The sequence below is a fragment of the Paenisporosarcina sp. P4_D4 genome (assembly GCF_056401835.1).
On the sequence record NZ_JBFUIO010000001.1, the window covers coordinates 1 to 57,671 of the forward strand.

General features: G+C 40.2%; 58 protein-coding genes and 2 riboswitches (1 of these 60 running past the window's edge). Of the genes, 41 read left to right on the forward strand and 17 right to left on the reverse strand.

What is annotated here, in order from left to right; genetic code table 11:
• Positions 1-148: 148 nt before the first annotated feature.
• Positions 149-1,639, forward strand: a complete 1,491-nt coding sequence (gene dacB, locus AC1DSL_RS00005; RefSeq protein WP_477530751.1) for a D-alanyl-D-alanine carboxypeptidase/D-alanyl-D-alanine endopeptidase — start codon at positions 149-151, stop codon at positions 1,637-1,639.
• A gap of 72 nt (positions 1,640-1,711) precedes the next feature.
• A complete protein-coding gene (locus AC1DSL_RS00010; RefSeq protein WP_477530752.1) occupies positions 1,712-2,542 on the forward strand; it encodes a GNAT family N-acetyltransferase in 831 nt (276 codons plus the stop codon).
• A gap of 63 nt (positions 2,543-2,605) precedes the next feature.
• Here the strand turns inward: AC1DSL_RS00010 and AC1DSL_RS00015 are convergent, their stop codons facing one another.
• Positions 2,606-3,178, reverse strand: coding sequence for a GNAT family N-acetyltransferase (locus AC1DSL_RS00015; RefSeq protein WP_477530753.1), 573 nt, complete (start codon positions 3,176-3,178; stop codon positions 2,606-2,608).
• A 166-nt stretch (positions 3,179-3,344) separates the two neighbouring features.
• Positions 3,345-3,485, reverse strand: coding sequence for a hypothetical protein (locus AC1DSL_RS00020; protein WP_477530754.1), 141 nt, complete (start codon positions 3,483-3,485; stop codon positions 3,345-3,347).
• A 98-nt stretch (positions 3,486-3,583) separates the two neighbouring features.
• Here AC1DSL_RS00020 and AC1DSL_RS00025 point away from each other — a divergent pair, with 98 nt between their 5' ends.
• Positions 3,584-4,672, forward strand: coding sequence for an AI-2E family transporter (locus AC1DSL_RS00025; RefSeq protein ID WP_477530755.1), 1,089 nt, complete (start codon positions 3,584-3,586; stop codon positions 4,670-4,672).
• A 51-nt stretch (positions 4,673-4,723) separates the two neighbouring features.
• Here the strand turns inward: AC1DSL_RS00025 and AC1DSL_RS00030 are convergent, their stop codons facing one another.
• From AC1DSL_RS00030 to AC1DSL_RS00040, 3 genes are all read right to left on the reverse strand, one after another.
• Entirely contained in the window at positions 4,724-4,951 is a 228-nt protein-coding gene (locus tag AC1DSL_RS00030; RefSeq protein ID WP_477530756.1) for a hypothetical protein, read from the reverse strand.
• Between the two features lie 23 nt (positions 4,952-4,974).
• Complete coding sequence (locus tag AC1DSL_RS00035) at positions 4,975-5,280, reverse strand: DUF3243 domain-containing protein (RefSeq protein WP_016428444.1); 306 nt, start codon at positions 5,278-5,280, stop codon at positions 4,975-4,977.
• A gap of 93 nt (positions 5,281-5,373) precedes the next feature.
• Positions 5,374-6,072, reverse strand: coding sequence for a hypothetical protein (locus AC1DSL_RS00040; RefSeq protein ID WP_477530757.1), 699 nt, complete (start codon positions 6,070-6,072; stop codon positions 5,374-5,376).
• A 621-nt stretch (positions 6,073-6,693) separates the two neighbouring features.
• On the opposite strand from AC1DSL_RS00040, the gene AC1DSL_RS00045 reads away from it, so the two are divergent.
• The gene (locus AC1DSL_RS00045) at positions 6,694-7,929 is read left to right on the forward strand and encodes an ATP-binding protein (RefSeq protein WP_477530758.1); all 1,236 of its coding nucleotides are present in this window, start codon (positions 6,694-6,696) and stop codon (positions 7,927-7,929) included.
• Between the two features lie 302 nt (positions 7,930-8,231).
• A complete protein-coding gene (locus AC1DSL_RS00050) occupies positions 8,232-9,788 on the forward strand; it encodes a sensor domain-containing diguanylate cyclase (RefSeq protein ID WP_477530759.1) in 1,557 nt (518 codons plus the stop codon).
• Between the two features lie 130 nt (positions 9,789-9,918).
• Here the strand turns inward: AC1DSL_RS00050 and AC1DSL_RS00055 are convergent, their stop codons facing one another.
• The 5 genes from AC1DSL_RS00055 to AC1DSL_RS00075 all read right to left on the reverse strand — a co-directional run bounded on the left by AC1DSL_RS00055 (position 9,919) and on the right by AC1DSL_RS00075 (position 14,609).
• The gene (locus AC1DSL_RS00055) at positions 9,919-10,623 is read right to left on the reverse strand and encodes a hypothetical protein (protein WP_477530760.1); all 705 of its coding nucleotides are present in this window, start codon (positions 10,621-10,623) and stop codon (positions 9,919-9,921) included.
• Positions 10,624-10,747: 124 nt separating this feature from the next.
• Positions 10,748-11,416: an IucA/IucC family C-terminal-domain containing protein gene (locus tag AC1DSL_RS00060; RefSeq protein WP_477530761.1), complete on the reverse strand. Its 669-nt coding sequence runs from the start codon at positions 11,414-11,416 to the stop codon at positions 10,748-10,750.
• Between the two features lie 2 nt (positions 11,417-11,418).
• A complete protein-coding gene (locus AC1DSL_RS00065) occupies positions 11,419-12,243 on the reverse strand; it encodes an ABC transporter ATP-binding protein (RefSeq protein WP_477530891.1) in 825 nt (274 codons plus the stop codon).
• A 300-nt stretch (positions 12,244-12,543) separates the two neighbouring features.
• A complete protein-coding gene (gene pepT / locus AC1DSL_RS00070) occupies positions 12,544-13,770 on the reverse strand; it encodes a peptidase T (RefSeq protein WP_342542264.1) in 1,227 nt (408 codons plus the stop codon).
• A 188-nt stretch (positions 13,771-13,958) separates the two neighbouring features.
• Positions 13,959-14,609, reverse strand: coding sequence for a glycerol-3-phosphate acyltransferase (locus AC1DSL_RS00075; protein WP_342542263.1), 651 nt, complete (start codon positions 14,607-14,609; stop codon positions 13,959-13,961).
• Positions 14,610-14,748: 139 nt separating this feature from the next.
• A riboswitch (SAM riboswitch) is annotated at positions 14,749-14,866 on the forward strand.
• Positions 14,867-14,983: 117 nt separating this feature from the next.
• Here AC1DSL_RS00075 and AC1DSL_RS00080 point away from each other — a divergent pair.
• The 18 genes from AC1DSL_RS00080 (at position 14,984) to AC1DSL_RS00165 (ending at position 31,596) form a co-directional block, all read left to right on the forward strand.
• Complete coding sequence (locus AC1DSL_RS00080) at positions 14,984-16,273, forward strand: O-acetylhomoserine aminocarboxypropyltransferase/cysteine synthase family protein (RefSeq protein WP_477530762.1); 1,290 nt, start codon at positions 14,984-14,986, stop codon at positions 16,271-16,273.
• A gap of 16 nt (positions 16,274-16,289) precedes the next feature.
• Entirely contained in the window at positions 16,290-17,345 is a 1,056-nt protein-coding gene (gene metX, locus AC1DSL_RS00085; protein ID WP_477530763.1) for a homoserine O-acetyltransferase MetX, read from the forward strand.
• Positions 17,318-18,304: a homoserine dehydrogenase gene (locus AC1DSL_RS00090; protein ID WP_477530764.1), complete on the forward strand. Its 987-nt coding sequence runs from the start codon at positions 17,318-17,320 to the stop codon at positions 18,302-18,304. The genes metX and AC1DSL_RS00090 overlap by 28 nt, the downstream gene beginning before the upstream one ends.
• 459 nt (positions 18,305-18,763) lie before the next feature.
• The gene (locus AC1DSL_RS00095) at positions 18,764-19,558 is read left to right on the forward strand and encodes a CpaB family protein (protein WP_477530765.1); all 795 of its coding nucleotides are present in this window, start codon (positions 18,764-18,766) and stop codon (positions 19,556-19,558) included.
• A 23-nt stretch (positions 19,559-19,581) separates the two neighbouring features.
• Complete coding sequence (locus tag AC1DSL_RS00100; RefSeq protein ID WP_477530766.1) at positions 19,582-20,739, forward strand: CpaE/TadZ family protein; 1,158 nt, start codon at positions 19,582-19,584, stop codon at positions 20,737-20,739.
• Between the two features lie 13 nt (positions 20,740-20,752).
• Positions 20,753-22,099 (forward strand): CpaF family protein, encoded by a 1,347-nt coding sequence (locus AC1DSL_RS00105; protein WP_477530767.1) that lies wholly within the window; start codon positions 20,753-20,755, stop codon positions 22,097-22,099.
• Positions 22,096-23,022, forward strand: a complete 927-nt coding sequence (locus AC1DSL_RS00110; RefSeq protein ID WP_477530768.1) for a type II secretion system F family protein — start codon at positions 22,096-22,098, stop codon at positions 23,020-23,022. Before AC1DSL_RS00105 ends, AC1DSL_RS00110 begins: the two co-directional genes overlap by 4 nt.
• Positions 23,023-23,026: 4 nt before the next feature.
• Positions 23,027-23,959, forward strand: coding sequence for a type II secretion system F family protein (locus AC1DSL_RS00115; RefSeq protein WP_477530769.1), 933 nt, complete (start codon positions 23,027-23,029; stop codon positions 23,957-23,959).
• 29 nt (positions 23,960-23,988) lie between these two features.
• Positions 23,989-24,198 carry a hypothetical protein gene (locus tag AC1DSL_RS00120; protein ID WP_477530770.1) on the forward strand — a complete coding sequence of 70 codons (210 nt, stop codon included), beginning with the start codon at positions 23,989-23,991 and terminating at the stop codon, positions 24,196-24,198.
• 18 nt (positions 24,199-24,216) lie between these two features.
• The gene (locus tag AC1DSL_RS00125; RefSeq protein WP_477530771.1) at positions 24,217-25,608 is read left to right on the forward strand and encodes a vWA domain-containing protein; all 1,392 of its coding nucleotides are present in this window, start codon (positions 24,217-24,219) and stop codon (positions 25,606-25,608) included.
• Positions 25,609-25,623: 15 nt separating this feature from the next.
• Positions 25,624-27,282, forward strand: a complete 1,659-nt coding sequence (locus tag AC1DSL_RS00130) for a hypothetical protein (protein WP_477530772.1) — start codon at positions 25,624-25,626, stop codon at positions 27,280-27,282.
• 333 nt (positions 27,283-27,615) lie between these two features.
• Positions 27,616-28,383 (forward strand): hypothetical protein, encoded by a 768-nt coding sequence (locus AC1DSL_RS00135; RefSeq protein WP_477530773.1) that lies wholly within the window; start codon positions 27,616-27,618, stop codon positions 28,381-28,383.
• A 20-nt stretch (positions 28,384-28,403) separates the two neighbouring features.
• Complete coding sequence (locus AC1DSL_RS00140) at positions 28,404-28,838, forward strand: DUF4234 domain-containing protein (protein WP_477530774.1); 435 nt, start codon at positions 28,404-28,406, stop codon at positions 28,836-28,838.
• 19 nt (positions 28,839-28,857) lie between these two features.
• The gene (locus tag AC1DSL_RS00145) at positions 28,858-29,475 is read left to right on the forward strand and encodes a hypothetical protein (protein WP_477530775.1); all 618 of its coding nucleotides are present in this window, start codon (positions 28,858-28,860) and stop codon (positions 29,473-29,475) included.
• Positions 29,476-29,614: 139 nt separating this feature from the next.
• Complete coding sequence (locus AC1DSL_RS00150) at positions 29,615-29,767, forward strand: hypothetical protein (protein WP_477530776.1); 153 nt, start codon at positions 29,615-29,617, stop codon at positions 29,765-29,767.
• An 83-nt stretch (positions 29,768-29,850) separates the two neighbouring features.
• On the forward strand, positions 29,851-30,483 hold the full coding sequence (locus AC1DSL_RS00155) for a hypothetical protein (protein ID WP_477530777.1): 633 nt from the start codon (positions 29,851-29,853) through the stop codon (positions 30,481-30,483).
• Between the two features lie 79 nt (positions 30,484-30,562).
• Positions 30,563-30,955, forward strand: a complete 393-nt coding sequence (locus AC1DSL_RS00160; RefSeq protein ID WP_016428417.1) for a hypothetical protein — start codon at positions 30,563-30,565, stop codon at positions 30,953-30,955.
• Positions 30,952-31,596 carry a hypothetical protein gene (locus tag AC1DSL_RS00165; protein WP_477530778.1) on the forward strand — a complete coding sequence of 215 codons (645 nt, stop codon included), beginning with the start codon at positions 30,952-30,954 and terminating at the stop codon, positions 31,594-31,596. Before AC1DSL_RS00160 ends, AC1DSL_RS00165 begins: the two co-directional genes overlap by 4 nt.
• Positions 31,597-31,807: 211 nt before the next feature.
• On the opposite strand, the gene AC1DSL_RS00170 is transcribed toward AC1DSL_RS00165, so the two are convergent.
• Positions 31,808-32,038, reverse strand: coding sequence for a helix-turn-helix domain-containing protein (locus AC1DSL_RS00170; protein WP_477530779.1), 231 nt, complete (start codon positions 32,036-32,038; stop codon positions 31,808-31,810).
• A 101-nt stretch (positions 32,039-32,139) separates the two neighbouring features.
• Between AC1DSL_RS00170 and AC1DSL_RS00175 the strand changes: the two genes are divergently transcribed.
• From AC1DSL_RS00175 to AC1DSL_RS00185, 3 genes are all read left to right on the forward strand, one after another.
• A complete protein-coding gene (locus tag AC1DSL_RS00175) occupies positions 32,140-33,018 on the forward strand; it encodes an EamA family transporter (protein WP_477530780.1) in 879 nt (292 codons plus the stop codon).
• A gap of 297 nt (positions 33,019-33,315) precedes the next feature.
• The gene (locus AC1DSL_RS00180) at positions 33,316-34,008 is read left to right on the forward strand and encodes a response regulator transcription factor (RefSeq protein WP_477530781.1); all 693 of its coding nucleotides are present in this window, start codon (positions 33,316-33,318) and stop codon (positions 34,006-34,008) included.
• Between the two features lie 154 nt (positions 34,009-34,162).
• Positions 34,163-36,361, forward strand: a complete 2,199-nt coding sequence (locus tag AC1DSL_RS00185) for a sensor histidine kinase (protein ID WP_477530892.1) — start codon at positions 34,163-34,165, stop codon at positions 36,359-36,361.
• Between the two features lie 91 nt (positions 36,362-36,452).
• On the opposite strand, the gene AC1DSL_RS00190 is transcribed toward AC1DSL_RS00185, so the two are convergent.
• Positions 36,453-37,103: a CPBP family intramembrane glutamic endopeptidase gene (locus AC1DSL_RS00190; RefSeq protein ID WP_477530782.1), complete on the reverse strand. Its 651-nt coding sequence runs from the start codon at positions 37,101-37,103 to the stop codon at positions 36,453-36,455.
• A gap of 97 nt (positions 37,104-37,200) precedes the next feature.
• Between AC1DSL_RS00190 and AC1DSL_RS00195 the strand changes: the two genes are divergently transcribed.
• The 4 genes from AC1DSL_RS00195 to AC1DSL_RS00210 all read left to right on the forward strand — a co-directional run bounded on the left by AC1DSL_RS00195 (position 37,201) and on the right by AC1DSL_RS00210 (position 40,887).
• A complete protein-coding gene (locus tag AC1DSL_RS00195; protein ID WP_477530783.1) occupies positions 37,201-38,223 on the forward strand; it encodes a potassium channel family protein in 1,023 nt (340 codons plus the stop codon).
• A gap of 54 nt (positions 38,224-38,277) precedes the next feature.
• A complete protein-coding gene (locus AC1DSL_RS00200; protein ID WP_477530784.1) occupies positions 38,278-40,050 on the forward strand; it encodes a mechanosensitive ion channel in 1,773 nt (590 codons plus the stop codon).
• 117 nt (positions 40,051-40,167) lie between these two features.
• Complete coding sequence (locus AC1DSL_RS00205; protein WP_477530893.1) at positions 40,168-40,332, forward strand: plastocyanin/azurin family copper-binding protein; 165 nt, start codon at positions 40,168-40,170, stop codon at positions 40,330-40,332.
• A gap of 84 nt (positions 40,333-40,416) precedes the next feature.
• Positions 40,417-40,887, forward strand: a complete 471-nt coding sequence (locus AC1DSL_RS00210; RefSeq protein WP_016428407.1) for a DinB family protein — start codon at positions 40,417-40,419, stop codon at positions 40,885-40,887.
• An 859-nt stretch (positions 40,888-41,746) separates the two neighbouring features.
• Here AC1DSL_RS00210 and AC1DSL_RS00215 read toward each other — a convergent pair.
• The 5 genes from AC1DSL_RS00215 to AC1DSL_RS00235 all read right to left on the reverse strand — a co-directional run bounded on the left by AC1DSL_RS00215 (position 41,747) and on the right by AC1DSL_RS00235 (position 45,237).
• Positions 41,747-42,385, reverse strand: a complete 639-nt coding sequence (locus AC1DSL_RS00215; RefSeq protein ID WP_016428406.1) for a response regulator transcription factor — start codon at positions 42,383-42,385, stop codon at positions 41,747-41,749.
• Positions 42,360-43,409, reverse strand: a complete 1,050-nt coding sequence (locus tag AC1DSL_RS00220) for a sensor histidine kinase (protein WP_477530785.1) — start codon at positions 43,407-43,409, stop codon at positions 42,360-42,362. The genes AC1DSL_RS00215 and AC1DSL_RS00220 overlap by 26 nt, the downstream gene beginning before the upstream one ends.
• Positions 43,406-44,107 carry a cell wall-active antibiotics response protein LiaF gene (gene liaF, locus AC1DSL_RS00225; protein WP_477530786.1) on the reverse strand — a complete coding sequence of 234 codons (702 nt, stop codon included), beginning with the start codon at positions 44,105-44,107 and terminating at the stop codon, positions 43,406-43,408. The genes AC1DSL_RS00220 and liaF overlap by 4 nt, the downstream gene beginning before the upstream one ends.
• A 113-nt stretch (positions 44,108-44,220) precedes the next feature.
• Entirely contained in the window at positions 44,221-44,868 is a 648-nt protein-coding gene (locus AC1DSL_RS00230) for a PspA/IM30 family protein (RefSeq protein WP_477530787.1), read from the reverse strand.
• Positions 44,869-44,880: 12 nt separating this feature from the next.
• A complete protein-coding gene (locus tag AC1DSL_RS00235; RefSeq protein ID WP_342542248.1) occupies positions 44,881-45,237 on the reverse strand; it encodes a lmo0954 family membrane protein in 357 nt (118 codons plus the stop codon).
• A gap of 193 nt (positions 45,238-45,430) precedes the next feature.
• Here AC1DSL_RS00235 and AC1DSL_RS00240 point away from each other — a divergent pair, with 193 nt between their 5' ends.
• The 11 genes from AC1DSL_RS00240 to AC1DSL_RS00290 form a co-directional block, all read left to right on the forward strand.
• Positions 45,431-46,600, forward strand: a complete 1,170-nt coding sequence (locus AC1DSL_RS00240; RefSeq protein WP_477530788.1) for a thiolase family protein — start codon at positions 45,431-45,433, stop codon at positions 46,598-46,600.
• Positions 46,597-47,367 carry a 3-hydroxyacyl-CoA dehydrogenase gene (locus AC1DSL_RS00245; protein ID WP_477530789.1) on the forward strand — a complete coding sequence of 257 codons (771 nt, stop codon included), beginning with the start codon at positions 46,597-46,599 and terminating at the stop codon, positions 47,365-47,367. Before AC1DSL_RS00240 ends, AC1DSL_RS00245 begins: the two co-directional genes overlap by 4 nt.
• Before the next feature lie 12 nt (positions 47,368-47,379).
• A complete protein-coding gene (locus tag AC1DSL_RS00250; protein ID WP_477530790.1) occupies positions 47,380-48,528 on the forward strand; it encodes an acyl-CoA dehydrogenase family protein in 1,149 nt (382 codons plus the stop codon).
• 45 nt (positions 48,529-48,573) lie between these two features.
• The gene (locus AC1DSL_RS00255; RefSeq protein WP_477530791.1) at positions 48,574-49,125 is read left to right on the forward strand and encodes a nucleotidyltransferase family protein; all 552 of its coding nucleotides are present in this window, start codon (positions 48,574-48,576) and stop codon (positions 49,123-49,125) included.
• A gap of 272 nt (positions 49,126-49,397) precedes the next feature.
• Positions 49,398-50,687, forward strand: coding sequence for a DUF4139 domain-containing protein (locus AC1DSL_RS00260; RefSeq protein ID WP_477530792.1), 1,290 nt, complete (start codon positions 49,398-49,400; stop codon positions 50,685-50,687).
• A gap of 4 nt (positions 50,688-50,691) precedes the next feature.
• The gene (locus AC1DSL_RS00265; protein ID WP_477530793.1) at positions 50,692-51,783 is read left to right on the forward strand and encodes a metallophosphoesterase; all 1,092 of its coding nucleotides are present in this window, start codon (positions 50,692-50,694) and stop codon (positions 51,781-51,783) included.
• 69 nt (positions 51,784-51,852) lie between these two features.
• Positions 51,853-52,464, forward strand: coding sequence for a DedA family protein (locus AC1DSL_RS00270; protein WP_016428395.1), 612 nt, complete (start codon positions 51,853-51,855; stop codon positions 52,462-52,464).
• Between the two features lie 9 nt (positions 52,465-52,473).
• On the forward strand, positions 52,474-53,301 hold the full coding sequence (locus AC1DSL_RS00275) for an undecaprenyl-diphosphate phosphatase (RefSeq protein ID WP_477530794.1): 828 nt from the start codon (positions 52,474-52,476) through the stop codon (positions 53,299-53,301).
• A 261-nt stretch (positions 53,302-53,562) separates the two neighbouring features.
• Complete coding sequence (locus AC1DSL_RS00280) at positions 53,563-54,018, forward strand: hypothetical protein (RefSeq protein WP_016428393.1); 456 nt, start codon at positions 53,563-53,565, stop codon at positions 54,016-54,018.
• Between the two features lie 80 nt (positions 54,019-54,098).
• Positions 54,099-54,274, forward strand: a riboswitch (cobalamin riboswitch).
• 181 nt (positions 54,275-54,455) lie between these two features.
• Positions 54,456-56,681: a ribonucleoside-diphosphate reductase subunit alpha gene (locus AC1DSL_RS00285; RefSeq protein WP_477530795.1), complete on the forward strand. Its 2,226-nt coding sequence runs from the start codon at positions 54,456-54,458 to the stop codon at positions 56,679-56,681.
• Positions 56,682-56,693: 12 nt separating this feature from the next.
• Positions 56,694-57,671 carry the 5' portion of a ribonucleotide-diphosphate reductase subunit beta gene (locus tag AC1DSL_RS00290; protein ID WP_016428391.1) on the forward strand. Its footprint extends 63 nt past the window's final position, so only the first 978 of its 1,041 coding nucleotides appear in the window; the start codon lies at positions 56,694-56,696; its stop codon lies beyond the right edge, outside the window.

The following is a 57,671-nucleotide window of genomic DNA, read 5'->3' on the forward strand; positions in this document are numbered from 1 at the left end:
CCTTCATTCAGTCCACATATATAGAAATAGACATTCGACAGAGCTCATGTGAGAAAAGAACGTTTTTTACAATCACTCTAAAAATTACATAATATTCAAATTATTTTATGATATGCTCTCTCCAATACTATTTTTAGGAGGAACGAAGTTGAAAGTGAAAAAGTATATTCTAACTCTTTTTATAGTGATGCTCGCTTTTTATCCATTTACGGATGAAACCAAACAACAAACGGCTATTGCAACAGATGAATATGCCCAATTAGGAATCAGCATTAATAAAATTCTTCAGGACGAACGTCTCGACGGTGCCACCACAGGTGTGAGTATTAGGAAAGCCAACTCAGGAGAACTTATTTATGACCATTTTGGTGAAACGAGGTTGCATCCGGCATCGAATATGAAACTTCTCACAGGAGCAGCTGCTCTCGAAACACTCGGAGAAAATTATAGGTTCTCTACGGAAGTGTTGAGTGATGGCACTGTAAAAGCGGGAATGTTGTCTGGAGATTTGTACTTGAAAGGTAAAGGGGATCCTACGTTGTTAAAGCAGGACTTCGACGTATTTGCCAAGGATCTTGCAGCTCGTGGTATTAAGAAGATAAATGGAAACTTAATCGGTGACGATACCTGGTATGACGATGTCCGCTTGTCGCAGGATATTACTTGGACGGATGAATCCTATTATTACGCTGCACAAGTATCAGCACTAACGGCATCTCCGAATGCAGATTATGATGCAGGTACAGTAATTGTGGAAGCACATCCAAATTCAATTGTCGGTGAACCGGCAAAGATTAAAGTATTGCCTGAAACTGATGTGGTAAACATCATCAATCGTTCTAAAACGGTTGCTGCCGGAGAAGTGAAAGACATAACAATTGAACGGCAACATGGATCGAACAATATCATTATTGAGGGAACAGTCCCAGCGGGCGGCACTGTCACCCGTGAATGGATTGCGATTTGGGAGCCTTCCTATTATGCGTTGGACTTGTTCAAGACATCTTTGGAGGAACAAGGTATTAAATTTGTCGGTAAGCACAAAATCACGTTAGGCAAAACGCCTAGTGATGCTCAATTGCTGACTTTTAAAAACTCAATGGCACTGAAAGAACTATTCATTCCTTTTATGAAACTTAGCAATAACGGACACGCTGAAGTATTGGCAAAGGAAATGGGCAAAGTGGTTTACGGGGAAGGAAGCTGGGAGAAGGGACTTCAGGTGATAGAAGAGAATTCAGAGGAAATGGGTTTGAATATGGAAACAATCATGATCCGCGATGCTTCGGGCATGTCTCACGTCAATTTGATTCCTTCCAATGAAGTAACAAATCTTCTTGTGGCTGTACAAAATGAGCCATGGTACAAAACATTCTTATCTTCATTGCCAGTTGCAGGGATAAGTGACCGTTTTACCGGAGGAACTTTACGCAATCGAATGAAAACTGAACCTACTGTCGGAAATGTGAAAGCAAAAACAGGTACATTAACCGCCGTATCTGCCTTATCTGGATATGCAACCACAAAAGATGGTGAGTTGCTGACATTCTCCATTCTGATTAATAATGATTTGGCAGCTGTGACGCCAATTGAAGACCAAATTGCCACAGCGATTGCAAGTTATACAAAACCTAAATAATCAGTAGCTTCCCGCTCTAAAATGTGGGAAGCTATTTTTATGTAGAAATAATCAGAATAGAAGGAGAAATATATGTTAACGACAAAACAATTGCAAGACATTGAGACTCTTCAAAAAGAATGTGAAGCACATGATGGGATACAACTGAAACTGAACTGGGAAATGCTAAGGACCCGTGATTTGGAGGAACGTGACTTTCTTTATTATGAAGAAAATGAACTAGTTGCATTTTTAGGGATTTACGCTTTTGGTTCAACTGCGGAAGTATGCGGTATGGTAAAGCCAAGCAAACGCCGGAAAGGTCATTTTAATCGTTTGTTTCTGAAAGCGATGGAAAAAGCAAAACAACAGAAATTCAAGAAAATTTTGCTCAACGCACCAGCTGGATCTCAGGAAGCGATGGCCTTTTTGAATAAACATGACGCCGTTCCTGCATTTTCCGAACACCAAATGGAGTGGCAGGAAAGACCTCTTAATGAAGTAGAGGGTGTGACTTTACGAGAGGCAAAGCATGAAGATCTGGACATGAGAATTCGTTTGGACGTCGAGGCGTTCGGTGTACTAGAGGAAGATGCTAAAGCGATGGAAAGCAGAATAGAAAGCGATGAAGATACCGATATGTTAATGATCGAAGTGGACACTCAAACAATCGGAAAGATTCGTATTAAGCGTGAAGACGGGCAAGCATGGATTTATGGTTTTTCCATTCTTCCTGATTTTCAGGGGAAAGGTACAGGTCGAAAAGTGCTCCAAAAAGTCGTCAAAGAACAAAGTATGCAAGGCCATTCCGTGTATCTGGAAGTGGAAACAAAAAATGCTCATGCCTTGAATTTATATGAATCCGTGGGTTTTAAAGTAGTGCATGCCCAAGACTACTATCTATACAAAAATGAAAACGACTAAGTCAGCCGTTTCCGCAAAAAAGACGAAAGGACCGGAATGAACGGCTCTTTCGTCTGTACTGTATTAATAAGATTCAAGCATATTTGGTTTTTTGTCTGTCTTAAAGACGAGTACCTCGCTGGAAGGGTCGTATGAATCACCATAAAACTGCTCATCTTTAAAGGTATGGATATTTTCATAAGTCCACTTCATTGCGTTATAAATTTCTTCTTCATCCTGATCGGTAGGTGACCAATAGAGTATTTCAAGAACGGTATTTTCGCCGGTGGCTAAAGATCGACGAGTATAACCAATGCGGGATGCATGTTTGAAGTCTTCCCGGGCGTAAAATTTAAGGCGTTTTTCGGTATCCGTATCTTCATAATTTACAGGTTCGACTTCAAGGAGAATTGCTTTGTTCTTTTCTTTTAATTTGTTCAGAAGTTTGCGACCTAATCCTTCACCGCGGGCTTCTTTCGACACAAAAAGATAATCCACAAATACAAAGTTTTTAAACTCAACGTACATGAGCACGTGTTTTGGACCTTCATCTTTTATATAAACATTACCTTTTTCATTCAGTAATGTCTCCATATGTTCTTTTGATTTCATTTCTTCGACTGGAAAATATTGATTTAACTTTTCATACCAATTCATTTAAACTTTCTCCTCCCAAAATTATCTTTTGCCTGGAGTTTTTGTTTTGTTGCGCGAAAATAAGAGGAACAAAGTAGGCGAGAAAATCCTCGGTATTATGTTTACCCAAAACCTCACAACTCTAAACATGTTTAATAAATAAAAGCCTAAACTAAGTGTTTCATCTTCACATATTTGAAAGTTCTCCAGTAAAATTCTTTGATTGATAAACGACAGTAACAAAATAAAACTCATCGCCATTATCGGATCCCGGTAGGAGAAGGGGACGGTGAACCATATGATGTCGAAGTTCCTCGTAATATTCCATTAGAAACGTCCTCACTTAACCATTTTCAAGTATGTATACCCGTTATTACCAAAAATAACTTATAATAAGAAAAACAAACATAATAGGACGTGAATGTATTGACGAAAAAGCTTTGGTTTCAAGTTGGGGTCGGGATTTTGCTGGCTTTACTTATTATACGAATGTTTATTGAAGTTAAAGGGATATTTTCGCCGCTTGTCATTATAGGGCAAACCATATTTTTACCATTATTGCTTGGAGGGGTTTTATTCTATTTAACGAGACCTCTGCTTAATTTTTTAGAGTCAAAAGGATGGCCGAGATGGACAAGCATTCTCGCCATCTTTATCGCGATCGGATTTTTCCTTTGGTTGCTCTCATTCATGATTGGTCCAGCTGTTACAAAGCAAGTGAATTCATTAGTAGAAGATGCACCAAAAATTACTAAAGATGTTCAAGCCATGGTTGATTATGCACTTGATCAAAAAAATCGTTTACCTGAATCGATAAAAGAATCAATTGATAATCAGTCTTCAAAATTGAATGACTTTGCACAAAGATTCGGTGTTGGGCTAATCACATTTATTCAAAGCATGTTCCAAGGGTTATTTTTATTGGTATTGATACCGTTTTTCCTTGTTTATTTATTGAAAGATCACGAGAAATTCGCACCATTTGTTGCCAATTTCTTTAGTGGGGAACGGAAAACATGGATTCGTAAAACATTGGTCGATATTGATATCACACTGAAATCCTATATTCAGGGGCAACTATTTGTTAGTTTTGCAGTTGGTATGATGTTGTTGATTGGATACTTAATTATTGGACTAGATTATGCACTCATTCTCGCTATTTTTGGGATGTTTATGAATGTCATTCCTTTCCTAGGCCCTTATATTTCTGTAATTCCTGCTCTTATTATAGGTTTCATTCAAGAACCACAAATGGCTATTTATGTAGCGATTATTATGCTGGTTGCACAACAGATTGAAAGTAATTTAATTTCACCGAATGTCATGGGAAGAGCTCTAGATATTCACCCTTTGACCGTTATTACAGTCATTTTGGCTGCAGGAAATATTGCCGGGTTATGGGGGATTATTCTTGCGATTCCAACTTACGCAGTGATTAAGACAATTTTGAAAAATGCTTATGCAAGACGCGCGGAAATCAAAGAAGCTGCAACATCAACAGTTGAAGAAGAATGAGGATAGAAATGTGAAAAGCCGGATTCTCCAAAAGGAGAGTCCGGCTTTCGCTTATTCTGGATAACGTTTTTCACTTGAAGAAGTATCTTTTGAATGTCGTTTATTTTCTTCATCTTTTACTTTTTCATTTAATTCTTCAACAGGAACAGCATCCACGGTTTGCATGTCTTCATGCATATCGAAAAGGCTTTCCTTGTCTGTTTCCAATACATCTGGATTGTCTAATTTACGACCTTTTTGATTTTCACGTTCTTTATCGTCAAAAGGGTTGTTCGTCATACGAATCCACACCTTTCAAATGCTTATTTTCTCACCATATTAACTAACATGTGAGCCAAAGCATGTTGCTGATCTTTATCGCCAGACTTCCATAATTCTTGTAACAAGTTTTCTTCGCTGTTACGAGGCTCTTCATTATTTGCTAAATAGCCTGCTACTTTTTCAGCAGTCTTTGCTAATTGCTCTTCGCCAAGACCTAATTTTTCACCCATTGCTACTTTATCGCCTAAATAAGATTTAAAGGTTGAAAAATTCGCTAAGATTTCTTCTTTTTTTTCTGAACTTACGTTATTTAATTCCTCTTGAACTTTACCTTGAATGTTTTCCATGTCATTGACACGCTCCTTTTCATCTTCTTAATGTTAGGTTTATCCTATTTAGTCATTGCTAAAACATCCCAATGTCCAAATGGGTATTTTTAACTATTTAAGAGGACAGAAACCGCATTTTTGCAATCCCGGAACATCTTTGGAGAAACAACATGTAGTTCGTACAGGAGAATTCAAAAGCTGTGCTGGCTCAAGGTCTTTTAAGTAGGCTTTAAATAATGAATGCTTGGCGATTCCTTCCCAAACGTTTGATGATTTTAAAATCTCCAAATCAATGCGAGCTTGCTTTTCAGTCGCAGGATTTCCAAGAAGGACAGCGTAGTGCCATAGTAAAAAGCCAAAAACGTTTTCCCACAATGTCAAAGGAGAGACAGAAGAGTGCTTTCGAATTTCTAGGATCAATGAATAACTTTGTTCCTTCAATATTTTCTGTATGAGAGCTTCACGAGGAAGGTTCTCTACATCCATAAAGTCTTTCTTATCGATATACATACTGATACCCATATTTCCATATTCAACATTAGCAGCAAACATCAAATCTTCATGTTGTCCCAACCATAATTCATCGTAAGTAGCCAGCATGACAAATTGTGTCGATATAAACATCCCATAGCGACGCATAAGGTAAGAAGCAGCAACCGTTTTGTTGCTAATACCCGTGATTGTTTGTACTACTGCCAGGAAATCAATGTCTTCCATTTGTTTACGTGTAAACAGTGGGTGAGCAGGAGGAATGATGTAAGTGCTATACATATTTAATTGTCGGATTTGATCGTTCGTTAAAGTAGTCATAAATGTAGTATACAAAAAATTAACCAGTAAAGTGTTGACATATTTAGTGATAATGATTATCATTATCGTATACCAAAGACAATCTTTCTGAAAATTAGGGAAGAAGCCATGTCAGCGACTTTTCTCCAAATCGATGCTGATCATAAAAACACATTCTTAACCCCCCTCATCGTTAAGTTGTGTTAGTCAAGACTATGAATCCATGCACTTGTGCATGGATTTTTTTTTTAGCGTAGAATCCAAGCGATAATATTATTAAGTGGAGGCTTTTGTTCTTCAACTAACTGACCAGTGACAATAGTAGTCTTTCTTTAATATTACTGGGGTAGTTATATTAAATATGAAAATACGTGTTAGTTGAAAAAGGATATTTTTTGAAGTTGCTTATCTACATAGCACAGAATAAATAATGAAATAAATACGCGCATTTCACATATTGTATATGCAATTTTCAAAGGAAAAGAGGAGTTTTAATGTTAAAATGTCGAATTAAATAGTAGTAGCTTTTAGTAAGAGTGGAATATCGTGGAAAAAGATATAGATAAAGAAATATATCGTCAAATCGTTGAATAAATAATTTATAATAATTGTTTGCAAATATACTTATTTAAGAGGGATAAAATGAATAATTCGGGTCAAATTATTTTGGTGTTAATTTCGATAACATTTACTACCTTTCAAAAGATTGTGAATTATGAGGGTTTTTTTACGATAGACTTTTTTATATTTACTTTTATTGCTTGGCTTGTTGGAAGGCAATATGATAAAGCTCGTTACTATGAAAAACAGGCACGGTCTAGTGGGGAAAGTTATAAAAGGTTGATTGATTCATTGCCTGAATCAGTTATTATCCATCAGGATGATAGGATTGTTTATGTAAATAAAGCCACTGTTTGCATGTTTGGAGCTTCCAATATGGGAGACATAATCGGAAAATCCATACATGACTTTTTTGAGCCCGAGTACACAGAGCGTATTCATGAACGAGTAAAACAGGCAATGAAACAGAAACTTCCGTTAAACAGTATAGAACACAGAATGAAACGTTTTGATGGATCGATGTTCTTTTTTGAAGTTTCTTCATTGTATATCGTTTTTGGTGAAAAAGAGGCAATCCTTTCAATTGGAAAGGATATCACTATAAGAAAAGCACAGAATGAACAGCAACTCCAAAAGTCAGAAAAACTGGCTATGTTGGGTCAAATGGCAGCAGGTATAGCCCATGAAGTCCGTAATCCCCTAACATCCATCAAAGGATTTATATATCTATTGAAGTCCAATGAGCTCAAAGATGAATATTTTGATATTGTAGAATCAGAGCTTGAACGGATAAATTCAATCGTAGGTGAATTCATGGTTCTCGCCAAACCAAGCGTAGCAACTTTTCTAGAACAAGACGTTACGGTATTGATAAAAGACATAGTAACCTTAATTAATACTCAGTCAATATTGAACAATGTTCAAATTTTTGTTGAGTTTGAAAGTGATTTGCCAATGGTGAGTTGCGATAAAAATCAGTTAAAGCAGGTTTTTCTAAACCTTCTTAAAAATTCAATCGAAGCCATGCCTCAGGGGGGAAGTATTGAGGTTAAGGTTAAGAAAAAAGAAGAAGATAAAATTTCTATTCAAATTATTGATGAAGGTATCGGAATTCCAGCAGAACGATTGCCAACACTGGGAGAGCCATTTTATACAACAAAGGAAAAGGGTACTGGTCTTGGACTAATGACCTGTTATAAGATAATCGAAAGTCATAACGGCAAGCTAACAATTGAAAGTAAATTAAATGTGGGAACAACGATAGAAATAATATTACCTACTATTACCCCAATCGTTATTGAAAGCATAACTAGCTAATACGAATTGTGACATAAGAAACTTTATAAAACAGCACAGTTAATTAACTGTGCTGTTTTGTTTTGCAGTAATAATAAAACATTATGTAACTCTTTTATTATCTTTCAGAGTGTCCAATAATGAGGTGATAATTAATAGACTATTCACATTGAACTTTAATAGATGTAAAAGGAACTAAAAAGTTCCGAATTCCCTATCGAAGTTTTCTGATAATATACATTTTTATGGTTTATAACCAATCAATTCCTAAATAGTGTAATATATGAATGGATTATTGGACTAAATCAATTGGAGAAAAAAATATGAAACCAAAAATGCTGAGTGTAAAATTTCTAATTTTAACACTGTTGGGCTTTGCCATGATTGGTACTTTAGCAGGAAGTGTTATTTCAGGAGTAGTAGTAAGTAAAAATAACCTTGAGAAGAATTACTTAATAGAAAATCAATTTTATGCAGAAAAGTTAGCTGATACAACGAATTCACTTTTTAGTACTATGTTAAAAAGTCTAACATTGGAATCTCAAGATAGTGAATATTTACATACAGTTTCTACCGCAATAAATAAAGAATTAACGCATTTTTTGGATTCTACTACTTTTTTTAATTCTACGTTATTTGTTGATTCAAAAGGAAAGGTCGTTGCCTCAGCACCAGAAGTAAACTTGAAGGGTATACAATTGAACACGCCGGGTGCAAAAGAAGCTTTAATACAAAAAGTACCCTTAATATCACAGCCTTACATAAGTGTGACAGGAAGAATGATATTGCTTATTTCAGTGCCCGTTTTTGACGATAATGGTTCATACTTAGGATTTCTTGCTGGAACCATATATTTACATGAGGAAAATAGCCTGAAAAAAGTACTTGGTCAACATCCAAAACATCAAAATGATTCGTATGTATATGTAGTTGATTCTCATGGTGATATTATCTATCACCCCGATCCTATTAGAATTGGAGAAAATGCAATAGAGAACAAAATCATTCAGAAAGTGTTAAAAGGAGAAAATGGAGCTCAAGAGATTCTCGATACTAAAGGGATACCTATGTTAGCAGCATATGCAAGCTCTGCAAACAATTGGGGAATTATATCGCAAACACCTAAAAAAGCAATTTTAGAACCAACAATAGAAATGGCGAAGCAGGTGTGTTTAATCGCTATTCCATTTATGATTTTTGTTTTTCTAATGTCTCTTGTCATGTTGAAGAAAATTGTGGACCCGATAAGAAATTTATCCTTCTATGCCCAACAGATTACAGTAGATTCTTCGGTACCGAAACCTCACATTCCAGACTGGTATTTTGAATTAAAAGAATTGGAACGTGCTATTTTAATAGCTGTTGAATTTTATGAAAAAAAAATCATCAATGTTGAGAGTGAATCTAACCTGGACCCATTGACAGGTTACTATAATCGTCGTTCGTTAGAAGAGAAAGTTAATTCGTTAGAAATGTATTCGATTATCCTCCTTGATATTGACCTTTTTAAAACCGTGAACGATCAATACGGACATCAAGTGGGAGATGAAGTATTAAAATATCTTTCCACGTTAGTAAAAAATGAGACAAGGGAAAGCGATATGTGTTTCCGCATGGGTGGAGAGGAATTTTTGATTGTTCTTCCAGAAACCGATATTGGGACGGCTAATATGATTGCAGAACGAATTAGAAAAAAAACTGAAAACACCATAAGCCCATCTGGAAAACCGATCACTGTTTCAATGGGGATAGGAAATTCCTCAGAGACCGCAAATCATTTTTCCCAGTTACTTCACGCTACAGATAAAGCATTATACCAAGCAAAACAACAAGGAAGAAATAGAACAGTCATTGCAAATCCAATTAATATAGAGAATTGATAGTTTACTCAAGGGAAGATTGGCTTAAAGTGAGTGCTAATCATATTCAAAGCTGATATAAGGCATATTAAAAGAGCCCAATTCGGATGCGAATTGGGCTCAATTTGTATGCTTAATTTAGTTATTTGTACTATTCTTTACCATTTTTTGCTTTTGCAGCTTTTTCAGATGCATCAGCTTTTTTCTCTTCGACTTTAGCTTGAGCATCAGCTTTTTTCTCTTCAGCTTTAGCTAGAGCAGCAGCCTTTTTCTCTTCGGCTTTAGCTAGAGCAGCAGCTTTTTTCTCTTCAGCTTTAGCTAGAGCGGCAGTCTTTTTCTCTTCAGCTTTAGCTAGAGCAGCAGCCTTTTTCTCTTCAGCTTTAGCTAGAGCAGCTGTAGCTTTTTCATTTAATTCCTTCTCTTCATCAACTTCAGTATCAGGAGCTTCAACTACAGGAACATCACTTTCAGGAACTTCAACTTCTGGAGTTTCTGGAAGTTCCGCTTCTGGAGCTTCTGGAGTTTCAGGAAGTTCTACTTCAGGAACTTCAGGTGTTTCAGCATTTTTCTCAGCCCATTTAGCTAATGCTTTATCAATGTTTTTTTGCAATGCAGCTTTTGCTGTCGGATTACTAATTTTCTCAATGTTTTTAGATAGTGCAAAAATATTGTTGGCAGTATAACCAGTTGGAACTAATGAAGCGATTTCTAAATCTTCAGCTGTAACAGTAGTGTCTTGAGAAACTTCTAAACTAGAATCTACTTTTTCAGTTTCGTTGGCCCAAACTTGTCCAGCAGAAGTTGTAATAAGTCCTGCAGCTAATATAGCAGCGCTTGCTTTTTTCCAATTTTTCATTTTCTTCACCTCTTAATAAATTTGCATCCCTTAGACGCTAATACATTTTTCGAAATATATTAATAACTTAAGGGGGTCGGACAATAAATTTATTCGGAAAGAAGAAGTAATTAAAAAAACACGCTTAGTCAGCGTGTGGGCAATAAGAGCATCTATTGGTATTAGGCATTTCTTTTAATAAACAACATGTAACTCGTTTATAGTCTTTCATTGCATCAAGGGCTGATTGGTTTTGCAAAAATTGCTTAAAAGGTGAACGTCTCATTTGCGGTTTCCACGTGCTTTCTAGCAACAAAAATTCCAGATTCGATGAGGCGGCCGTAACACCATCCTGAATAAGTTGACTGTAAACCCATATGACGTACCCCCATATATTTTCCCATAAAATCAACTTAGGGATCTTCGCATGTTGACTAAAAAATTCAACTAGAGGATGACCATAGGTGTCCAGAACGAATCGTAAAGCTTGTTCTTCATCTTGCACTTTGATATAGCCTTCACTTGGTACTGTGAACTTAATTGTATAGTCGTCCTGAATAATACCAATATGTTTTAAAGGTCCGGCAAAAAATTGCTTGTGTACCGCAATCGTATTGAATTGAGCTGCTAACAAGAAACCGATGCGGCGAAAAAAAACAGATGCAGCAACGGCATCCGTTGGTGCATCCGTTATGTCTCGAACAGTTTGAAGTATTCTGTTTATGCCATGTGCAGTATGAGCCTCACCGAGTGTCATAACGGGCTGACGGTCATCATCGACAAACACAGAAAGTTGTTTAAGACTATCCTTCATACTTACGCACCTGTAGAAACTCGTAATTCTGATACTACACAGCGTCCCCGACCATAAGGGATGCAATGAGGTGTGCCGAACATTGGATCTTTTGAAACTTGGCATTCCATACCAAATACTGATCTAACTAAATCACAAGTAATGATATCTTCCGGTTTACCTTGAGCATGGACATCGCCATTTTTAATGGCAATGATATTGTGGGCGTATCGGGATGCTAAGTTCAAATCATGTAATACCATCACGATGGTACGATCTTTTTTCTCATTTAATTCAAACAGCAAATCCAAAATTTCAATTTGGTGCGTCATGTCCAAATAAGTCGTAGGTTCATCAAGCAAGATGAGATCGGTATCTTGAGCGAGTGTCATTGCAATCCAAGCACGTTGTCGTTGGCCACCGGATAATGTATCAACGGCGCGGTCACGAAGATCGCTAATTCGCGTTGCTTCCATTGCGGCTTCCACTTTTTCTGTATCTTCTTCAGTCCAGCGCTTCAACCATGACTGGTGGGGATAACGGCCTTGCTTCACCAAATCATGAACCGTCAGACCTTCTGGTGAAACGGGTGATTGAGGCAGTATACCCATTTTTTTAGCCACTTCTTTGGAAGACATGCGGTGAACATCTTTTCCTTCCAATAGGACAGAACCGGTTGTCGGTTTCAATAAACGTGCAATAGAACGAAGCAACGTTGACTTTCCGCAGCCATTGCTGCCAACAAAAACGGAAATTTCTCCACGGGGTATATGTAAATTTAAATTCTCAAATAGTAAATGATCAGAATATCCAATTGAAAGGGATTCAGCTTTAACAGCAGTATGCATCATTGTAACCTCCATCTAACTGATAGGTGTTCTCACTTAAGACATCATACCATAAAACAAAGAATTAATGAGAATGATTTTCATTAATTACTGGAAAAGTCTTTACAAAATTGTGAAGTTGTCGGTGCAGGATAAGTAATCATGACCTGCTTATGATGTTTTCTACGATTCCCATAAAATATATGCCGGATGGTGCAAAATTAGGTGACGTTTATTGGGAAATTCAATGTCATAGGAAATTCCATAAAAAAACAAGCACAGTCTGTCAGGAGGACAGTCAATGCTTGTGTTATGGCAATATTAAGCTTGTCTTTCAAACAGTTGAATCATTTCAATCATGACTTTGGTTGCTTTTTCCATGTTATCGACTGAAATGTATTCATATTTTCCATGATAGTTTTCGCCACCTGTAAAGATATTAGGTGTTGGCATGCCCATATATGATAATTGTGAACCGTCAGTACCTCCACGAATTGGGATGACTAATGGATTAATTGATAGATTCGTCATCGCTTCATGTGCAATATCGACAATTTCTTTTACAGGCTCAATTTTTTCACCCATGTTGAAATATTGATCATGCAGTTCATACGAAATTGCATTTGATCCGTATTCTGCTTTGATTTTTGAAGCAGCTTCTTCAAATAATGCTTTCTTCGCTTCGAATTTTTCACGGTCAAAGTCACGTACGATATAAGACAATTTGGCTTCTTCTACATGCCCGTTGAAATTCATCAAGTGGATGAATCCTTCATGTCCTTCAGTCTTCTCAGGCACTTCATCTGCAGGCATATAAGATTGGAACTTCATGGCGATGGTCAGAGCGTTCACCATTTTGTTTTTAGCTGAACCTGGATGAACGCTTGTCCCACGTGTGATAACTTTAGCACCAGCTGCATTGAAACTTTCAAATTGAAGTTCTCCAAGAGGTCCGCCATCCATTGTATAAGCATACTTGGCATCAAATTTTTCAACATCAAATTTATGTGGCCCACGCCCAATTTCTTCGTCTGGAGTAAAGGCAACACGAAGTTTGCCGTGTTTAATGTCTGGATTATTAATTAGAAACTCCATAGCTGTCATAATTTCAGCAATTCCTGCTTTGTTGTCGGCACCTAGTAAAGTCGTGCCATCTGTTGTTATTAAAGTGTGCCCGATATAATTATTAAGCTCTGGGAAATCGTCAGGAGACATAACGGTTTCTTCGTTTAATCGGATGTCGCCACCTTCATAGCAATCGATACGCTGAGGGTTTACATTCTTACCTGTATAATCAGTTGCTGTGTCGACGTGAGCTAAAAAGCCGATTGTTGGCAATTCACGTTCTGAATTTGCAGGCAAAGTGGCAAATAAATAACCATTGTCATCAAGTGAAATGTCTTCCATTCCGATTGAAGCCAATTCTTTTTCTAGTTCGTGCAATAAGTCCCACTGACCTGGTGTAGATGGACAAGTGGTGCTTTCAGCATCTGATTGTGTATCAATTTTGGCATAACGTACAAGGCGTTCGATTAATGTTTCTTGCATGGTTTCATCTCCCTTAGAAAAGTTGGTTCGGAGTCGGGCAGATATTGACCGACATGATGCGGGCCAGTAGTCTTTACCCCTTACCTCAGTTTAGCACTTTCATTCGGTTCACGGAATAATGATTGTTCTGGCCGAATGAAATTTTAACGACTTTTTAGTAAATTCGGAATAAAAAATAGATTCCCCAATTAATTGGAGTGAGTCACTTTTTTCTTTTTGATAACCGAAGAAACTCGTGGTTCCATCCCGGATCTCAAACGGTGTATATTCTCGCGATGCTTCCATAACGCAAGTAAGAAGAGTGCGGTGGTTATGACAATTGGCATAGTACTTTCTGTAATCAAAAAGGCTAAAATGATATATGTAATATATAAGAACAGTACACCGATTAATAAGTAATCTGTCACCAATGAAACGACAATCAGCAAGATAAGTCCAACCAATCCGATTCTCCAATCCAGTACTAACATCACTCCAATAACAGATGCCGTTCCTTTACCACCATCAAAATGCATCTGAAATGGATAATTGTGACCTATTACGACAGATGCCCCCACAAGAAATAATAGGACCCATTGATACTCCAAGGAAAGATCAGTAGATTCGAATATAAGACGCAAAAGGACGATTGCAAGTATTCCTTTACCAATATCAACAAATGCAACGAGTGCCCCGTATTTCCAGCCTAATACAATAGTGGCATTGGATGCCCCCGCATTCTTTACTCCCTGTTCCTTTACATTCACCCCAGAAAGCCGTTGCGCCACATTTGAACCGTGGAGACAGCCAATTAAATAACCTGATAGTAAGGTGATTAGCACCCATAATGCAAGATTCATATTCCCAACCCCTTTTTTTCACTAACTCTTTAAACGTTTGAGTGTTGGCAGAAGTTTCAAAAAATTATATAAATAATTCTTGACTATTTATGGATATTAAACATATACTGATTCTCAAGATGGAAAACTAAATCAAATACTCTTATCTAGAGTGGCGGAGGGACTAGGCCCTGCGATGCCCGGCAACCGGCAAGTGATTAACTTGCAAAGGTGCTAATTCCTACAGATTTCTTTAGTGGAGATCTGAAAGATAAGAGGAGGATCACGCACTTGTGAGCCCCTCTTCTTAAGCGAAGACGGGGCTTTTTTCTGTTCATAAAACTCCTCTTTCGCCTCCACACTTCCATCTAAAACACAATCCAGGAGGGAAAACAATGACAAATCTTCAACCGGAAACTCTACTTTTACACGGAGGTCAGCAGCCGGACCCAATCACGGGTTCCCGTGCAGTGCCAATCTACAAAACAACTTCTTTTGTTTTCAGAGATACGGAACATGCCCAAAACTTATTCGCCTTGCAGGAAACTGGACACATTTATTCACGCATCGGCAACCCGACTGTGGACGTATTTGAACAGCGAATCGCGTTATTGGAAGGTGGCACAGCAGCGGTAGCCCTATCGAGTGGCATGGCTGCGATAGCCTTCTCCATTCTGAATGTAGCAGGAGCCGGTGATGAAATCGTCGCTGCTGGCAATTTGTATGGTGGGACCTACAATCTATTTGCCAATACACTTCCACGGTATGGAATCACGGTGAAGTTTGTAGATTCCACCGATCCTGAGAATTTCCGCGGGGCCATTACCGATAAAACGAAAGCCATTTTCGGGGAAATCATCGGAAACCCAAGCCTTCATGTTTTGGACGTAGAAGCTGTAGCTGACATTGCACACGAGAACGGAATTCCGTTGATTATCGATAATACGTTTGCAACGCCATACGGAAGCAACCCTATCGAATTCGGTGCGGATGTAGTCGTTCATTCAGCTACGAAATGGATTGGGGGACACGGTACGTCAATCGGCGGTGTCGTTGTGGATGCAGGTAAGTTTGATTGGAACAGCGAGAAGTTTCCTGGCTTTACGGAACCGGATACGAGCTACCATGGCCTTCGTTACGGGATTGATGTCCCCCAAGTGGCTTTCGCGATTAAACTGCGGGTCCAGCTACTGCGTGACTTCGGTCCATGCCTAAGCCCGGATAATGCATTCGCTTTTTTGCAAGGTCTTGAAACATTGCATCTCCGCGTACCGAAACATAATGAAAATGCAATTGCAGTCGCACAATACTTAGCAAATCATCCGGCAGTAGAATGGGTAAGTTTCAATGGTTTCGAATCTCATCCATCTCATCAATTGGCAAACAAGTACTTAAAGAATGGATACGGCTCGATTGTGAATTTTGGCATTAAAGGAGGTCGGAAAGCAGGACGAAAACTTATCGACCATGTCCAAATCTGGTCGCATGTGGCTAATGTAGGGGATGCAAAATCGCTCATTATCCATCCTGCTTCAACAACCCATCAACAGTTAAGCAGTGAAGAGTTGAAGCAATCGGGTGTAACGGAAGAGTTGATTCGTCTATCAGTAGGATTGGAATCTGTGAAAGACCTGGTAGCCGATTTGGGGAAAGCAATAGAACATGCCACCGTCGTAACGGTTTAATGTGGAGGTGAATTTAATGGCAACAGGAAGTGTGACAATCGGGAATTTTCAACTAGAGTCTGGAGAATGGCTTGAGCATGTTGAACTTTCATATGAAACTCTTGGTCCTTCAGAAGCACCAGTTGTTTTGGTTTGTCATGCGTTAACTGGCAATCAATATGCCGTTGGATCAAAGGAATCACCGGGCTGGTGGAGCGGGTTAATTGGACCGGGAAAGAATATTGATACCGACTCTTTTCGAGTTATTACACTGAATGTCCTTGGAGGATGCTCGGGTACGACGGGGCCGTTGACCATCAATCCCTCTACAGGCAATCCATATCGATCATCCTTTCCGACAATTACAATTCGTGATATGGTGCATGCGGAAAAAAAGGCATTACTAGCTTTGGGTATTAATCGGCTTCATGCGGTAGTTGGTGGGTCACTTGGTGGCATGCGTGTTTTGGAGTGGGGATTACTTTATCCAAAAGATATGGATATTCTTATTCCTTTAGCAGTTACCCCTTATCTAAGTGACACAGGTATTGCTTTTAACTACATTGGAATCCATGCAATTGAGACGGATGCGAATTATCTCAATGGAAACTATACCTGTTCCTCGGAGATCAAGGGGTTTGAAACGGCTCGAATGGCGGGGCTGGTTACTTATCGTAGTGAACAATTACATAAGAACCGTTTTGCCAGAAAGACCAGAAGCGATGGATTGTTCGAAATCGAATCCTATATGAAATATCAAGGGGTAAAACTGGCTAACCGTTTTGATGCGAATAGCTACCTTACCTTGTTAAGAGCAATGAATACCCATGATATCGGAAGGGATAGAGGGGGTATAGAAATTGCGGCAAAGCAATTTGAAGCAAAAGTGATTACCATAGCATTCACATATGATTTACTATATCCACCTGAGGACATTTGCTCTTTTGCGCATCTCGTTCCTAATCATCATTTCTGTATGGTCAACACAAGATTCGGTCATGATGGCTTTCTGACTGAATTTGAGACATGGGGAGATATATTATCTGTTCACTTGGGGGTAAAGTCATGGCGACGATTCAAGCAGCAATCTTAGGTTTTGGCACAGTTGGTCAAGGTATTTACCAAATACTTAATGAGAAAAAGGATCAATTAAAAGAATCACTTGGATTAGATATAGACATCAAAGCAATTCTGATAAGAGATAAGACAAAAAGTCGCATGGCAGCTCCAGATGTATTGTTCACTGACAACTTTGATGAAATTGAAGCTATCCCAGATCTTCAAATTGTTTTTGAAGCCATTGTGGGAGAAGACCCTGCTTACGATTATTTATGTAAGGCCATTCAAAAAGGTTGTCATGTCATTACGGCTAATAAAGTCATGTTCTCAAAGCGTGGCTTGGAGTTACAGGAACTTGCAAATAGGCAAGGTGTCCATGTGGGATATGAAGCAACTACAGCTGGCGGTGTTCCCATAATTTCAACTTTGAAAAATATTCTTCTAGTAAATCAGGTTCAAAGAATTCAAGGGATATTAAATGGAACATCAAATTACATCTTAACTCAAATGAGGGTGCAAGAAAGCAGTTTTCAGGATGCTTTGGAGGAAGCAAAGTTACTGGGGTACGCAGAGGCAGATCCTTTCAATGACATTTCAGGTCAAGACGCATTTCGAAAGCTTATGATATTGAGTAATTTAGCATTCGGTAAACAACCAAAGTGGAATGATGTATCGATTGAAGGAATAGCAGATATCACTCTTGAACAAGTACTGGGGGCTGCAAGGGAAGGTTTGCGTTTCAGACATGTGGCAGAAATTGTCGAAAAGGTAGATGGATCCTTACATGCGAGTGTTGGTCCAAGATTGGTAGGCCCAGAGCATCCTTTGTATGCAATTGAGGGAGTAAATAACGCAATTGCGCTTGAAACGGATTACATGGGAACTTTAACTTTAGTGGGCCCGGGAGCAGGTAAATTCCCGACTGCAAGTGCCATGGTGAAAGATTATGCAGAAATTATCGGCAAACGGACTCAAATTTTAGTCACCATATAAGAAAATCGAACCGCTACATTCTCTCCAAATGGAGAAATGAAGCGGTTTTTCTATTGGGGAAAATAACGTACTTATTATATAGAAGGAATACATTCAAAACACTTGATTTTAAGTATCTTGAAGTCGAGGTTATTGGAATTACATGGAAAAAATAAAGAATCATTATACCCTCTAATTGTAAAAAAAAGGTTTATTAAAGGTAAAATAGTTGTGATTTAAAAGTATATCAAATTTAACGAATCGCATTATATCAACGTTTTGGTGATTAGGTAAAAATAAATATCGTGAAATAGGTTTATTTACACGGTACAAGGGAACTACGAAAAGGTATTGGGAATATTATCCAACTTTGACATTACGGGAAAGTAAATGGTAAATAATATATGACTATTGAGGTATTCAATGAAGGATTATACCTAAAAGTATAAAAGAAACCATTTTGAAAAGAGGGATTAATGAATGTTAGAGGCAAAAAGGCGTGCGGCTGTATTCTTTATTTTGGCCTTTATTTTAGCGGCCGCCACTGGGTATATGGTCCTTCAGAAAGTTAAAGACTTAAATTCCGAATTAGGAGCAATGACAAAAATTTATGTGGCTAATGGAGAGATTCTTTCTCGAGAAGTAATTCAGGAAAGCCAAGTAACCGTTATGGAAATTCCAAATAAGTTTGTAGTTAAAGATTCTCATATTACATCGTTCGAAGAACTGCAGTACCAAGTTTCCGTCCTGCCTCTCAAGGAAGGGGATATCATCACCAAAAGCATGATCAAACCAGCTACAACACTTCAAAATGAAAATAATCGGTTGGTCAGCTTAAATAGCTCAGAAAAAATTCAATTTGACCAAGTAATCGAAACTCTAGATCGAGTGGATATTGTTGTATCGACTGATAATAATGGCGACCACAAAACGACCATGTTCATGAAAGATGTGGTAGTAAGATGGGCGTTAGGTAATAAAGATGGCATGAGAGGGATTTCAGTCGAAGTGACAGCTGAACAAGCACCTAAACTAATACATATGCAAAATTATGCTGATCATATTCGAATATTAAAAGCTAATGTTGGTCAAAATAGCCTGCCTCTAGAAGAAACTGAAGAACAAGCAGCGCAGGAGGATGCAGCCGCACAGCCAAAGTCGGAAGCTAAACCAGCAACTCCTCCAGCAACGAAGCCTGCACCTACACAACCAAAAGATAATACAAAAAAAGAAACACCGAAAGCAGCAGGAACGACTTCAGGTAGCGGACAGTAAGGTAAAGAAGAGAGGCTGACAAGATGGAATCACATATAAATATTTTGATTGTTAGTGAATGGGAGCAAAGCACGGCGCAACTAAAAATAATCGCTGAAAGTTTTTCAAAAAGCGTAACTACGGTTAATTATCCAGAAGCCATTCGCGAAATGAATCGGGAAACGCGAGATATTGTGATTGTTTCTCAATTTGAAACGGAAGCTTCTGTGGAATTGGTTCAATCGATTCGAATGGTTAACCCGGCATGTCTGCTATTGTTTGTCGCCAATGAATCTGACTTTTCATTGCTCCGTTCAATCATTCGTTCAGGAGCGGATGAGTTCTTCGTATTCCCTGATGAAGCCAGTTTATTTGCCAGCCGTTTCCCGACAATCGTAAAAAACTATGAAGTTAAGAAGAATTCGATGGAAGAAGCCGCTGTAACCTATGGGAGGAATCGGGGGAAGATTTTTTCTTTCTATAGTGGAAAAGGTGGAAGTGGCCGTACATTGATTGCTTCTTCAGTTGCTCAAACTTTAAAGCTTGAGTCAACGGCGGAAGTGATTTTGATCGATTTGAACACTCAGTACGGTGGAATCGAAAACGTCTTTTCTATTGAATCAAACCGTTCGCTGGCCGACTTAATGCCAGTAGTTGAGGAATTAAATGAAAGTCATATCCGGAATGTTTCGGAAACGCAGGAAGATTCCAAGCTGGAAATTCTCATTAGCCCTTGTGACGCGGAAATTGCGGAATCAATTGATGAAGAGTTTATTGCCAAATTGATTCGTACATGCCGACGTTCATTTGATTACGTGTTAATTGATTTGCCAAGTCATATGAATACACAGGTTGTTACAGCATTAGAAGAGTCAGACAAAGTATTTTATATATTAGCTCCTGAAACTTCAGCACTTAAAACGTTGAAGCAGTTCGAGACACTGAGCACAAGGCTCGGCATTTCATTGGCAAATCGCATGGAAATTGTGCTGAATGAACTGGCCAAAGAAAACGAAGTCCAGCAAAGTGATTTGAAAAATGTACTACGTTTTCCGGTTGCTGCTTCCATTCGCAGGGACATTAAAGGGTTACAACCCTATATCAATAAAGGCATGCCCGTCAGAAAAGTGCAGAAAGAGCGTAAATTAATCCCATTTGCCAAAGATATTCGAAAGTTTGCACGAGATGTATTAAAGCAATAGGAGGTGAAGAGGGATGAGCTCACTGTTTGAAAAGAGAAAAGAGAAGCTTGTGCAGAAAAAGCCAACCTCTTACGAATATGAAAACCACCTCGTCGATGAATTAGTCGAACATTATAAGGCACGTTTATTGCGCGACACAAACTTAGAAGCTCTAACGCAGTTGTCTTCAGGAGAAATGCGTTTACGCATCGAACAATATGTTTCTACTTTCATGTCCGAAGAGAAAGTGATTATTTCAAGGCATGATAAAGAACTGTTAATTACTAGAATTCTAGACGAATCAGTAGGTTTTGGACCGCTCGAACCTCTCATTAATGATCCCGAAGTTACGGAGATTCTAATCAATGGATATCAGGAAGTTTATGTAGAAAGAAAAGGAAAGCTTCAGGAAGTACAAATTGCCTTTAGGAATGATGAGCATGTTCGGCACATTGTGGACCGAATTGTTGCACCACTCGGCAGACGAATCGACGAAAGCTCACCAATGGTAGATGCCAGATTGCCAGACGGCAGTCGTGTAAATGCAGTTATTTCACCAATCAGTTTATCAGGCACACTGGTTTCCATCCGGAAATTCCGAGCAGAACCATTTAAAGTGGAGGATTTACTGCAGTTTAATTCCATGAGCAAAGATATGGCAACGTTTCTAGACGGGATTGTCAGAGCCAAAATGAACACACTTATCAGTGGAGGTACAGGATCTGGTAAAACAACCTTGTTGAATGTAATCGCAACATCCATTCCTCACGGAGAACGGGTCATTACGATAGAGGATTCGGCAGAGCTTCGACTCGACCGACCTAACGTTGTTGGAATGGAAGCCAGACCAGCGAACGTTGAAGGAAAAGGCGAAGTCAGCATCCGAAACTTGGTACGAAATGCGCTACGTATGAGGCCAGACCGTATCATTGTTGGGGAAGTTCGAAGTGGCGAAGCATTTGATATGCTCCAAGCGATGAACACCGGGCACGAAGGGTCAATCACAACTGTCCATGCCAATACTGCGGACGATGCATTGCGCCGAGTGGAAGCGATGGTCATCATGGCAGGAATGGATTTACCTTCTACTATTATTCGAGAATACATTGTCGGAGCTTTAGACATCATTATTCAGGCAACACGACTGACAGATGGAACTCGGAAAATCGTTTCGATTTCTGAAGTGCAAAAAAATGATGGCAAACATCGGATTGTTGAAATCTTTAAGTTTCAAAGGACCGGTTTAACGAAGGATGGAGAGGTCGAAGGACATTTTACTCCGACTGGTGAAATCCCCCAATGTTTAAATCGAATCCGTGTCTTTGGAATTGACATGGATGAATCGTTATTCGAGCCAGTGAAACGAGGTGTAGTCGTATGACCGAAGGCTTACTGGCGATGCTGACCATTCTCGTGCTCATCGTAGGTTTTTATTTCTATCTTGGCTATCGAAAAGAAAAACGAGAGTGGCGTAAAGAAGTCCAACAGTTTTATCGAGATGGAGAACGTCGTAAAAGTGTGTTGGTTGTCATTGGAGCTAAGTACGATCAAACCGAGTCGGCAAAAGCGCTAGAACAAAAGCTGATAGATGCAAATATTGGCTTCACGCCATCAGAATTTTTGGGAGCGTTAATAGTTTCATATATGGGATTAATTATTGGTCTGCAAAACTTTTTCAATCTGAACCTGCTTGCTAGTTTGTTCGTTGCCCTGTTACTCGTAGAGGGAGGGCGCCGTGTATTGTTCATGGTGCGTAAAAATAAGAAGAAACAATTGTTGGTCGAACAGCTTCCAGAAATTTGCCGTATCCTGGCTAATGCTACACGATCTGGTATGACGCTAAATCAAGGAATTCAACTTGTAGCGCAAGAAATAGCAGAACCAGCAAAATCAGAGTTTAAAAGATTGGCGCATGAATTATCTCTTGGAATAGACTTCGGTGCAGCGATACGCAGCATGGAAAAACGAGTGGATGATAAAGAATTTCAATTGTTCACAGCTACTATGCTTATCCAGAAGAAAGCCGGCGGAAATTTGTATGCTGTTCTGGATGAAATGAGTCAGACACTGGATGAACGTAAGTTATTGAAACAGGAAATCAAAACGATGACTGCAGAACAACGTTATATTTCCTACATAGTTCCGGTCATTCCGATATTTCTAGTACTGATGATGAACAACATTATCGATGGTTTTTTGGATCCCTTATTTACCGGACTGGGATTCATCCTATTTGCTTTCTTCTTGACCGGTACAATTCTAACATTCGTGATTGTCCGTAAAATCACCAATATAAGGGTGTGATGAAATGGATGGAATTATTGCTTTATCTGTACTGTTGTCAATAATTTTTGTTGGAATTGCCCTTCGCTCATTATATGTGTACTGGCGTGAACGAAAAGCATTGAAAGAACAAGTAGAAGAATCCCTTTTTATTTACGATACCTTCCATCGGAAAATCACACGTAAAGAGAAACTGGTTGCCAAGATGTTCAAATTTGCTGATGATTTCGCAGATTTGGGCCAACGCATTAATTTCTTCAGTGAAAATGAGGAAGTTAAAAAGTGGTTGATACAGGCTGGATATCCTTATGAACTGACAGTTGAACGCTTTCAAGGATTGAAAATCTTTTTAATGATTGTTGGATTCTTTGCAGGCGGAATATCTCTCATTCTACTACTGCCCTTTTCACAATTTATGATTATCCTGTTGCCGATTTTTGGCTATATGAGTGCGATTATGTGGATTCGCTCCAAAGCGAAAAATCGCCAGGAGGAAATTTCGTATCAGTTACCGGATTTTCTGGATACGATGAGCGTTACTTTGCAGGCTGGGGTCGCGATGGATCAAGCAATTCGTGACATTGTTCCGTATTTTGAAGGACCAGTGAAAGAGGAATTCGGACGATTCATTCAGGAAATCAGCGTTGGTGTACCGCGAGCGGAAGCCTATCGGACGTTACTTGTCCGTAATGATTCAAAAGAGTTTCAAATATTGATAAAGTCCTTGATTCAAGGCGAGCGATTGGGTGTACCAATTGCAGATACTTTCAAACAACAAGCCGAAGAAATGCGAAAGTTGAAGAAAGAGATGATTAAAGAGAAGGCGGCGAAGGCTTCACCAAAAGTAACACTCGTTACGACGTTTCTCATATTGCCATCTGCACTCGTATTGATCGGCGGCTTGATGATGATAAATATGTTCAACCAAAACAAAGGTATTTTTGATTTATTCCAATAAAAACACACACTCAAAGGAGAGAAAACAAAATGAAAAACTTATTAATGAACGCATGGATGAATATCGTAGAACCGGTGAAAAACGAAAAAGGTGCACAATCACTTGAATGGTTGGGGCTAGCAGCATTATTGATTTTAGTATTAGGGATTATTTCAACTGCTGTAGGAGAACAACAAGGCGCCATATCGGGTCTGATTGGAAAAATTATTAATAAAATCAGCACTATGGTCGGAAACTAATTGATTTGGAGGAAACTCATGCGTTTTAAAAACTTATTAATTTTATGTTGTCTTGGTCTATTCCTTTCAGCATGTACAGATGAAAAAGATGCTGGTAAAGGAATAGTACCAGGTGAAAAAATAACAAGCGATAAATCAGTAGGTGCAGAAAAGCCATCAGAAACAACCGATAGTCAAAAGAAAAAAGAAGAGGTAGAAGTAAAGCCTCTTCCTACAACTTTAGATGAATTAGCAAATTTGCCAGTAGGATATACTGGCCCCTTTCTCTCATCTTTAAACGAAGAGGATCGGAAAAAGCTTGATGAATTAACAAAGGATTTGCCTGATATTTCAAATGAACCAAGTCAGGAAGAACTGGACAATTATTATAGTGAAATTCTTGCTGTATTTCAGGAGGATTTCAAAGGTCCTGAAGATATCATTGAGGAATTGAAGTTTCAATCACTGGGAAGTCCTGACGTGGAAGATCCACGTATGCAGTTCAAAGAGAATTTGAATGTAATGGTCATTCTTGATGCTTCAGGAAGTATGGGTAAAGAGGCAGGGGGACAGACGCAAATGGATGCTGCAAAATCTGCTATCACCAATTTTGTGAGTGGACTCCCTGAAAATGCGAATGTTGGATTGCGTATCTACGGTCAAGAAGGTACAGGAAACAAAGCAGACAAAGAGCTTTCATGTAATAGTAGTGAACTTATTTATCCAATTGGGAAATATAATCAGGCTGGATTCGATCAGGCATTGGCAAAAGCTAAACCTGCAGGATGGACACCCATTCAGCTTGCTTTGAATGAAGCCCAAAAGGATTTGGCTTCTTATACAGGTGATAAGAATACCAATATTGTTTACTTAGTGAGTGATGGAGTTTCTACATGTGACGATGACCCTATAGAAGCTGCGAAAAAATTATATGATTCGAATATCACTCCAATCGTCAATGTAATAGGATTTAATGTTGATCATGAAGGGCAAAAGCAATTAAAGTCAATTGCCGACGTAACTCAAGGAACATATCAGGATGTCCAAAATGCCGCAGGGCTTCAAGAGGAACTTGATCAAGCTTCAAAGGTCGCTGAAAAGTGGAAACAATGGAAGACGTCAACTGAAGGTAATCTTGGTTATGAAAGAACAAATAACTCATTGGATATATTCGTTTACCATTCAAAGGAATTCGGTAAATATGTCGATGAAGGTCAACTAGTAGGCTTTACACTTACTTATTTGTTCCAGGATGAAGATAAGATGTCGCAGGAAAGCCACGATTATTTGAAAGAGAAAAATAATAATTACCATATTTGGATTGAAGAGGAATATGACAAATTACGGGATGAGTTAAAAGCGATGAACGAGATGAATTATTCTGAGGCTATCAAGGCATTAGAGGAAACATATCTATCAAATACTCCATAAACAGGAGGCGCATGAATGAATAAAAGTATCTGTAAAAAGTTTTTTGCCATAAGCATGATTGCATTCATTTTGTTTTGGACTGCCGGGCCGTCGATTATGTTGGCTTCGTTCATTTCGCCAGGAACACCAATAAATCCAGGTTCTCCTATAACAGGCGGAAGCCCAATTACAGGTGGTCAGTTTATTGCGCCTGGTGAAGTTAATGGACCCGGCGAGGCAATTGCGCCTGGACAAGCGGTTCAAGGTGGTAATTCATCCGTATCTGGACAACCAATTATTTCGGGTCAACCAAGTTCGAATGGTTCCTTCATTACGCCAAATTTTATACCGAATCCATATAATGGCTGGCTGCAAACGGGAACTCCGATTACTGGGGGACAAGGACCTTCAGGTGGCGATGGTTCATCTACAGGCGGTGGCCAAGGTGGCACTGGTGGAACCGGACCGGGTGGAACATTGCCTGGCGGAGGCCAAAGTGGCACTGGACCTGGTGGAATATTGCCAGGCGGAGGCCAAGGTGGCACTGGTGGAACCGGACCGGGCGGAACATTGCCAGGCGGAAGCCAAGGTGGCACTGGTGGGACCGGACCGGGCGGAACATTGCCAGGCGGAGGCCAAGGTGGCACTGGTGGGACCGGACCGGGCGGAACATTGCCAGGCGGAGGCCAGGGTGGCACTGGTGGAACCGGGCCGGGCGGAACATTGCCAGGCGGAGGCCAGGGTGGCACTGGTGGAACCGGGCCGGGCGGAACATCGCCTGGCGGAGGCCAAGGTGGCACTTCGGGAACTGGTGGAGGCTCTGAAGGCACAGCTTCAAATGGCGAGCCTGACCGCGGAATATTTGGTGCCATCGCAAGTACAACAGATAACGTGAAAAAATATGTGTTAGAGTTTGGTGATACGGTTTTACAAGGTGCTTCTGCACAATATGCCGGATATACCATTAGTCAATTAGAATCAGGAAATTATAAAGTTACGGGTCAGAGCAATATCAATAACAAATTCTTTAACCATTATTATGATAAGTTCAAGAAATATACGATGGATGGTCGAAATGCTTATTTGCCGACCAATGGAGCAAATCCGAGACCACATCGAGTTAATACTTTTTTAGATGGCAAAAAAATTGCAGATATCACTTCACCTAAAACGTTTATAAACTCGGCTTGGAATAGTGCCAAGAACAGCTTGAATACCGATTTTAATGTATTTTCGAAAAGCTTCTATGGTAAAGCGAATTTGATGAAATTGAATGGACCCGTTAATTTGGCGCTGAGTTCATTCAATAGCATCTATGATTATTCAGAAGGCGAAAAATCGGCAATTGGCCTGGTGTCGACTGATTTTGCAGCTGATCTAACAACTGATGTAGCAATTGGCGTCGGAACCACTGCCTTATCCACTATAGGGGCCAGTATGGCAGCGGGTGCGATAGGTGGCTCGGTAGTTCCGGGATTAGGTACCATTGTTGGGGCAGCAGCCGGTTTGTTAGTAGGTTTGACTGTCACATTACTGTTGGAAACGGGTCCTGGTAAAGCAGTGAAAAAAGCTGTCAGAGATGGCGTTAAATTCGTTTATGATGGCGCAGTAAGTGGCGTCAAAGCTGCAGGAAAAGGAATAGCAGATGGAGCGAAAGGTCTGTTTGACGGTGCTAAGAGTCTATTTGGCTTTTAACTGAAGAGAGGGTTGCAAGTAGGGTGGTAACCCTCTCTTATTTTTCACCAAAATTATTGAGAGTGGTGATTATATGTTCAGTATGAGGAAATTAATGCAGGCAATTGGAGCCAGTATTCTGATCACGGTCTTAGTTTCTTTCATAATCGGGTTTTTTAATATTCCATCTTTTAATGGCTATATCGTTTTCCAAATGATATTGACATACGGTTCACTGGGATACTTTTCAGTAAAGTGGAACCCTAAAACCCCTTATACCGCAGCATTCCTGGGGGCAACAATTGTTTCAATTCTCAGCACCCTCACCTCGTATTTTTTACTGAATGTCTTGGTATGGTGGGATCCAGCTGGAATTGGGCGGAGCATGACTTGGGCAGTCCTTCTGACATTGTTGGTAGCAATCATTACGGTGTATATGAAGCAACGGAAGGCAGGGACATTAGTATGATTGGTGAAGCGTTCAAAATCTACAGTCGTAACTGGTTTCCTATTCTAATGTGGTGTTTCATCATCATAGCACCCATTACTGTTTTCAGTTATTTGGGGATTGTCTATGTATATAGCAATGACATTTTGCATAATGAGTCTTTTCTCGCAGGGTGGCTGCTAATGCTGAATTTCATTTTATGCATCCCTCCTTTTTTAAAAATGGTCAAAAAAGATGGAATGGATGAAACGATAAAAGTTACGGAAGGTTTGTTTTTCTTTGCCAAACGATTCGGTGTGATTTTACTCGTCGCAACAATTGTTTATTCTTTGGGATTGATGGGCATGTATTTATTATTCATACCAACCGTGGTTGCCATATTATTTTTGATCATTTTTCCGTTTTTCGTGGAATCACTGAGTGTCTGGGAGACTATTAAACAGACTTTAAGGAAAATGAGAGATGAGAACCTTTCGATTATTGGTGATGTCTTAGTGATCGCTGGTTTGAACATTGTTTTGTGGACCAGTTTGATGATGTTTCTGGAAAGTTATGAAACGAATGTTTTGGCATTTTTAATCATACGTGTCACTCTTAATGTATTGATTCTTCCTATTTTGTACATATATTTGTCTTTGAGGTATAGAAGCGATGATTTCGCTTTGGATATTTAGTTGAGGAAGGAGTCACATAGATGGTCAGCAAAGTTGAAAAAAAAGCACCTGAAAAGAACATCAAAAAGATAAATGTGTTTTTAATGGTGATTTTGTCTTTCATCACAATGGGAACATATATTGGCTATTGGTTTGTAAAAAGAAGCAAGGATATAGAAAGATTAGAACTTAATCACCACGTGTCATTTGGAACTTGGAAATTATTCACTGGCCTCTCTTTAGTCTTGTTACTTATTCAATTATTTGGTGGCATGATTTTAAGCGAAGTCGGATTACTGACTATCGATTCTTTAAATATGATGTTTTCATTTCTATTTGTTGGTATATTGTATTATTCCATATTTAGAATTAAAGAAGTAATCGAAGAAAACTCAGAAATTGAATTTAATAAATATGCTCTATTTTTTATGCATATCTACTATTTACAATACAAATTAAATCGAACATCCCTTTAAAACTGGTGTTCTAGAAGAGGTGTTACTATTGGAAACCAAAAAAATGGCTACAAAGAGCGTTTCATTTTCTAACAACCGTATTTTCATAACGTTTGCACTGTTTCTTCTGCTGGGCTTACCAGCAAGTTTCATTCCTGAAGAAACATATCTAAAATGGTTATTGATCAATTTCATCATTGCTGTGCTTTTGACAGTAGTGAATTACATGATTTGGACGAAACAGAAGAATGATAGCAAAAGGTATTTCTCACTTCACTCTTTTGTGATGATGCTCGGTTTGGCATTTTACGCGACATCTCCAATATTAAGATTGATCTATCCTTCCATGTATTTTTGGATTCTTTTAGGTGGATTGATTTTGTACACTGTTTTCTTAGTATCAAAGTATGACGCAATTGCTGGAGGGCTTTTAAATCCTCGGAAAAAAGGGTTCAAATTATTGGTTTTCTCCTTTTTTGCCATCGTTTTTGTAGCGGGAAGTAGCATATGGGGTTATATGCTAGCGTCAGATGCCGCACCGGTCAATGAAGTGGCCATTATCATGTTTTTCTTGGGACTCTTCCTATTGATGGTAGCTCCGTCAATGCTTGTAACACCAAAGCGTGCCGAAGAATTGAAAGCGCCACAACATAATTGAGGTACAGTGAAACGTTGTTAAACTTAGTATGTGCCTAATCGGAAGCAATTGCAGAAGGTCTATTAAATCCAAGATTAAAGGGTTTCAAGATGTTGATTTTTACATATTTTGCAATTTCTTTTTCGCTGGAAGCGTATTATTGGCCTATATGTTGGCAACAGAAGCAGTACCATGGGGTGGAGTGGCAATTATTACTTTCTTCATTGGTCTATTTTTTATAATGGTATCTCCTGCCATGTTGATTACACCTGAAAGAGCGATTGAGTTAAGAGGTAGAGAAATTAAATCCTGACGGCAATTCATTCCAACGAAGAATTCAAGACCACCTCTTATGATTGAAGAATACAGTTAACAAGTGATTGGAGAGATTGCATTTTGCCGAAGCCATCCATTTTTGTTTTTTTACTGCTTCCATTGATATCTGCACTGATCTCACTGGGGATTCCCATTTATAAGTCCGAGTATATGATATTAACAACCATCATTTACTTGGGGTATGCATTGTTACTCTTCATCGTTAAAGCAATGTTCTCATCTAAGGGGAAAATGGATTTTCCTAAATTTGCAGGATATGCAATGTTTACTGCTTTCTCATTTTTCTTTATTATGCCTTTGATTAAAATATTTGATGGCGAAATTGGCATTCAATTGCTCTTGATCGTGATTTGGCTCGTGCTCCATATAATCTTTTTTGTCAAAGTCGAGACGTTCTACAAGATTGTTTTACCGACGGCTGGTGAACAAAAATCAAAATGGACGATTATCTACTATCTAGTTTTCCTTGTACTTGCTCTAATTTCAGGTGGAGGAAACTTCGTGGTAACGCGAATTATGACAGAAAGTTATGGACAGGAACCAATCATGAATTATTTTTCATATGTCCTATATATCATCGGTTGTTGGCTTGGAACACTTGCAGCCGTTATGAGCATTAGAATGCAAGGGAAGTTGCCGAAAGGTCGAATTGAACGAATAGTACAAAAGGGAAAATTAGTGCGCAATAAATAATCATTGAATTGATGAATACATAGTAATGTTGACCTCATAAAAAATGAATTGTGCAATATTTGAAGATAGAGGTGATCCCATGATGGGCTTACGAACATTAAAAAATGAAAAAGGTGCATTGAGTATCGAATTTCTAGGAATTCTCCCTTTCTATTTCATTTTTTTCTTATTGCTTTGGCAAGTGGTAGCTTCCGGTTATGCAGTCATGAGTTTGAAGTCTGCCGCAAATGATGGAGCGTCGGTTTACGCTATGACTGGAGATGCGGTAGAAGCTCAAAGTGCTGTCATGCAATCCATTGGCGGTAGTGCACTTTTGGCCAGTCCCAATGTATCCATTAACCCACAAGGAAACGGTGCTTTCACATTAACAATCAGCGCCCAGCACCCTCTTGTCTTTATTCCAGCTGAATGGAAGAAAGAGACCGCGGTCTCATTGAACTCGAAAGCAGCTGGCAAGGTGTTTGTCCCATGAAGTATTTAAGCAATGAAAGAGGAAACTCTGCCTTTTATATTATCTGGCTCTTAGGTATTTCCGCTGTCATTTTTGTCATTGTCATCAATATTGCGAAAGTATATGTGGTCAAACAACAAGCTTCAACTGCCACACAACAAGCAGCATTTGCGGGAACCATCGTTTTTTTGGAAGTTACCCAAAAAGGGATCGAGAATTTTGACAGTGACCTGATCAAATCCACCGCTCAAAAAAAGGAAGATGGGAAATCCATTCAAGATCAAATTGATAAAAAAGTGGATGAATTGGTCTCTCAAGATGTAGATTTACAGCAAGCGTACATTAAAGCATACAATGAAGTACTTCCTGGAAAATTAAGAAAACATCCTCAATTTGAAATGGAAATGAAAGAGACGTTTAGAGATTCTGGGCTTCGCGGGAAATTACTTAGTGCAGTTCAATCAACCATCACGGCCAATGAAGCGAATGCAGATGACGTCGAAGTGCTGCTGTCCGATACAAAATGGCGTGTGGAAGTAACAGCAGATGCTACATATAAGACGATAACGGACGGAACCTATCTCCAGTCATTTACTTCGGATATTAAACAAAAAGGAGTCGGCCCGTCACTTAAATATTTGGAATATATACCTTTCGAATGAATCAGTCCTGGAACAATCCTTTAGGACTGATTTTTGTGTATCAACATCTCTCTGATTCAGCACCTGAAAGTTGAGGCTTTCTAGACTGAGGTAGACCCTACATGAATCCTTCGGTATGCAATAAAAATCCAAGCAATCTATAAAACAGATTGCTTGGATTTTCTTTATGATTTACAGATTTTCATATTTTTCGCCTGGTAAAATTACGAGGTTAGTCTTCATCTTTAACATCAATATCTTCAGGAATGGGAGTGTTTCGCCATTCGTCGATTTGCCGTTTAACGTCTTCCACTTGTTCTAGGTGTCGATCAAATTGTGTTTTATTTATTAAATACTGCTCGCCATCATGAACAGATTTAATTCGTCCTTCCAATACGTACCGGCGTACTTGCTGTTCAGGCATGCTCAAAAATTCAGCTGTTTCTTCTATTGTTAAATACATAGAGCAACACTCCTTTTTCTACAGTATAGTTGACGGTATGCTGTATCTCAATATGTATAAAATATGGTAAAGTACAGTCAACAACTACTTGAGGTGACGATATGAAAACTGTGATCCCTTACTTCCTTGTGCTATTAGCTGCTGTGTTATGGGGCACAACTGGAACTGCTCAAACCTATTTGCCACAAAGTGCCCAGCCTTTGACGATTGGTGCGTCACGCTTAGCAATTGGTGGATTTTCGTTATTACTAATAATGATTGTGATGAAAAAAATTAATTTCAAAACCTGGCCATGGCTGATCACTTTAATATGTGCATTGTGCATGGCATTGTTCCAACCTTTATTTTTTACCTCCGTACGAGTGACAGGTATTGCTATCGGGACTGTTGTCGCTATTGGAAGTGCACCTATTTTTTCTGGTTTGATAGAATGGTTGTTTCTTAAAATGAAGCCATCTCGCGCTTGGGTATTGGCCACAACCCTTTCAGTCATTGGATGCAGTCTTTTGTTTCTGAACAAAGACGCACTTACTGTTAATCCACGGGGTGTAACTTTGTCTCTAATTGCTGGATTTGTTTTTGCCATTTATACAATCGTCAGTAAAGCATTACTTTCTAAAGTAGAAGCCATTCCGGCAGTTGCCATGACATTTTCATTGAGCGCTTTGATGTTGATGCCTTTCTTGTTCATTTTCGACAGTTCTTGGGTGTCGGAACCATCGAATATTTGGACGATATTATACTTAGGATTTATGACGACCAGTGTTGCGTACATACTGTATTTATTGGGTCTCCAGAAAGTCCCTTCGTCTTCAGCAGTAACGTTATCTTTAGGGGAACCGTTGACTGCAGCAGTTTTGAGTGTCTTTATCGTAGGGGAAGTATTAAGCCCCGTTTCATGGGTTGGCGTTTTACTATTGCTCGGAGGAATTATTGTTCTTACGTTCAGTGGAAGAAAACGAGCAAAGTATATTAGGTAAATGAAAGTGTCTCTTTAACCAGAGGCACTTTTTTAGTGTTTTATTTGGGAATATATGGGCTAAACGGAATAAAAGGTTGTTGATGCCGAGTAAATCTAGATTGATGCCCATTAATATGCATTTGAAGCGGATTAAATCTCAGTTGATGCCGATTAAATAGCATATAAAGCCAAATAAAATCAAACGAAAGAAAATCCACGATGTTTTCTTAAGAAATTCTTCATTTTTATCCTCATAGTTTGTTAAGAATTGGCAGATATAATTGGTATCATAAGAAGTAGAGATGAGGTGCAACGGATGACACAATTTACGGTTCTTGTAACGGATGATGACCAGGATATTCGGGATGGAATTGAGATTTACCTGAAAAATGAAGGGTACAGCGTATTGAAAGCAGCAGATGGGCTGGAAGCATTGACGCTGCTTGAAAAGAATGAAATTCATTTAATCATTCTCGATATTATGATGCCAAATATGGACGGCATACAAGCAACATTCAAAATTCGCTCAGAGCGCAACATTCCGATCATTATGCTGAGTGCCAAAGCGGAAGACTCAGATAAAATTCACGGATTATCTGTGGGGGCAGACGACTATGTAACGAAGCCATTTCATCCGATGGAACTAATGGCTCGTGTGAAATCACAGTTGCGTCGATACGTCCATCTCGGTACGTTCAAGGAACAGAATGCCACAGTGGCAATCGGTGGACTTGCACTGGATATGGAAGCTAAATTAGTGACGCTCGATGGGGAAACCGTCAAATTGACTCCAATCGAATACAAAATTACCGAATTGCTGATGACCAATGCCGGTCGAGTGTTTTCTATCGGGGAAATTTATGAGCGTGTCTGGAACGAACCCGCGTACAATGCCGAAAATATCGTTGCTGTACACATTAGAAAAATTCGGGAAAAAATTGAAACGAATCCGAAAAATCCGCGATATGTAAAGGTGGTGTGGGGCATTGGCTACAAGATCGAAAAGTAAGGTATCCCATTGGTTATCCATTGTAGCTGTCGCATTAGCCATGCTCAGTCTCATGTATTGTTATTCCTTTGTTGCTCAACTAATAGATGACAACTTTTCCTCGAATAGGATGTTTGTGCAATTGACCCGCATGTTAAAAGGAGGCGTCTAAGTGATGAAAAGAACAACATGGCTTTTTTATGGACTTGTCAGCCTAACAATATTGGCGATTATTACATTTACTTCACACGGTCAAAAATACTTGGGTAAAGATTTTAAAGAATCCGATCATTTTCACATGATTGTTGAGTCCCAAATGAATGAAGTCTATCCAACATTAATCAACAGGTTTGACGTGAAAAAAGAAATTAAGAATCTTGAAGTGACTGAAAATGAAATTGAAGAATACCGTACGTATTACGGTTCCCAAATGGATCAAATCCGTGACGTTCGTTATCAATACGAAGGTTTAATTGAGGAAGCGACATCATTGTCGGAAGAGGAAATGATGTCGGAATTAGTGAGTGAGCGAGATGAGAAAATCGCAGAAATCCGCAAAAACTTTGCCGATGATGAAGTGGTGCGAACTAAAATCATGGAAGCGAAAAAGCAGGCATTGGAAGAATATGATCGAAAGATCTCCAACTCACTCCCGCTTATGAAGGCACTGCAACGGCAAATGGCCTATGAACTGACCAATTTGGAAACAGGTGAACACTACTCTTTTGGTGATGTCAAAGACGCAGATACAATTAAGAAAGAATACAGTTCAAAAACCGGTTTTCTTCGTCTTTCAAATGTGAATCAAAATTATATGAATGTGGAAGATGGGGAATTGAAATCTTTATCGATCTTTTACATTATGAATATGATCGAAGACCAGGACAGCCAGTTTTCCGGAACAGTCGCTATACCAAAAACGACTAATCTAGCTTCTGAGCATATGCAGGGTCTGACCAACTTCAATCAAAACAAAGCCTACTTTTACTCTCTTTGGATGTTGGGGCTGATCGCACTTGGAGGAGCCATATGGTTATTTAGCAAAAGGAAGGCCGAAGTACTTTCTTCCCCAACACATCTTTTCATTCGGGAACGAAAATTGGAGATTCGCTTATTGTTAATCTTCATTCCGTTGGTTTTAGCCTTTGCTTTCTCAACGATAGTTTCGGATCAATTGAGCTATTACGAGTATTATTATTCCAATCTTAGATTTGCTGCATATGCAGGCATGATGGTGTTGTTATTCGTTGTCTTCCTGACGTTGACACTCATTCAGGCAGTGTGGTTGTTTAAAGATAGCAGGAAAAATGGAATTAGAACGATGTGGGAAAAAAGCATCCTTAAAAAATGGGTTTTGACAATCCAGGACTTGTTCCTTAACCGTCGACTGGGTACTCAGATTCTTTTGATTTTGTTGGTGGTCTTCTTGGCGGGATTAGGTCTTGCGGGTATCTTTGTTGTTCCAGAGTTGCTGATTATATATGTACCACTATTTATGTTTGTTTTGATGCCTTCGTTGTATTTATTGTTGAAGCGAGTCGCTGCTTACAATAAACTCGCATTAGCGACTGAACAAATGGCAAAAGGACATCAAATTGCAGATATACGCATTGGTGGGAAATCAGTTATGGCCAAACATGCCAAACATTTGAACATGCTTCGTGAAGGCGTGAGGACGTCGCAATCAGAGCAAGCGAAAAGTGAAAGGTTAAAAACCGAACTGATTACAAACGTCAGCCATGATTTGCGAACACCTCTGACATCGATTATTACCTATACGGATTTACTGAAAAAAGTGGATTTAACAGATGAAGAACGTCTATCGTACGTCGCGATTTTAGATCGTAAATCTCAGAGATTGAAAACATTGATAGAGGACTTGTTCGAAGTTTCTAAAATGGCTAGTGGCAATGTGGAGCTTCATAAGCAACGAGTGGATTTAACCCAGTTGATGCAACAAGCTCTTGCAGAACACGAAGAAGACATTCAAGCGGCAGGCCATGATTTCCGCGTAACTGCGCCAGAAAATCCTCTACACGCTTTTGTTGACGGACAGAAATGGTGGAGATTGCTGGATAATTTGATTGTGAATGCCCTCAAGTATACGTTGCCCGGCACACGCGTATATGTGACATTAAAACAAGTAGATGGCTATGCACAATTTGTTGTGAAAAACGTGACTAAATATGAACTTGGTGAAAATGTGGATGAATTGTTTGAACGCTTCAAACGAGCCGATACTTCCCGTCACACGGAAGGATCCGGACTTGGATTGGCTATTGCGCAGTCTATTGTCGATTTACACGGAGGCTCAATGCGAATTGAAGTCGATGGGGATTTATTCAAGGTCACTGTATCTATAAAAACTGATTAACGAAACGTGAGGGATTTGATTCCCTCACGTTTTTTTATTGAAAAGTTCGCGGGAAGTGAGCATATTCCCTTTTTTTATAAGATAGCAGAGTCTAATTGAAATAAAACATATAAATACCGATAAGCAATACACCTATATCCGCAAATATATGAATGATCCAAGAAGGATAAATGGTCCCGCTTTTTTCATTAATCCATTGGAATATCAGACCACCAATAAAGAGACCGGCTACTGCCAAGATTAAAATTGGCCAATCGAACCACGGCAGGAAAATCGCAATGTGGTAAATAGCGAAAAAGAGGCTCGGCAGGAACCACTTCAACTTGGAATCTCTTAATAAATCCACAAGTATGCCGCGAAAGAAAAATTCCTCCAAAAAAGAATTGCCTAACAATATGTAAACTGCGACAAAAGGAAATACTGAAGCTGTTACTCCAACCCGAGTTTCTAAGTCTATTTGTAACGCAACCAAGTCGATTGAATCATTTAACAACATGAATGCACTTAAGACAGTACCTGCAACCACTATCCCTAATCCGAATGCCAGATAAATACTCTTTTTTTGTGTTTTTCTTATTTGAAGAAATTCAAATTTATATCCTCTTAATAAAAGTACAGGGAATACTACGAAAACCATTACTTTTGCAAGTGTTTTCCATACATAGGATACTTCAAGTCCTTGTTCAATCCACAGTAGAAAGAAGATAGATATCAAGGAAAAGATAACAGTCCACTTTTTCATATAATTTCCACCTCACTAAATGGACGAAATTCGTGTTAAAAGGTTTGCGAGAGGGTAAAAGTATAGGCAATAACAATAAAAATGAGCAGGTGAATTAATGAATACATCCAAATGGATGGACTTACGAATTCGTTTCCGACATATACTTTTTGCCATAATCGGCTTGATTGTATTAATCGCTGTGGCAACAGCCGGCTTCATGGCATTGGAAAACCTCAAATTATTCGATGCTTTTTATTTGACCATCATTTCTCTGATGACGGTGGGTTATGGAGACATTGTTCCCGAGACAAAAGCAGGGCAAAAGTTTGCTTTATTACTGATTCCCCTTGGTGTGGCTTTTGTCACTTACGCAATGGGGGCTGTCGCTTCTTATTTCATTGAACATCAACTTTCAGTAAAGGTGTGGAATAAACGAATGGAACATGCTATTAAAAGTTTGGAAGATCATATCGTCGTATGCGGGTTGGGTCGAGTGGGAAGACAGGTTTACGAGCAGTTAAAAGAAGAGGATGTCCCAGTCGTCTATATTCATGACTCCGAAGAAGAAATATTGGACTATTTGGCGGATGGAACACTTCGCATTGTTGGAAGTCCGTTGCAGGAAAATATCCTGAAAGAAGCTAATGTGGCAAAAGCACGAGGCTTGATTGCGACGTTACCGAGTGATTCAGACAATGTGTTTATCACCATCAAGGCTAAAGCTTTAAATGAAAAGATTGAAGTAGTTGCTCGCGCAGAAAATGCAGGCTCCGAAGAAGTATTATTGCGTGCTGGTGCCAGTCGAGTAATAAACCCTTCTACTATTGGTGGCCGGGAATTGGTGAGTTCTGTATTGCGCCCAGAAAGTACAGATTTAGTCAATTTACTCATTCATACAAAAGAAAAGAAACAATCATTGGAAGAAGTGACGCTTGAGGAAGCGTGTACTTACATTGGAAAATCCCTGAAAGATTCTGCGATTCGAAACGAGATGGGCGTGACGGTTTTGGCCATCCGCCGAGGTGAAGAACTCATAAGCAACCCATCGGCTGATGAAGTATTGGAAAAACAGGATGTACTGATTATTTACGGGGAGAAAGATGCGAGTGAAGCGTTTAAAAAGAAATGCAAAGGGTAAATGAAGATTGTCATGAAAGACAAATAATTTTGAAATTTCAAAGGAGGACACGCTATGATGGATCGTTACTATTGGAGAGATACTCTCTCATTTTTACCAGAACTTTTGCTAGCTTTATTGGTATTATTAATAGGGTTTTTCGTGGCAAAGTTCTTAGAAAATCTTACTTACAAAATGTTACGCAAAGCTCGTGTTAATGAGCGATTAGGAAATAAAAACGAAAAATGGACAGTAGAAAAGATTATCAGTAAAGTTGTCTTCTTCGTCGTGCTGATTCTAGCCTTTGTATTATTCTTCAATATTCTAAACTTGAATGCTATGGCAATGCCGTTTGTTTCCATGTATTCAGGCTTAACAGGTGCTTTCCTTAACATTTTGAAAGCCGGTTTAATCTTATTATTTGCTTGGGTCTTAGCAACAGTTGTTAAGAAAGTCATTCAAATGGCTGGCAACAAGCTGAACCTGAACAAATATGTTGCGAAAACAGGTATGGAACCAAATCCTGCCGATCAAGCTAAATGGACTGATACAGCAGCTAACGTTGCTTATTATCTTATTTTCTTACTCTTCATTCCAGCGGTACTAAATGCTCTTGGAATTGATGGATTAAGTGGACCGTTTGAAGGAATGCTTGCTAGCTTCTTCAACTTTATTCCTAAGCTAGTATCTGCGGCAGTTGTATTCTTTATTGGTTGGTTTGTTGCGAAACTAGTTCGTAATTTACTAGAGAAGTTTTTACAATCAGCAGGTGCAGACCGCTTGGCAGATCGCTTGAACATTTCTTCTTTCTTTGAAGGGACAAGTATTTCCAATGTTGTAGGAATAATCGCGTTTATTCTAATCATGATTCCAGTATCCATTACTGCTCTTGAAATTTTAGATTTAGACGGAATTTCTGGTCCCGCAGTCGGTATGTTGAACGACATTTTGGCAATGTTGCCGAAAATCGCAATTGCTATCATTCTAGTATTGGTGGGAATTGTTGCAGCTAAATGGGTAAAAGACATTGTGGTTTCATTGCTAGAAAAATTGGGTGTCAATTCAATTTACGGTAAAATGGGCTTCAAATCAGGTGCTGGTTCAGCTCCATCTTTCGCTTCTCTACTTGGTACAGTCGTACAAGTAATTATTATCTTATTGTTTGTTGTAGAAGCTTTACAACTACTTGAACTAGAATTTATGGTTACATTAGCAACTGGTATTTTTGCATACTTGCCATCAGTAATCGCTGCAATCATCATTTTGGCAGTTGGTTTCTGGTTAGCAAATATGGCAGAACAATTAGTAGGCGGTGTGATGAGTCATTCTTCAGGAACACCACACGCATTACGATATGTTGCCAAATATGCAATTCTTGCATTCGCATTCTTTATGGCTCTAGATCAGTTGGGCATTGCAGCTTCGATTATTAACTCTGCGTTTATCCTAATCTTAGGCGGCGTGGCATTAGCATTCGGTCTGGCATTTGGTTTAGGCGGACGCGAACATGCAGCTCGTTATTTAAGTAAGATGGAAAAGAGTTTGCAAGATGCTGAAGTGTCAAAAGAAAACTATAAAGCTGAAAAAGAAACAATTAAAGAATCATTGAAAGAATCTTTCCAACCCGAGAAAAATAAAGAACAAAGTTTACGTGGGTTTACACCACATGTAGATGAAGTGAATCCTACTAACCCAGTGGAACCAGTTGATGAAGGATTTAACACGCCTTCACCGCATGAAGTTTATCCATACGATGAAACTCCTCCAAATGAAGGATCTTCATTCAACAAGGACGCTCATGATAGCTGGAACAGCACGAAACCAAAAGATGATCCATTTCGACCTTAAGTATTAAAACAGCAACTCCATAATAGGAGTTGCTGTTTTTTTCATAAATAGAGAGACGATGTTGGACCCAAGACCTTAACTGGAGAGTTCTCGGTTTACTGAGAACCGTATCCGGTGATGAAAATGAAAGTGAATGTGGAAGAGGACGCTTCAAATTCCGTGGAAGTCAAACTCGATATTACCGATTACGCTTTTAGTGAAGAAAGCATTACCATCTCTCCTGGAACAGTCATTACGTGGACAAATCAGGATTCCGCCCAACATAATGTGGCGTTTGAATAAAACATGGTATTGAATTTTTTTTGTTTCCTTTTGTAATAGATTCAGCTACGCTTAATTGATACTGAATCTAAAAGGGGTAATGACATGGAGACATTAGGTCAATTAAACTTTGCACGAATTTATACGCAAGGGCATTTGCAATCAGTAAAGGATGAACAATGGGATATCCAACCTGAAGGGTTTCACAATACAATCCGTTGGCACGTCGGTCATATTTTTGTATCGATGGAAAATTTAGTTCATCGTGGATTGCCTGAATATGAGGTTGTTCATCCTGAATGGGCTAAGTTATTTGGATCTGGAACAAAGCCATCTGATTGGACAGATGCCCCACCAACGAACGAGCAATTGCTGAGTGCTTTGGCAGAACAACCTGCTAGAGTCAAAGAATTCCTGACTGGAAAACTAGATCAACAAATGCCAGATGTAATGTCCTTAGGAAAATTCCATGACATGGCAACGGTTGAGGCAGTTATTCAATTTGCTATCTGGCATGAAGGGGTTCACGCAGGCATCATTTTTGCATTGAATAAAGTGACGGCCGTATCGGAGTAATTAAAGCATAGAAGAGGTGACTTTGACAGAAACAATGTCAAAGTCATTTTTTTTGCGCGTTCAAATTGTGTGGAAAAGATGAATTTTTGAAATGAGAGTACGAATTCTAGATAAAGTTTAGTGAAATGTAGATATCGCTTGCCGAAATGTAGATAAACCATCGTGAAATCTCGATAACGACTCGCGAAATGTAGATATCACCAAAAAAATGTGGCCAGTTGGGATACCAACTGCCACCATCACAAGCGCGTTCAAATTGTGTGGAAAAGATGAATTTTTGAAATGAGAGCACGAATTCTAGATAAAGTTTAGTGAAATGTAGATATCGCTTGCCGAAATATAGATAAACCATCGTGAAATCTCGATAACGACTCGCGAAATGGAGATATCACCAAAAAATGTGGCCAGTTGGGAAACCAACTGCCACCATCACAAGCGCGTTCAAATTGTGTGGAAAAGATGAATTTTTGAAATGAGAGTACGAATTCTAGATATAGTTTAGTGAAATGTAGATATCGCTTGCCGAAATGTAGATAAACCATCGTGAAATCTCGATAACGACTCGCGAAATGGAGATATCACCAAAAAAATGTGGCCAGTTGGGAAACCAACTGCCACCATCACAAGCGCGTTCAAATTGTGTAAAAAAGATGAATTTTTGAAATGAGAGTACGAATTCTAGATTAAGTTTAGTGAAATGTAGATATCGCTTGTCGAAATGTAGATAAACCATCGTGAAATCTCGATAACGACTCGCGAAATGGAGATATCACCAAAAAAATGTGGCCAGATATCAGCCCGCGAAATCGTGAAAACATCTCTCGCAAATAAAAAACAACCTTCCAACTGGAAGGTTGTTTTAATTTTTTGGAACTAGATCTTGCTGAAACGCATAGACGACTGCTTGGGTGCGATCTTGCACCTCGAGCTTGGAAAGAATATTGCTGACATGTGTTTTAACGGTTTTCAAGGCTATAAACAATTCATCTGCAATGTCTTGATTGCTGCGGCCTTTAGCCATTAATAACAGGATTTCGTGTTCGCGATCAGTCAACTCATCGTGTAGCGGACGACTTTGCCCTTGACGCATTCGTTTCATCATTTTGTTTGTGACTTCAGGCTCTAAAACCGCCTGACCAGACAATGTATCGCGAATGGCATCGGCGATTTGTTTTGCTTTGGATGTCTTCATTACATAACTGACAGCACCTGCTTCAAGAGCTGGGTACACTTTATCATCATCAAGGAAACTCGTGACAATCATGATTTTCGCTTGTGGCCATTGGGCAATTATTTCTTTCGTGGCTTCTGCGCCATTCATGATGGGCATGACCATATCCATCAGCACGATATCCGGACGCAGGGACAGTACCAGATCAACAGCTTCCTTACCATTGACAGCTTCGCCGATTACGTCCATATCCGATTGTGCCTGTAAGTATGCGGACACGCCTATTCGGACCATTTCATGATCATCCACGAGTACGATTCGTATCATCTGTTTCCAATCCTTTCTCAACTGGGACTTTTACTTCCACTATCGTTCCTTGTGATGGGATTGAAACAACCTTGCTTGTTCCACCCATTTCAACTGCCCGTTCTTGAATATGATGCAACCCGTATGAACCTGTTTTGCCTTCATCATTCATAAATCCAATTCCGTTATCCTGTACACGGAATATAGCAAGGCCATCTCTCTCCACAAAGAGAATGCCGACTTCAGTGGCGTTTGCATGGCGCAAGGTATTGGATAGCGTTTCTTGTGCAATGCGGAATAAGTGGTCTTCCGCACCTTTGGAAAGGGAGATATCCTCAAGTCGGAAGCGGATGGTGAGGTGCACCTTTTGTTGCAATTCAAACAGTAATTCTTCCAGACCATGAGCCAATGATTTATTATGAAGCGCTGCAGGACGCAAATGGAGCAAAAGGGCACGCATTTCAAGCTGTGCTTGCTGGACCATTTTTTCAGCTTGTGCCAGTGGTTTGGGAACGTCGTTTTCCTGCTGTTCCGTAATTGACGATAATAGCATGGATGCAGCGAATAATTGTTGGGAAACAGAATCGTGAAGTTCCCGTGCTAACCGCTGGCGTTCCTGAATGATGCGTTCCTGAATTCGCTTGTCTTCGCCTTCTGCCCGTTCGTCTGACATTCGTTGCAAACTTCTTTTTTGCGTAGCAATCAGCGTTGTCACATCACTCAAAGTCTTAGTTAACTTGGGGGAAACTTTTGGAGCAGCCAATCCATCATTTTGTTGATCAGTATTCGTGACGACCTGTAAATAGTTGTCGATCGCTCGTTCTCTTTTTCTTGCCACCTGCGTGCTGGAGAAAGTGGTGCCTATGCTGATGCTGAACAGTAAAATTGCCATCCATATGGAAATAGGTAAATCCCCTTCTTCTACTGACCACAAAGGAAACCATGTTCCGTATGAAGGCCATCCTAAAATATACGTTAATAACCCCACAACGAATGCGATAAGAATTAAAAATAAGAGTAAAGTGCGTCCGATGAATCCACTCATTTGCGAGTCACCTCTACATCTCCAAGCCAAGTCGATACAGCGATGACCAATTCAGACGTTGCGTTACCTTGAGCTTCTGCATAGCCATCTTGAAGGACAATCGATTGATTCCATAAACGTCTTTTACTGGAACCAAAAAGTCGAGCGTCTCCGAGTAGTGTTGTGTAATGGATTCGCACAGGGATTTCATAAGGAACGGCCACACTGATTTTTCCAATACCTTGTCGAACGGAAACTAGTGAAGTACCTTTTGGTAACACAGTTTGGGTCGTATCAATTGTGATGTTCCCGTAAATACCTTGAATGTGAACATCCTGCCATTCATATGCCTGGAAAGGTGTAGATTGAACTGAAAAGAGTTTGTTCTGAATGATTGCGTTCGATGTTTCTAGATCACTGAGGAATGGCTCAATGACTTGTTGAGTTTCATCACCCTTCCAAAGTCGCACTAAAATATACACCATGGTTGCGGCAATTAATAAGCGTAAACTCCACATGGAAAGCAAGGCGATTCCCAAAAAAGCGATACCACCCCAGAAAAATAAGCGGCTTCTTCTGCGTAAACTAATATAAATTAACCCGATACCAAAAAGAACGAATAACACACTTCCATTGTGGAAGAACATCGCCTCGATAAATATAAGAAGCAAGGCAGCCAATAGCCAAAATGTAATGCGTTCAGTTGAAAAACGTTGCAAAGCTATTCCTCCTTTTTCGTAACAGCTTAGCCTCTCCCACAAGTAAATCGAAGGAGGTATTATATGCATTAAAAGGAGAAGGACAGGCGCCTTCTCCAATTCTTTACTTTATTTTACACAATTTCAGATTGAGGTTGTTCTTTTTTTTCTAGCATTTCCAATCTGCGTTCCATGGATGATACATCATGCTGTTTTTCAATGCGTTGACCCAGTCGTTCGATGTACTGTTCCATTTCATCAAAGGCCAATAACCTTTTTTCACCGTTCTTTGCAGCTTCAGGTTGAAGGACGCGGTCCATTTGGTGATGGGCACGAGTGACATTTTCTTTACCCATTAACTGTAACTGGCGAACTTTCATATCTTTCAGTTTGTGTTTCATTTCTTCAAACTTTTGCTCAAGCCCAAATAATTCCTCAATTGTCCGAGAAATACTTGCTTGTAATACGTCTTTTCGGTTCGTATAGGCTGTAACTTCTGCTTTTGCAAAATCAATTAATTCACCTTCATTTGTTTGTTGGGCAAGCTCTAATTGGGAAGAGCGTTTTGCCAGCATTTCTGTAGTCTCTTGTAGTTCTTTTTCAAGTTCTGCTTTTAATTGCGCTTGGCGTTCAATCCATCGACCCGTTTGTTCTGTTTGTTTTTCTGCTTCACGAATATATTGATTTAACATGGCGATGGGATTTTTCTGTTCCTTTTTGTCAAATACGTTGTGCAGATCTGCTTCGAATGCATACTTGAATCGTTTCCATAATGTTGTCATGTGTTTTTCCTCCTATTTGTTTAGTTCGTTCCATTGTTTTTCAAAGTTGATAAAAGGGTCTGAAGATGTTGCAGTCATTGGCGCTGAGAAGGTAATCGGTTGTTGTTTCCATTCACGAATGACATACCATAATCCAGCAATCGCCAGAATTCCGAAGAAACCGGGCACATTCGCAACGGCTGTCAGTAGCCCAATAATTCCGACCGCTATCCATGAAATTTTAGCCAGCTTAGATCCTCCTTTTAAATAAAAATGCATCCCTGCGAATACAAGCAACGCGGATAATGCAAGACCTAAAAGTGGTCCTAAATTGACAAGCGCCACAATACCTGCGATTACCCCAACTACGATTAATCCAAATTTTTTCATGTGTTTGTCTCTCCTTTCAAATTGTAAGTTAATCGTACCAACTCGCCATGAATCACCAAACGGGCTTAGAATGCATTTTTTACTAAGACCTGAGACTTAGAAGATTCTAAGAAGAGAGTAGAAAATTTCACGATAGTTCTGTAAAATAATAGTGAGTGAATATTCATTCAATTCCGTTAAAAGAGGTGTAACGATGAAAGAAGTCGTGATTATAGAAGGAATACGTACTGCAGTCGGTCGGAGAAAAGGGAAATTTGCACAAATGCGACCAGACGAATTGGCCGCAATTGTTTTGGGAAAATTAGTCGAACTGGCCGGAATTGAAAAAGGCGACGTAGAAGACATTATTTTAGGGTGTGTCTCTCAAGCAGGTGAACAAGGAGGCAACATTGCAAGAACAGCGGGATTGATAGCTGGCTTTCCGACCAAAGTTCCTGGGACGACGATCGACCGTCAATGTGGTTCCAGCCAGCAAGCGGTGCATTTTGCCGCACAGGCAATCGCATCCGGCGACATGGATATTGTGATTGCGGGTGGTGTTGAAAGCATGACACGGGTACCGATGTTTTCAAATATGGGAGACGCCAAACCAAGCAAGAAACTAACGGAGCAATACGAAATCATTAATCAAGGATTGTCTGCCGAACGAATTGCAGAAAAGTGGGATTTATCCCGGGAACAATTGGATGCATTTTCTGTACAAAGTCATGAACGTGCCTTTCAGGCGATTGCCGAGGGTCGATTCGAAAGTGAAATAGTACCAATAGAAGTGACAAACGAAGATGGATCAACTGAGCTGTTTTCTGTTGATGAAGGTCCAAGAGCAGGAACTACTCTTGAAACACTGGGTGGTTTGAAAACGGTATTTGATGAAAAGGGACGAATTACCGCAGGCAATGCTAGTCAAATGAGTGACGGCGCTTCAGCAGTATTGTTGATGTCGCTTGAAAAAGCAAAGGAATTGGGACTAACACCTCGTGCGCGCATTCATACCCGTGTTGTTGTTGGATCAGATCCAACGCTTATGCTGACGGGTCCAATTGCAGCAACGCAAAAAGTATTGGAGAAAGCAAAGCTCACCATCGAAGATATGGACGTATATGAAGTTAATGAAGCCTTTGCTCCAGTGCCGCTTGCCTGGTTAAAGGATACAGGTGCTGATCCGTCTAAGTTAAATCGCAATGGGGGTGCAATAGCACTCGGTCATCCATTGGGCGCATCAGGAACGAAACTGCTTGTCACTTTGTTGCATGAGCTGGAACGCACAAATGGACGATATGGACTTCTAGCGATTTGTGAGGGGATGGGTATGGCGAACGCCACCATTATTGAGAGATTGCCAGAATCGGAGGGACAGTCATGATAACAGCAGAAGTCATTGCCATCGTAACGGGTGGAGCATCAGGACTTGGAGAAGCCACTACACGCCGATTGGTCGCTCAGGGTGGGAAAGTCGCCATTTTTGATTTGAATGAAAAACGTGGGCAAGCAATGGTTAAAGAATTAGGTGAAGAACAAGTAGTTTACTTTCAAACAAATGTCACGGATGCTCAGCAAGTTGAACAACATGTAGCAGAAGTGGTGGCACATTATGGGAAGGTCAATGCGTTGATTAGTTGTGCAGGCATCGCGACGCCCGGCAAAGTAGTATCACAGAAAGGTCCGCTTGCACTTGATCGCTTCGAACAAGTTATTCAAGTGAATCTAATCGGCACATTCAACGTATTGCGTGTTGCTGCTCATGCCATGCAACAAAACAATCCGAACGAAGAAGGGGAACGAGGTGTCATCATTAACACTGCTTCCGTCGCAGCTTTTGAAGGTCAAATTGGCCAAGTGGCATACAGTGCTTCTAAAGGCGGTGTCGTTGGCATGACGTTACCGATTGCCCGTGAATTTGCTAGAGACGGCATTCGTGTTATGGCGATTGCCCCAGGTCTAATCGAAACGCCGTTGTTCGAAGGTTTGCCTGAACCAGCACGAGTTTCCTTGGCAAGTTCCGTGCCATTCCCGAATCGTTTAGGAAAGCCGAGTGAATATGCGCAATTAGTAGAAAGCATTTTAATAAATCCAATGCTTAACGGCGAAGTGATCCGTTTAGATGGTGCCATTCGCATGCAACCAAAATAAGGAGGAGTCTTGATGGGGAAATACCGTTTTGAGACTGATGAGCACGTGATGTTCCGCAAGTCGCTTCGCAAATATTTGGAAAAAGAAGCTGCTCCTCATTACGAACAGTGGGAAGAAGACCGTATGATTCCTAAATCATTTTGGCGGAAGCTTGGCGACATGGGTTATTTAAGCCCACAAGTTGAAGAGAAATATGGCGGACTGGAAGTTGATTTCCGATACGCTGTCATCATCGGTGAAGAGATGGAACGTGTTGGAGCGAGCTTGACAGGTGTTGGATTGCATAATGATATCGTGGTTCCATATATTGAAGCGTACGGAAACGACGAACAGAAAGCTCGCTGGCTGACGGGATGTGTAACAGGCGAGCATATCACCGCTATTGCCATGACTGAACCAGGGGCAGGATCTGATTTGGCGGCGATTCAAACAACTGCTGTTCTTGATGGTGATACGTATATCGTAAATGGTTCCAAAACCTTCATTACGAATGGCATCAATGCGGATCTAGTTGTAGTTGTCGTGAAAACCGATACACAAATTGAACCGAAGCATCGCGGAATCAGCTTGCTGGTAATCGAGGAAGGCATGGCTGGGTTTACGCGTGGACGCAAGCTGAACAAAGTCGGCATGCACGCGCAGGATACAGCAGAGCTGTACTTTGAAGATTGTCGAGTGCCTGCTAAGAACCTGCTTGGCGAAGAAGGAAAGGGTTTCACTTATTTAATGGAGAAGCTCCAACAGGAAAGATTAATGGTGGCAATTTCCGCTCAAACATCTTCTGAAGATATGGTCGAAATGACACTGGATTATGTGAAATCCCGCAAAGCATTTGGCAAACCAATCGGAGCGTTCCAGAACACGCAATTCAAGTTAGTTGAAATGAGCACCGAAGTTGAACTTGGTCATTCATTCCTTGAATCGTTGATTGAAGATCATATGGCAGGGAAAGACATTGTCTCAAAAGTGTCCATGGCGAAGTATTGGCTGACGGAAACTGCCAAGAAGATTTCCGGTGAATGCTTGCAATTACACGGAGGCTACGGCTATATGGAAGAATATAAAATTGCAAGGCGTTATCGAGATATTCCAGTCGCTTCGATTTATGCAGGCAGCAATGAAATCATGAAAGTGATTGTCGCGAAGAAAATGGGGCTGTAGATGAGGGCAAACAGGATCCATGAAGATGATTAAAAGAGGTTCAAAATGAAATTATCAAATGAACAAGAAATTGTAGAAGCCATTTCTAATGACGAGTGGATGATGAATGTTATCAGACAAGCAGCTACACTAGAGTTACCCGACTGGTGGATATGTGCTGGATTCATAAGAGGAAAAGTATGGGATGAATTACACGGATTTTCTGAAAAAACCATACTTCCAGATGTGGATGTCATTTATTTCGATTCGAAAAATTTGGACGAACACATTGAAAAACTCTATGAAAAAGAACTAATTAAATTAGATTCAACCATTCCTTGGTCCGTTAAAAATCAAGCAAGGATGCATACTTTGAACAAGGTAGAACCCTATATATCCTCAATAGATGGGATGTCAAAATTTCCAGAGACAGCCACAGCTATTGGCATAACTTTTGATGACAAAGGGGAACTTCATTTATGCGCTCCACATGGAGTCAGAGACTTATTAACAATGAAAATCTCTCCCACCCCTTATTTTGAAGGGTCGCAAATATATTTTGATAGAGTTAAGCGAAAAAACTGGTCAGCAACATGGCCCTTAGTGAAAGTAGAGTAAGCGGCAGGGCTTTTTCTGTCGCTTTTTCAATTACTACTATTGTTATCGAATGAATTATCCGTAGCATTCTGACAGTGCGTTAAACGATCAGTGTGGAAGCGCGAATAGAAAGGGAGCAACCGCGAATAGAGTAATATTTTCACTCCCAAACCTCAGGCATATTCTAGAATGTTTCAAAGAATGGAATCGCCTTGTCTTTCATACAACGTATCGCAAAGGGATTTAACGCATATCATGATATACTTTCCAAAAACAACGAGGAGGTGTCTCTTATGCCGACCAATATCCCAGCGAGCCTGACGAAAGACTTGGCGCTGACGATTTACAATGCTGGATTTGCGTTAATTCAAGAAATCCGCTCCATTCCTCCACTTTCAGACGATCATATCATCTACTATTCGGACGTACCACAACGGATTGAATCGAATTCCGTTCAGGTGAAAGGTCTAAAAGTCACAGAGCTTACTTACGAATATGACTTGATGGATCGACTCAAGTTGCTGGAGAAATATGTTGGGCATCAAATCAGAATCGTCAATAAGAAAACAGGCGAAGAAAAGACATACCTTCTGTTAAGCGTCCAAAATGGTTTGGTCCTTGCAGACATGCTGACAAGAGAAATCGTTCTTGATGCAGAAGGGGAGATCCGCTTGCCGGACGGTCCGGAAGAAGTGATGTTAAAGCCCACACTCGTTTGGCGTTTTGAAGAACAAACGGCAGAAGATGTACGGGTTACGTATTTAACGCGGGGGCTAAGTTGGGAAGCGGACTATGTGGCACAAGTTAGGGAGAATGATTTTGATTTGACAGGATGGGTAACGATGACGAACAACTCGGGCATGACGTTTGACGATGCGACAATAAAACTAATGGCGGGGACAGTGAACCGAGCACCAATTCGCATGCAAAAAACGATGAGTTTTGAGCAGGGTGCCATGGCCGAAATGGAACCGGAACGTCAGGCATTTGGAGAGTACTATCTATATACGCTCCCTGAAAGACTGACGCTGGAGAATCGACAGCAAAAGCAAGTTCAACTTTTTTCTGCCTACAAAATCAAATCGCACACGGTATATGAAGTGGATGCGTACAGTGCCCATCCAACAGTGTACTTAACGTTCCGAAATGATGCGGAAAACGGCCTTGGATTCCCACTTCCAAGAGGGAGATTCAAATTGTACAAAGAAAATCCAAAGGACGGTTCTTCTGAATTTATCGGAGAAGATTACATCCCGCATACGGCTGCTGGCGAACTAGTCCGCATCAAATCAGGGGAAGCTTTTGATGTCACGGTGGAAAGTGATGTTGTGGCTAAATACAAGAAAGACGGCTATGAGTATGAGGAAGTCGTATACTTGATTCGCAATCAAAAAGACCACCCGATTGAACTTATCATCAATCATGGCACAAGCTATAGCGTATTTGATGTAGTTGAATCAACACACACTTGGAAACGGAAAGATAACGATATACAAATCTTTGTACCGGTTCCTGCAAAATCTGAAGTGAAAGTGGCATTTACGATTCGGTATGACCGGAGACAAGATGTAAAGGTGAATTAGCATCATGAAACGTATCAGTATGGGCACTCTTATTCTAGCAATTTATACACTACTTGTTTTTTATTTTGGCTATAACACGTATCAGTGGCTCCAAACGTGGGCCCTGCCGGTTCATCCCGTGTTGTTTGGTCTCTTCTGGTTTGTCTGTGCTTTTGGCTACATCATCGGCAAGTTTAACCATGGGCTTAAATATTTTAGTATCATCGGGTCGTACTGGTTCATTGTAATGCAGTACGGCTTGATTTTATTTCCTCTGGCAACGCTTGTTTATTTGATATTGCCTTCCAAGCAAACGATTTTTATTACAGGAAACATCGTGGCGTTTATTTTTCTGATTATTTTCATCGCAGGGACATATATGGCATTTTCACCGGTTGTTCGCTATAAGACAATAAATATCAACAAGGATTCTGGTTCGCTTCGCGAGTTAAAGTTGGTACTAGCATCTGACTTTCACTTAGGTCTTCTTTCCAATAAAAAGCACTTGCAGCGTTTTGTGAATTTGGCTAACGCAGAGCAGCCGGACGTGGTGTTGCTTGCAGGTGATTTGGTGGATGATGATCCGATTTGGTTTGTGAAAGACGGGATGTCCGAGGTCATGAGGCAGTTGAAGGTGACATATGGTGTTTACGGCGTTGTAGGAAATCATGAGTATTACGGACGTAAAATTCCGCTTCTTGTGGAAGAAATGAAGGGAGCGGGCGTCCGGATGTTGCTGGACGAAACCATTTGTGTGGAAAATGCGTTCTATGTAACGGGCAGGGAAGATGCGACGAATGGGAAGCGACAGTCTTTGGAGAGTTTGAAGCCAAAGTTGAATGAGCTTCCATGGCTTGTGATGGACCATACGCCTTTTGATTTAGACACGCCTGCTGAGCTCGGAGTGGATGTACATGTATCAGGGCATACGCACCGTGGGCAGATGTGGCCGAATCATTTATTCACACGTCGTTTATTTGAGCTTGATTATGGGTATAAACTTAAAGGTCAGTTGCACGCTTTTGTGTCATCTGGCTTCGGGTTTTGGGGTCCGCCGCTTCGATTGGGTTCGCGTTCGGAGCTTTGGTCAATCAAAATTACAGTATCGTCGAAATAAATATTGGGAAAAGCCCATTAATCTTGTTACGATAGAAGTTGGAAAGAAATTGTTGCTTGGAGGCTGGACATGGAAAACTGGATTACTGATATTATGAGCCAGTACGGCTACATAGGTATATTTTTACTAATCATGCTTGAAAATATTTTCCCACCTATTCCGTCAGAAGTGATTTTGACGTTTGGTGGTTATATGACAACGCAATCGAGTATGACGGAAATGGGTGTCATTTTGGTTTCGACTGCAGGTTCTATCGCAGGGGCTGTGATTCTTTATGGAATCGGTCGAATGTTGGATGTAAAACGCTTGGAGAAAATCGTGGATCGTTATGGACGTGTTTTACGTTTAACGAGAAAAGATATTTACAAAGCAGATAGCTGGTTTGATAAATATGGCATTTGGACTGTATTGTTTTGCCGCTTGATTCCATTGATTCGCAGTCTGATTTCGATTCCTGCCGGGATGTCGAATATGAAATTTGGATTGTTTTTGTTATTTACGACATTAGGAACACTTATTTGGAATACGATTTTAGTATCGGTCGGAGCAGCGGTGGGCGATAACTGGGAATCAATCGTTGGCGTAATGGACGTGTATTCAAATATTGTTTACGTCTTGCTTGTACTTGCAGGACTTGCCGTAATCTGGTGGTATTTACGATTCCGAAAAAGAAGAGCATAAGGAGATATTATGGAACTATTTGATTTGCTTAAAGCGTTAATATTAGGATTTGTTGAGGGGATGACGGAGTTTGCACCCGTTTCTTCTACCGGACATTTAATTATTGTGGACGATATGTGGTTAAAAACATCTGAGTTTCTTGGGAAACCTTCGGCTAACTCGTTTAAAATCTTTATTCAGCTTGGATCGATTTTGGCGGTAATTGTGGTGTTCTGGAAACGTTTATTCAGTTTGGTTGGTCTTTATAAAATGAAAGATACAACTACAGGCTCAAAGTTAAAATTGACGCATGTAATTGTAGGTTTAATCCCGGCGGGTGTGCTAGGCGTATTGTTTGAAGACTTTATCGACGACAATTTATTCCGTACCGAGACGGTATTAATTGGCTTGGTTATTGGTGCGATTTTAATGATTGTGGCTGATAAATTCGGACCTAAAAAACCGAAAACACAGACGTTGGATCAAATTACATACAAGCAGGCATTCACTGTTGGGCTTGTGCAATGTTTATCGTTATGGCCAGGTTTTTCTCGTTCGGGTGCGACCATTTCAGGTGGTGTATTGTTCGGGATGAGTCACCGGACGGCAGCTGATTTTACATTTATCATGGCTGTTCCGATCATGTTCGGTGCTAGCTTCTTGTCCCTTTTGAAAAACTGGGAGGATATAAATCCAAGCGATACTTCGTTTTATGTCGTAGGATTTATCAGTGCTTTCGTATTTGCGCTGATTTCCATCAAGTTCTTCCTGAAGTTAATCGAACACGTGAAATTGACGCCATTCGCAATTTATCGATTGGTATTGGCGGCAGTGTTGTTCGTGATTTATGTTCTATAATGGATTCGAAAACGGTCTCAATATGAGGCCGTTTTTTTGTTTGTGGAAAAGAGGAGAATCCGCGAGTTTTTCTGTGATGCGCAAATAGAATGGTGGAAACAGCGAATAGAGTTAATTTAAGGCTTGAAAGGAAGCAGACTGTTTCTGTCGAATATAATTGGTTAGACTAGCAAACACATTTACATAGGATACGAAATAACGTCTACTTTGCCCAATGGGTAATAAGTGAATACAAAGAATTGAGAAAAGGGGATAGACAACATGACTGAGACGATAAGTATCGATCACCGTACAATCGCGGTTCGATTGTTTAATGAAACATGGGATTTGATGGAGAAGAAAGACCGAACAGGTGATGAGGATTCACAAATGCTGGAGAAGGCATATGCTTCGCTCTATCATTGGCGCCAAATCGGCACAAAGCTTAATTTGGCTAGAGGCTATTGGCAAGTGTCCCGTGTCCATGTCATTCTCGGACAAGGTGATACAGCATATTTTTACGGCGTGGCGGGTACAGAACTATGTGAAGCGGAAGGATTTGGCGATTTTGATTTAGCCTTTGCTTATGAATCCATAGCACGTGCAGAAAAGTGTAGGGGCAATTCTGAGTCAATGAATATTTGGTTGGCACGCGGGCAAGTAGCGGCCGAAAATATCGCGAAAGAACCAGACAAAAAATATTTTTTAAGCGAATTGGCTAGTGTAGATAAGGGTTGAACGAATTCAGCGATGATTCATCGGTTGTAAGAAAAAACACTATATGTTAGATTGGATATTATGTAAAACACAATATATAGTGTACAAACGAAAAAGAGGTACCAGTAATGGTTTAAAAGGGAATTCGGTACATGCCGAAGCTGTCCCCGCAACTGTAAGTGTAAACGACTGTACAAAGTCCACTGTGCATCAGCATGGGAAGGGTACGGAAGGATAATGCACGAGCCAGGAGACCTGCCTTTTTTTTCGATGAAGCAACACTTTCTTCGGGGGTTGAGGAGTGGAAGCGAGCTATTTGTAGCGAGCGAAATTCCATTTTCTCTCAAACCAATTCTACTCCTTTCCATTCTTTCAATCTTGAGCGATGGCTCAGCCGAAGAGGCTGTTCCATCGCTTTTTTGTGTTTCTGAAATTGTTGAATTGGAGTGGGTATACATATGGTACAAAAGGTATTAACAGACAAAGAAATACTGATAGATCAACTGCTGGAGCAGTTTAAAGAGAATGAGTTGGCTCCCTTGTTGCATGCCAATGAAAAATGGCTGAAGAAAAATCCACAAGCAACCGATGAACAGTGGTCAAAAGCCATGGTAATGGAGTCACTTAGTCATCTGGATGAAGAGCAACCATACTGGACTTTCGTCGCTGCTCGTGTTTACTTGGCACAAGTTTACAGCGAAATCGCTGTAAGACGAGAATGTTCAAGTCAAAATGTGTATAAGGATTTTGAGAAACACCTTCAGCGCTTATCGGACAAGGGTTTATATAATGCCCGTCTCCTGAAGACCTATAGTAAAGAAGAAATCAAAGCATTAGGTGAAGTGCTTGAACCGGAACGCGATGGACTATTCACATATATTGGATTAAAGACATTGATGGACCGTTACGTGGCAAGAGATTACGACCTTTCACCCGCAGAGCTACCGCAAGAACGATGGCTCATCATTGCTATGACGTTAATGCAAAACGAAACCGAGAATCGCTTGGAGAAAGTGAAGGAAGCATACTGGGCAATGAGTAACTTGTATATGACCGTTGCAACACCTACCCTTTCCAATGCAGGGAAGCCAAATGGGCAATTATCGAGTTGCTTCATCGATACAGTTGACGACAGTCTTCAAGGGATTTATGACTCGAATACAGATGTTGCCACGCTATCGAAATATGGCGGTGGTATAGGCATTTACATGGGGAAAGTGAGAAGCCGAGGTTCCTCAATCCGAGGATTCAAGGGAGCATCGAGCGGTGTGCTGCCGTGGATCAAGCAATTGAATAATACGGCGGTCAGCGTGGATCAACTCGGTCAACGACAAGGAGCGATTGCCGTTTATTTGGATGTGTGGCATAAGGACATCTTGCCTTTCCTTGATTTGAAGCTAAACAACGGGGATGAACGATTGCGCGCACATGATATTTTCACAGGTGTGTGCCTACCGGATGTTTTCATGGAGAAAGTCGAAGCACGCGAAGAATGGGCACTGTTTGACCCGCATGAAGTACGTACTGTCATGGGTTATTCTCTAGAAGATTTCTATGATGAAACCCGGGGGGAAGGTACTTTCCGAGATAAATATGAAGAGTGTGTAGCGAACGAACAGTTGTCGAGAGAAGTAGTGCCGGCCATTGATATTATGAAACGCATCATGCGCAGCCAACTGGAAACAGGTGTGCCATTTATGTTTTATCGAGACGAAGTAAATCGAAGAAATTCAAATAAACACGAAGGCATGATTTACAGCAGTAACTTGTGCACGGAAATTTTTCAAAATATGAGTGCGACAGAATTTGAATCGATCACGTTGGAAGACGATGTCATAGTCACGCGCCGTAAGCCTGGTGATTTTGTCGTGTGTAACTTGTCCTCCATCAATTTAGGAAAAGCAGTTCCGGCTGGTGTGTTGGAAAGATTGATCGAAGTGCAAGTACGCATGCTCGACAATGTCATCGATCTGAACATGATTCCAGTGCCACAGGCAGAACGAACAAACGCAAGATACCGTGGAATCGGTCTTGGAACATTTGGTTGGCATCACTTATTAGCGCTGAAAGGAATTCGATGGGAATCTGACGAAGCGGTAGAATTTGCGGATGAATTGTATGAGGAGATTGCTTATTTGACAGTACAAGCATCCATGAATATCTCTCGTGAAAAAGGACCTTATCCATTATTTGTTGGATCAGCATTCCATACGGGAGAGTACTTTGAATCGCGTGGTTACGATTCATTGAAATGGCGTGAACTTCGTCTGGATGTTGCCATGAATGGCGTGAGAAACGGGTATCTCATGGCCGTCGCACCGAATTCTTCCACGTCGATATTGGCAGGAAGTACAGCAAGCATCGATCCTATATTCCAAAAAAGCTATTCGGAAGAGAAGAAAGACTACAAAATTCCGGTAACAGTACCTGACTTGAATCAAGAAACAACATGGTTTTATAAGTCCGCGTACTTCATCAATCAGCATTGGACATTAAAACAGAACGCTGCACGACAACGCCATATCGATCAAGGGGTATCGTTAAATTTATATGTACAAAACACAATTAAGGCGAAAGAATTGCTGGACTTGCATCTGGATGCGTGGGCAAGTGGTTTGAAAACGACCTATTATGTGCGCTCCACATCGGTGGAAATGATGGAATGTGAGTCTTGCTCAAGCTAAGGAGGAAATTGAATGACAACGATTGAAAAACGAAAGCTCATGGATAAAGAGGCACCAAACCGTTCTACCGGCATCGTCAATGGGGCTTCATCGAATGTACTGAACTGGGATGATGTACGGTTCAGTTGGGCGTATCCGAAATATAAAAGGATGCTCGGAAACTTCTGGACCCCTTTTGAAATTAATATGGGCTCGGACGTGAAGCAGTTCGGCGGGTTGAATGATGCGGAGCGGGAAGCATTCTTGAAAATCATCGGCTTATTGGCATTGCTCGATAGTATTCAAACTGATTTCGCAGGGAAAGTTGCTGATTATTTAACGGATTCCAGTTTGAATGCGCTTATGATAATTTTGGCACAACAAGAAGTGATTCATAATCATTCTTATTCATATGTGCTGTCGAGCTTGGTGTCGAAACAAGAGCAAGACCGGGTGTTTGATTACTGGCGCACGGAACCGGTCCTGGCAAAGCGAAACGAATTCGTCATGAAAGGGTATGAAGCTTTTTCAGATGAGCCAAATGTTGATTCATTATTGACTGCGATTGTCTATGATGTCATTTTGGAAGGGTTATTTTTCTATTCTGGATTCGCTTTCTTCTATCATCTCGCACGTCATCAAAAAATGGTCGGCACGAGCACAATGATCAACTACATCAATCGAGATGAACAAATTCACGTCGATTTGTTCGTGAAAATTTATCAGGAATTGTTGCGAGAATATCCTCAGTACGATACGCCAGAAAGAGCTCGTAAAGTTGAAAATATTTTCAAAGAAGCGGCTGCACTTGAAATCGAATGGGCACGTGAAGTGATAGGGGATCGAATTGACGGTCTGGACGTCGAGGATGTGGAAGAATACATTTGCTTCTATGCAAATGTCCGCTGTGCTCAACTTGGCTATGAACGACCATTCCCGGCGTATCGCAAAAATCCATTGAAGTGGATCAAAGCCTACGAAGAAGTGGATTTGGGCAAAACCGACTTTTTT

Coding starts and splice junctions, on each gene's coding strand:
- AC1DSL_RS00010 (WP_477530752.1), top strand. CDS start 1,712: ATGTTAACGACAAAACAATTGCAAGACATTGAGACTCTTCAAAAAGAA.
- AC1DSL_RS00015 (WP_477530753.1), bottom strand. CDS start 3,178: ATGAATTGGTATGAAAAGTTAAATCAATATTTTCCAGTCGAAGAAATG.
- AC1DSL_RS00020 (WP_477530754.1), bottom strand. CDS start 3,485: ATGGAATATTACGAGGAACTTCGACATCATATGGTTCACCGTCCCCTT.
- AC1DSL_RS00030 (WP_477530756.1), bottom strand. CDS start 4,951: ATGACGAACAACCCTTTTGACGATAAAGAACGTGAAAATCAAAAAGGT.
- AC1DSL_RS00035 (WP_016428444.1), bottom strand. CDS start 5,280: ATGGAAAACATTCAAGGTAAAGTTCAAGAGGAATTAAATAACGTAAGT.
- AC1DSL_RS00040 (WP_477530757.1), bottom strand. CDS start 6,072: ATGACTACTTTAACGAACGATCAAATCCGACAATTAAATATGTATAGC.
- AC1DSL_RS00045 (WP_477530758.1), top strand. CDS start 6,694: ATGAATAATTCGGGTCAAATTATTTTGGTGTTAATTTCGATAACATTT.
- AC1DSL_RS00050 (WP_477530759.1), top strand. CDS start 8,232: ATGAAACCAAAAATGCTGAGTGTAAAATTTCTAATTTTAACACTGTTG.
- AC1DSL_RS00055 (WP_477530760.1), bottom strand. CDS start 10,623: ATGAAAAATTGGAAAAAAGCAAGCGCTGCTATATTAGCTGCAGGACTT.
- AC1DSL_RS00060 (WP_477530761.1), bottom strand. CDS start 11,416: ATGAAGGATAGTCTTAAACAACTTTCTGTGTTTGTCGATGATGACCGT.
- AC1DSL_RS00065 (WP_477530891.1), bottom strand. CDS start 12,243: ATGCATACTGCTGTTAAAGCTGAATCCCTTTCAATTGGATATTCTGAT.
- pepT (WP_342542264.1), bottom strand. CDS start 13,770: ATGCAAGAAACATTAATCGAACGCCTTGTACGTTATGCCAAAATTGAT.
- AC1DSL_RS00075 (WP_342542263.1), bottom strand. CDS start 14,609: ATGAATCTTGCATTATGGGTGCTAATCACCTTACTATCAGGTTATTTA.
- AC1DSL_RS00080 (WP_477530762.1), top strand. CDS start 14,984: ATGACAAATCTTCAACCGGAAACTCTACTTTTACACGGAGGTCAGCAG.
- metX (WP_477530763.1), top strand. CDS start 16,290: ATGGCAACAGGAAGTGTGACAATCGGGAATTTTCAACTAGAGTCTGGA.
- AC1DSL_RS00090 (WP_477530764.1), top strand. CDS start 17,318: ATGGCGACGATTCAAGCAGCAATCTTAGGTTTTGGCACAGTTGGTCAA.
- AC1DSL_RS00095 (WP_477530765.1), top strand. CDS start 18,764: ATGTTAGAGGCAAAAAGGCGTGCGGCTGTATTCTTTATTTTGGCCTTT.
- AC1DSL_RS00100 (WP_477530766.1), top strand. CDS start 19,582: ATGGAATCACATATAAATATTTTGATTGTTAGTGAATGGGAGCAAAGC.
- AC1DSL_RS00105 (WP_477530767.1), top strand. CDS start 20,753: ATGAGCTCACTGTTTGAAAAGAGAAAAGAGAAGCTTGTGCAGAAAAAG.
- AC1DSL_RS00110 (WP_477530768.1), top strand. CDS start 22,096: ATGACCGAAGGCTTACTGGCGATGCTGACCATTCTCGTGCTCATCGTA.
- AC1DSL_RS00115 (WP_477530769.1), top strand. CDS start 23,027: ATGGATGGAATTATTGCTTTATCTGTACTGTTGTCAATAATTTTTGTT.
- AC1DSL_RS00120 (WP_477530770.1), top strand. CDS start 23,989: ATGAAAAACTTATTAATGAACGCATGGATGAATATCGTAGAACCGGTG.
- AC1DSL_RS00125 (WP_477530771.1), top strand. CDS start 24,217: ATGCGTTTTAAAAACTTATTAATTTTATGTTGTCTTGGTCTATTCCTT.
- AC1DSL_RS00130 (WP_477530772.1), top strand. CDS start 25,624: ATGAATAAAAGTATCTGTAAAAAGTTTTTTGCCATAAGCATGATTGCA.
- AC1DSL_RS00135 (WP_477530773.1), top strand. CDS start 27,616: ATGGTGGGATCCAGCTGGAATTGGGCGGAGCATGACTTGGGCAGTCCT.
- AC1DSL_RS00140 (WP_477530774.1), top strand. CDS start 28,404: ATGGTCAGCAAAGTTGAAAAAAAAGCACCTGAAAAGAACATCAAAAAG.
- AC1DSL_RS00160 (WP_016428417.1), top strand. CDS start 30,563: ATGATGGGCTTACGAACATTAAAAAATGAAAAAGGTGCATTGAGTATC.
- AC1DSL_RS00165 (WP_477530778.1), top strand. CDS start 30,952: ATGAAGTATTTAAGCAATGAAAGAGGAAACTCTGCCTTTTATATTATC.
- AC1DSL_RS00170 (WP_477530779.1), bottom strand. CDS start 32,038: ATGTATTTAACAATAGAAGAAACAGCTGAATTTTTGAGCATGCCTGAA.
- AC1DSL_RS00175 (WP_477530780.1), top strand. CDS start 32,140: ATGAAAACTGTGATCCCTTACTTCCTTGTGCTATTAGCTGCTGTGTTA.
- AC1DSL_RS00180 (WP_477530781.1), top strand. CDS start 33,316: ATGACACAATTTACGGTTCTTGTAACGGATGATGACCAGGATATTCGG.
- AC1DSL_RS00185 (WP_477530892.1), top strand. CDS start 34,163: ATGAAAAGAACAACATGGCTTTTTTATGGACTTGTCAGCCTAACAATA.
- AC1DSL_RS00190 (WP_477530782.1), bottom strand. CDS start 37,103: ATGAAAAAGTGGACTGTTATCTTTTCCTTGATATCTATCTTCTTTCTA.
- AC1DSL_RS00195 (WP_477530783.1), top strand. CDS start 37,201: ATGAATACATCCAAATGGATGGACTTACGAATTCGTTTCCGACATATA.
- AC1DSL_RS00200 (WP_477530784.1), top strand. CDS start 38,278: ATGATGGATCGTTACTATTGGAGAGATACTCTCTCATTTTTACCAGAA.
- AC1DSL_RS00205 (WP_477530893.1), top strand. CDS start 40,168: ATGAAAATGAAAGTGAATGTGGAAGAGGACGCTTCAAATTCCGTGGAA.
- AC1DSL_RS00210 (WP_016428407.1), top strand. CDS start 40,417: ATGGAGACATTAGGTCAATTAAACTTTGCACGAATTTATACGCAAGGG.
- AC1DSL_RS00215 (WP_016428406.1), bottom strand. CDS start 42,385: ATGATACGAATCGTACTCGTGGATGATCATGAAATGGTCCGAATAGGC.
- AC1DSL_RS00220 (WP_477530785.1), bottom strand. CDS start 43,409: ATGAGTGGATTCATCGGACGCACTTTACTCTTATTTTTAATTCTTATC.
- AC1DSL_RS00230 (WP_477530787.1), bottom strand. CDS start 44,868: ATGACAACATTATGGAAACGATTCAAGTATGCATTCGAAGCAGATCTG.
- AC1DSL_RS00235 (WP_342542248.1), bottom strand. CDS start 45,237: ATGAAAAAATTTGGATTAATCGTAGTTGGGGTAATCGCAGGTATTGTG.
- AC1DSL_RS00240 (WP_477530788.1), top strand. CDS start 45,431: ATGAAAGAAGTCGTGATTATAGAAGGAATACGTACTGCAGTCGGTCGG.
- AC1DSL_RS00245 (WP_477530789.1), top strand. CDS start 46,597: ATGATAACAGCAGAAGTCATTGCCATCGTAACGGGTGGAGCATCAGGA.
- AC1DSL_RS00250 (WP_477530790.1), top strand. CDS start 47,380: ATGGGGAAATACCGTTTTGAGACTGATGAGCACGTGATGTTCCGCAAG.
- AC1DSL_RS00255 (WP_477530791.1), top strand. CDS start 48,574: ATGAAATTATCAAATGAACAAGAAATTGTAGAAGCCATTTCTAATGAC.
- AC1DSL_RS00260 (WP_477530792.1), top strand. CDS start 49,398: ATGCCGACCAATATCCCAGCGAGCCTGACGAAAGACTTGGCGCTGACG.
- AC1DSL_RS00265 (WP_477530793.1), top strand. CDS start 50,692: ATGAAACGTATCAGTATGGGCACTCTTATTCTAGCAATTTATACACTA.
- AC1DSL_RS00270 (WP_016428395.1), top strand. CDS start 51,853: ATGGAAAACTGGATTACTGATATTATGAGCCAGTACGGCTACATAGGT.
- AC1DSL_RS00275 (WP_477530794.1), top strand. CDS start 52,474: ATGGAACTATTTGATTTGCTTAAAGCGTTAATATTAGGATTTGTTGAG.
- AC1DSL_RS00280 (WP_016428393.1), top strand. CDS start 53,563: ATGACTGAGACGATAAGTATCGATCACCGTACAATCGCGGTTCGATTG.
- AC1DSL_RS00285 (WP_477530795.1), top strand. CDS start 54,456: ATGGTACAAAAGGTATTAACAGACAAAGAAATACTGATAGATCAACTG.